Here is a 57,671-nt window from a genome sequence, read left to right on the forward strand (position 1 = left end):
CTTGTAACACCCGGGGCGTCCATATATGGTCAACAAAAACTGGCCACGGCTTTAGAGTTTTTCCAAAACAATCTTTCCGCTTCTGCCACTCAGTTGCCCTAACAGTAAAGAGGGCAACTGTGAGCGAGAAGGCGACATTCGCTTTAAAGGTCACTTCATCCGTATGACAGAAAACCTCTAAAAAGCGGATTGAACGATTATGCGGGATTCTTACAGGAGCAAAAGAACCATGCAGTTTATTTTCCTGATAATCTCGTTCGCATCTGGGCAACGTACCTAGGTTCATCCGTTCCCGCCATCCCCTCCATTTGCCCCAGGAGAACCATCAACCAGAACGAACCCATTAACGTTGTGTTGCGTTGATGGCCATTTGGACGATGCGTCCGCATGGGCGAACGATGTTGACGCCAAGTAAACGAGAGCTGTAAATATATAGATTAGTTTCAGACGCATAAGCAGCACCTTTTTGGAAAAACACTATTTGCCTGAGAGCGCTTACCTTAATTGCTACATGGGACGGCCGCGCCGCCTTTACCAGCCGCACCGCCTTTACCGCCTTTACCACCCTGCCCATTGTTACCATCCTTACCTGGCTGCCCATCTTTACCAGAATGCCCGCATTTTACCGTCACTACCTTAAGGGAACTGGCCTGGTCTGCTGACACAGGGATTGTAGCTATACTGTTCGGCGTTATCGCATTTTCAGCATGTACTACACCCGACAAGCAAAACTCAGTACAAAACAAAAATGCTACTAATTTAAGATTCATATTCACAAAGAAGTCTCCTCAACTGCGTGTTATAAAAACTGCCAGATCGTGTGATCTGGCAGTATGGGATTTATATGATCTTAGTCGCCACCCGCTCCGCCATCGCCTGCAAGAATAATCAGATGGTCAACAGAAGATGTATTGAAGTGGTGGAGTGGTTCCGCTGCTCTGGATAAACCCGTAAAGGAGATAAATAACAACGCTGCAATTCTACTTACTTTCATAATTAAAACCTCATTGTCAAAAGTTGGGGTTATTATTTCTGGTAAAAGAATGCCTAATGATCTTGCAAAATAAACATAGCAACCGATTTGTAATATCTTTATTTAATAATGTAATACTATATTTCCTTTCAACTTTTTTATTGTTGTTGAGCAGGTGATTTCTTTTCGATTTTTATTTTTTGTTTATGTATTGTTTATGTGGGCAGTTAAATAATATTTTTCCAACCCGTTCTTCCAGTTATTGTAAAAGCTAAATTCAATATGGGGATTGATTGCTTTGTCAAAAAAACTTAATAAACATAAAGGGAAATGATTACGTGTGAATTTAAAATCAGCAGTTATGAGATTCAACGCAAATGATCTAACTCTGCTCTTGTAGGGCCTGCATGGAAAACGGACAACACCCTACGTTAAGCCTGTTTTTTAAGCAGGCATGACAGGCAACGTTGAGCGAGCAGCAGGCATGATACCCTCGGGATAGTTTGGAAACAGTGTTGTCCCATCCCCCGTTTTGGCTGATGCTTTCCTTAACAGAATGCTTTATGTTGGTCACACTCATCCTGCAGGGTATAACCATGATAACAGTAGAGAAATCAGATCCATTTTCTTCAGAATCTCATCGCTTAATCGAAATGCTGTCAGCAGAACTTGCCGCTATTACTGGTGATAATGGCAAAAGCAATTTCACCGTTGAAGCAATGAGTGATGACAAAGCTTTATGGGCATTAGCAAAGAATTCTCATGGCAAAGCTATAGGATGCGGTGCTATACGGCCATTAACGCAAAATATCGCCGAGCTTAAAAGAATGTTTTCAGACCGAAGTGTGTCAGGGATTGGCGGTGCCTTACTCACTTTTCTTGAAAAATCTGCAAAAGAGATGGGATATACAGAACTTAGGCTGGAAACCCGACACATGAACTATCGGGCTGTAAATTTCTACGAGAAAAATGGTTATATCCGTATTGAGAATTACGGCCCATACATAGGCAGGACTGAAGCTGTCTGTTTCTCAAAGCCATTGCGCTGATTGTATCTAGAGGATCTGACGTCCGCTTTTGGCACAAAGCTCCGCGCAATTATGCGCGGGAAGCGAACGTAAAGGTTTTCAGATGACAACGAGGGCGCTCCCCCGGCATAACGCCAAAAAAGCCAGCAAATGCGCTGGCCTGGTTTTTAGTGTATGTGCTTCCGGCGGGCTTACACCTTAAACATATCAGCACCAATATACTCGCCTTCCTTCGGTGCCGGTGGCACGAAGAAAATACCCGATCCGATATGTGAAATATATTCATTCATCGCGTCGGATGCGCCTAAACGGTTCTGAAGCGCTTCAAACTGCGCCGGATCTTTCTGATAGCTGATGAATAACAAACCGGCATCGAGCTGGGCCATATTATTCAGTCCGTCCGTGTAGTTATATGAACGGCGCAGGATTTTAATCCCCCCATTATTTTCATGTGCGGCCAGGCTGATATGCGCAGTGGCCGGAATAATTAAGTTGCCGTCCGCAGCCGTTTTCTTAAAGTCCGGCGTATCAAACTCTCTGGTGCCGGTCAGCGGCGCGCCGGAGACTTTATGGCGGCCGAACACATTGTTCTGGTCGCTGACGCGGTCAGTATCCCAGCTTTCAATGTGCATCTTGATTTTGCGTACCACCTGATAGGTGCCCTGCTGCTGCCACGCAGGACCGCCATCGTTGATCCAGACATATTTGTCAAAATCTGCTTTTTCGGTGATGTTGCGGGTGCCGTCTTTAAAGCCGAATAAATTGCGCGGTGTGGACTGGCCTTTACCGGCTGACGCACGGCCAAAGCCCATGACCGTCCAGCGGGTCTGCGCAGCGCCGGTACTTTTGGCGATACGCGCCAAATCACGAATGGCGTGATAGGCCACCTGCGGATCATCCGCACAGGCCTGAAGCGAGAGGTCACCGCCGGTCACTTCAGGTTGTAAGTCATCGCTCGGGAGCTGCATCAGTTCACGCATCAGCAACGGTTTTTGTTTCACCAGTCCAAAGGTTTCGCTGAACACGCGCGGGCCGAGGCCAACGGTGACGGTCAGTGACGCCGGCCCCAGATCTAACGCCTCGCCGGTATCCATACCGACCCCACTGTTACGCAGAGGCTCAATCTGACCGATGGTGCCACCTTTCATCAGTTGGGCAATCGCCGATGACCAGCGCGCCAGCAACACCTGCAAATCCTGACGGCTGGTGGTGGTGAGATCAAACGTCATGTACATAATGTGACGCTGAGGCTGCGTGCTGATCCCCGCCTGCCCGCCGGTGCTGTAAAAAGGGTGTTCACGTGAAAGATCGACCTTATCTTCCGGGTCACGGGCGGCGGTCTGTCCGTGCGCATGGCTGACCGCAGGGATGGCCAGCGCACTTGCGCCCGCCACTGCACCTTTGAGCAAATCACGCCGGGAGAACTTACCGGCCTCCCTGGCCGGTTGGTGTTTATCGCTCATTCCTCAGGCTCCTTTATTCGCCGCGACTTTCTCACCGATCTTAGACAGGGGTTCTTGCAACGCCTGAATAGTACGGCTCAATTTAGCAGCATCAGAGGCTTTCAGTTCCGCGGTGTAATATTTGTAACCGCCGGGGACTGAAGGATCACGATAGGTTTCCAGCATAACGTGCACGGCAGCGAACTGCGCGGCAACCTGTCTGGTCAGCGCCGGATCGATTTTTTCCAGCCCCGGTTGCAGGTAAGCGAACGCCTGTTGCGCACCTTCTACGTTACCCGCGAAATCAACCAGATCGAAGTGGCTGAAGGCTTCTTCCTCACCGTTGATTTTGGTGTTCTGCACTTCTTCCAGCAGATCTGCGGCACCGTTCGCCAGATCTTCAGGTTTGTAAGTCAGCGCTTTGGTCAGTGTGTCGAGCTGTGCGACGTTTTTCTGTAATTCGGCAGCCAGCTGTTTGGTTTCATTCGTGATTTTACCCTGACCGAACAGGTCACGCTCAATGGCGTGGAATCCATGCCAGCCTGCTTTCGGGTCAAGGTTAGACGCACGCATGTCGATCAGATAATCGAGGTTACCGGCGTTGTCCGTCGCTTTGAAGCCCGGCAATACAAACCCGCTCACATCAGATTCAATACGTTCGTAGAAAGGACGCGCTTTTGCGTAATCGGCTTTCGCTGTAGCAAGATCTCCCGCATCAATATCCGCTTTCAGGCGGTTCACACCGACCACCATCGCATCCACCACGCCATTCACATAAGTGGCGTAATCTTTGGTGCCCTGCGCCAGAATGGTCCCGGCGCTGCCCGCAGGTTGTGTGGCGCTTTTGCCGGTGACGGTAAAGTCGGTCATTTCATGTTGCGCGCCCGGACAATAGATTTGATATTTGCCGCCGTCGAGAGTCAGGGTGAATTTCACCATCGGCAGGCCGGGTGCCAGATTCTCTTTTTCGCCCAGAATACGATCATTGCTCAGCAGCTCTAACTCCGTGATGGCGGTTGCCGTTTTGTTCACCACATTGAACGTCACCGGCCCCGCTTTCGCTGAATTATGGTCAACCACACACGTACCGCCGTTGTCTCCGGTCATGGTGATATTCACTTGTGAAACGCCATTTTTTACCGCTGCCTGCGCCGCATCAGCCGGTGCTTCCACTGAAAACATCAGCAACGCCGCCAGGCCCGCCGTGGTCATCAGAGATTCTTTTTTCTTAAAATTCGGTTTACGCATGAATTTCATTTCCTTTATTTATTTTTTGGCAAATTGGTGTGTAGTTGAGAACCGAATGACAGGCTGTATTCACCCGCAGCGGCCAGCCTTTCATTACGGTGTTTCAGGAGAACCCGTCGTGCTGAGAAAACAAAAATCAGGGCCAGCGCGGCCAGAATGACCGGCAACATATATGCCCAGAAACGGTAGGTATCTTGTGCGATTTGCAGTTGTTGCAGGGCATCAGAAACGGTCTGCTGATACGCCCCGCTCACCTGCCAGTTGCAGGCAGAAGCGGCCGCCGTCGGATGACGAACGGTGATGGTTCGCGGGGATTGCAGGCCGCTGCCGGAAAGCGTGATCAGCTCATCTGCCCGGGCACTGGCCCCCAGCAACACGCCCTGCGCCACAGAGGCCTGAACAGTGCAACTGACCGACCACTGCGCCTGATAAGGCCCCGGATGCATCGCCGGATTCAGACCAATGGGAATACGGTTGCCATAGAATGCCACCAGTTGATCAAGCGTCAGAACGGCAGGCGCATCCGCAGGCGTAAAGCGAGATTTGGTTTGCCATTCGCGGGTTTGCAGGCCGCCATGATGACCGGCAATGGCGGCGCTGGCGGGCAGAACGGTCACCCTCACGTTGCCGTCCGCAGGCGTCACATTCAGCTGATAGCCGTTCGTATCAGACAACAGTTTTACCTCACCCGCCGGTGCAGTGTTCCGGGTGTCATTACTTACCAGCGGTGCGCTGGCAGGCAGTTGCAGTGTGTAGTTTGGGTAAAAAAGGCGCAATCCCACTGCTGACACGACCATCACACCGGCAAATGCCAGCCGCAGCCGCGCACCGTTAATCGCGGAGGGACGGCGGTGTGCAGGCCAGTAAATCAGCAGCGACACAATGACAATGTAGAGCAGCCAGGCGACAGTCTGGATCAGGTTCGGATCCGGCGGAATGCCCAGCACGCCGGTAATCAGCGCTGAGCGGACAGTGCCCGGCGGCACCAGCCAGGCGAGATCCGCCACGCGCTGCTGCCCGATATTCAGCCAGCCCGCTTCGTGTGCTGTCAGCAACGCGTTAATGATTAATCCGCCTGCGACCAGGATCAGGAACAACCCCGTGAAGCGGAAAAAGCGCGAGAGATTGATGCGGATGCCGCCGAAATAAATGCCACAGCCGATGCCCACCGCCACCAGCAGGCCGGTTACCGCGCCGGCCGCCGCCCACATGGCTGACTGCGCTACCGAGAATGTGGCGAGCAGAAACACGCTGGTTTCAAAGCCTTCTTTCAGCACGGCGAGAAAAGCCATACTCGCCAGCGCCCGGGCGCCTGACTGGCTTATCGCCTGCGCGGCTTCGCTTTCCAGCTCATTTTTCATGGTGTGAGCGTGGGTGTTCATCCACATGATCATGCCAGTGACAAAGAAAACAGCGATCAGGCCGATCACCGACTCCATTCCTTCCTGACTTGCCTGCGGCAACGCGCGTTCGGTCATCTCCAGCGCCACGCCGACCATCACCGAAAGCATCAGCGCCAGCCCGACGCCCATCCACATCGCGAAAAGGCTTTTACCGTTTTTGCGTAAGAATGCCGCAATGATCCCGACGATAAGCGCCGCTTCCAGACCTTCACGAAGACCGATAATAAATGTGGCTAACAAAGGGCAAACTCCAGGCAACAAGACGCATTATCAAATCATTAATGATAATTGATATCAGTTGACTGAACGCCAGGGAAGAAATGGAGTATGAGGATTTGCAACAGAGTGCTGGAGAAATATGAATATGATGTAAAGCGTGGTTTATTTGTAACCAAATAAAAAATTCACTAAAAAATAGCCGCTGGCTGACAACAGTACAGAAAATGCTGACTGATATTCTGTCCTGTTCAGACCCGACTTTTGCGCTTAAGACAGATAATTTGCCGCACGGATTCACGCAAACTGATGGTACGGAATATATCGCGTATCATCGACACATCGGCCTTTAATCCGCGCAACCAGCCCATTTTAGCGGCTTTATACGGGCTGATAACGCCCTGCCAGCTGACAACCTGCACGCGCAATCCGGCGGCAATCCACTGCTGATTAATCCAGACTTCCAGCCCGAAATGCGGTAACCGGCGGATGGCTGCGAGATGCTGTGCGACTAACTCGCGCGCAAACACCCGTTCACCGGAAATATAATCCAGCCCGATAAACCGCCAGATCCACGGGCTGTTGCGCCTCAGGCTTATCGAGACCTCCGCCTGATGCGCCATCACCGGCCTGATGAGCGCGGTTATATCGTCATAACTCAGCCCGACAAGATCCGCATCCAGCATCAGCAGATGGCTGCCCGTTGCTGCGGCAATGCCTTCGGCAACGGCATAACTTTTACCGCGATTTTCAGGCAGGCTGATCACCCTGACGTTCTTACCCTGCGCGATTTGTGCGGTGTTATCGGCGGAGCCGTCATCCACCACGATAATCTCCCGCAGTAAAGGATGGTTCTGCACCACGTCCAGCACCCTGCCGATGCGGCAGCCCTCATTGTGTGCCGGAATAATGCAACTCACCGTGATCATTGTTTAGACTTAAGCCAGATAACACCGGTGACGGCCAGCAGGATGAACAAACCCAGGGATACCCAGGCTATCCAGTTGTTCACCTGTGCGATGATATCGCCGAACATCCAGCCGATACCCAGAAGAAACAGGCTCTTGGGAACAGCCGCGATGATGTTATAGAACAGAAAAGGCACCAGCGGCATGCGCGCCATGCCCGCGCCGGTCAGCACCAGTGCGCCAGCGGAATGAGTCAGTTTGGCCAGCACCAGCAACCGCCCGCCTTTGCGGTCAAAACTTTTCACCATTTTTTCCAGTCGCGGCTGGGTCAGCCCGAGACGGGCCAGCCAGGCGGGCGGTTGGCCGTCAGCTTTGATCACCCAGCGCCCGAGCGAGTAAAAAATAATATCCCCGAGCACTTCCCCGATCATCACCACGGTCAACATGGCGGACAAACTGAAATAGCCGAGACGAACGAAGTAGCCTGCAATCACCGTCACTACCGGCCCTTCAAGGATAGCCAGCGGCGTCATGATCAGCAGGCCGTGGGCTCTGATAAGCGTTTCGAGTGTTTCAAGAGAAAACATACTGTCCTTATTTCCCCGACGGCTGGCTGGCAGATGCGGGGTGTTTTTTATCTACGTGCCTTTCACCTAAAACAGTGCCCCGCCACGTAAAGCCGCGCCCGGTCCAGCACCATAACCACAAGGCGGGCAGCAGGATATCGCGGATGCACATTGCCAGAATATCTCTCAGCTGATGCGGCCAGCCGAGCGCTTTGGCCAGCCCCCATTCACCGCCATACCACAGCACAAAAAGCACCGGCAGAGCAAACAGTGGCAAATCACCGCGGGCAGTCAGCCACAGCACCGCCGCCAGCACGGGCAAGAAACCAATGATAATTTCAGGCACAAACAGCCAGAAAAAACCGGCACGGCGGATACGCGCCCAGCGCAGTTGTCTGCTCCAGACCGCTTCCAGACTGCGATGCCCGATGGGCTGCGCAAAAGGCTGTGCGGGTAAACGGACTTTCAGCCCGGCGCGGCGCACCAGTTTGGTTGAGGCGACATCTTCCGCCAGCTCACTACCCAGTGCCGCCATTCCGCCGCCATTATCAAGCACCTCGCGCCGCCAGCACAACGTTTTCCCCTGCGCAAAGCCGTTACCGAGAAAATCCGACAAATACTGCCAGCGCGCCTGATGCGTGTTCAGCATGGCGGCTTCCACGGCACCCCAGAAATTCTCCGGGATCATCCCGACTGCCGGAGAACTCACCAGTCCGGTTTGACTGTCAAAGGTATTCATCAGTGAACGCAGATAATCCGGCGGTAACAACAGGTTGCTGTCTGCCATGGCCACCACGCCTGCGGTGGTATGACTCCAGGCTTTATTAAGATTGTTCACCTTCGGATTGGCGGATATTTTGTCATCGCCAGTCAGCAGGCGTGCAGGCTTATCAGGGAATTCAGCCATCAGCTTTTCCACCAGCGGGATCACCGGATCAAAGCGTGACGCCACGCAGAACACAATTTCGTAAGCGGGATAGTCCTGATAAAAACTGGAGCGCAGTGTTTCCTCTTCAAAGGCGTTATATCCGCACAAAGGCCTGACCAGCACGATAAATTCCGAGGTTTCATGCGCTTCATCGCGCAGGATACCGCGGCGCATTCGCCACCAGGCGATCAACAGAGAGGAAAACTGGAGGGTGATCAGTACACTGCCCAGTGCGGCGATCACTGCGGTGTTCAATACCATGACGATGCCCCTTCATTCAAAATATCTGCGATGAGAATTCCAGACTTCCGGCAGTCAAAACGCCATCCTACAGGCGTTACGTTAAGGAATTCTTAAAGGGGAAACGGGGCACGGCGGAAGAAATAAAGGAGTGAGTACGGGGCATCCGTACTCACGTGGGTTTTTATCGCTATTATTTCGAACGGCTAAAACCTATTTCGCCCCTGCCACAGCTTCGCGGGCAAGTGCAGTAATACGATCGTAATCACCGCTTTCCAGCGCATCGGCTGGCACCAGCCAGGATCCGCCGATGCACAGCACACTTTTCAGCGCCAGATAATCGCGGTAATTCGCCAGTGAAATCCCGCCTGTCGGGCAAAAACGCACCTGCGGGAACGGACCACCGATCGCCTGCAATGCTTTCACCCCGCCGTTAGCTTCCGCCGGGAAGAATTTGAATTCGCGCAGACCGTGATCCAGACCCAGCATCAGTTCAGAAACGGTACTGATACCCGGGATCAGCGGAATGGAACCGGCGGTCGCGGCGGCAAGCAATTCGTCTGTCAGCCCCGGACTGATGGCAAACTGTGCGCCAGCGTCGGTGACATCTTGCAGTTGCTGCGCATTCAGCACAGTACCCGCGCCCAAAATCGCCTCCGGCACATCGCTGGCAATGGCACGAATGGCGTCCATCGCACAGGCGGTGCGCAACGTCACTTCCAGCACACGAACACCACCGGCCACCAGCGCTTTCGCCAGCGGAACCGCCTGTTCCAGTTTATTGATAACGATGACCGGCACAACCGGCCCCGCCGTCAGAATGTGTTCTGCGCTTGTTTTCCAGTTTTTCATTCTTGTCTTCTCATCCGTTTCGATAAATTAAAAAGTAATGCAGCAGGCGCCCTGTTCCGCGCCGGAAAGCTGGCTGCGCAAGGCACTGAACAGCTCACGGCCACAACCGATATGTTCTGCGCTCAGATCAGGCTGACAGGCTTTTCGTTCAGCCAGTTCGGCAGCATCAACACGCAATTCGAGTTCGCCGGTTCGCCCGTTGACGCGAATAATGTCGCCGTCACGCACTTTTGCTAACATACCGCCGCTGAAAGCCTCCGGCGTCACGTGGATAGCAGAAGGCACCTTGCCGGAAGCGCCGGACAAACGACCGTCGGTGACCAGTGCGACACGGAATCCGCGATCCATTAATACGCCAAGCGGCGGCATCAGTTTATGCAGCTCAGGCATGCCATTGGCCTGCGGCCCCTGAAAACGCACCACCACCACACAATCGCGGTTCAGCTTACCGGCCTCGAATGCCGGAACAATGTCATGCTGGCTTTCAAATACCACCGCAGGGGCTTCGATAATCTGATTATCCGCAGGCACCGCCGAGGTTTTCATCACCGCACGCCCGAGATTACCCGACAACACTTTTGTGCCGCCGTGATGCTCAAACGGCTGTTGCACGCTGGCAATGACGTTTGTGTCGAGCGAATGCTCTGCGCCTTCGCGCCACGCCAGTTCGCCGTTTTCCAGCCACGGTTCCTGCGTGTAACGGTCTAATCCGAAACCAGCCACGGTGTTGACATCCTGATGTAACAGGCCATTTTTCAGCAATTCGCGCACCACCAGTTGCACGCCGCCCGCCGCCTGAAACTGGTTGATATCCGCCGGGCCGTTCGGGTAAATACGGCATAACGAAGGCACCGCATCGGACAATTCAGAGAAATCATCCCAGTTGATAACAATGCCTGCCGCACGCGCCATAGCGACCATGTGCATGGTCAGATTGGTGGAACCGCCGGTGGCTAACAGCGCAACAATGCCGTTCACCACAGTTTTCTCATTCACCATCTGACCGAGTGGCTGATAGTTGCCGGTGGTTTCGGCCAGACGGGTGACCTGACGTGCTGCCGAGTCGGTCAGTGCATCACGCAGCGCGCAATCCGGCGGCACAAACGATGCACCCGGCAGATGCAGCCCCATCACTTCCATCACCATCTGATTGGTGTTGGCAGTGCCGTAAAATGTACAGGTGCCGATGCCGTGATACGACGCGGCTTCCGCTTCCAGTAATGCCTGACGGTCCACTTTGCCTTCGGTATAAAGCTGACGGATACGCACTTTCTCTTTGTTCGGCAAACCGGTACTCATCGGCCCGGCGGGCACAAACACCGCAGGCAGATGGCCGAATGACAGCGCCGCCATCACTAAGCCCGGCACGATTTTGTCGCAGATACCCAGATACAACGCCCCGTCGAACATGTTGTGTGAAAGGCCGATGGCCGCCGACATGGCAATCACGTCACGGCTCATCAGCGACAACTCCATGCCGTCCTGCCCTTGCGTGACACCGTCACACATTGCCGGTACGCCGCCCGCCACCTGCCCGACCGCACCCACCGATTTCAGTGCGTCTTTCAGGCGTTGCGGGTAATGCTCGTAGGGCTGATGCGCCGACAGCATGTCGTTGTAGGCGGTAATAATGGCGATATCGCTGCGCACCATATTTTTCAGGGAATTCTTCTCATCCGGCTGACAGGCGGCAAAGCCATGCGCCAGATTGCCACAGGCCAGTTGCGCGCGGTGAACGGTTTGCGAACGGGCAGCATCCATACGCGCCAGATAGGCTTCACGGGTGGATGCGGAACGGTTGATGATCCGCTGCGTGACACGGGCCACGGTGTTGTTAATCATAATGTTGTCCCCTTTCTTAAAGCATCGTGAAAGCAATCATGCCGATGATCCCGCCAGTCGTGCCGAGCAGGGTTTCCATCACCGTCCAGGTTTTCAGCGTTTGCAGTTCGCTGGCACCGGTGAACTTGCCGAATAACCAGAAACCGGCATCGTTTACGTGGCTGAGCACAATGGAACCGCCGGTAATGCAGATGGCGAGTGCGGCCAGCTGACCGCCGTTGAGCCCCATCTGATGGGTTACCGGCAATACCAGCCCTACAGTGGTAAGGCAGGCCACGGTGGCTGAACCCTGAATAACCCGCACGACCGCTGACAGTGCAAAACAGGCCACGGCAATCGGTAAGCCGGTGCCGATCATCGCGTCACCAATGGCCGGGCCGACGCCGGAATCCACCAGAATTTGTTTGAATACGCCACCCGCACCGGTCATCAGCAGGATGATCCCGGCGGGCTGAACGGCGGCTGAGCAGATGGCCAGCGTCTGTTCGTTGGTCATGCCGCGTGGTTTTGCCAGCCCGTAAATGACAATCAGGCAGGCAATCAGAATGGCGGTAAACGGATGGCCGATAAACTCCAGCCAGTCGTGCAATGGCGTACCCGCCGTGACAAAGCGTGCGCCGATGGTTTTCATTCCCACCAACACCAGCGGACACAAAATCAGCGCCAGACTGAAACCGAATGACGGCAGGTTATCTTTGTTGAGCGTCGGGGCATTTTCTTCAACAGGCATCGGCCAGCTGACATGACGGCTGATAAAATTGCCGTACAGCGGACCGGCGATCAGCATGCCGGCAATCGCGGCCACCAGACCGATGGCGATCATCCAGCCAAAATCGGCATTCATCTGCGACGCCAGCAGCATCGGGACCGGCCCCGGAAGCAGGAAACACGCCGCTGCCGCGACACCGGCAAATAACGGGATCGCCAGCCTGACGATGTTGCCGTCAGTACGGCGCGCCACCGCGAACACGATGCCAATCAGCAGCACAATCGCCACATCGAAAAACAGCGGCAAGGCGCAAACCAGCCCGGCAATCCCGAGAGCATAATGGGCTTTGTTTTTGCCAAAACGATTCAGTAAATGGGCCGCAATTTGGTCAAGTGCGCCGACTTCATGCAGGATCTTGCCGAACATCGCCCCCAGCGCCACCACAATCGCCAGAAAACCCAGCGTGCTGCCCATGCCTTTCTGCATGGTGTCGGCAATGGTATTGACCGGCATGCCGGAGAAAATCCCGGCGGCAATCGACACCAGCATCAGCGCGACGAACGCGTGCATACGCACTTTCATCACCAGAAAAAGCAGCAGCAACACGGAGCCTGCTGCAGTACCGACTAAAGTCACTGTATTCACGCGCAATGCTCCTGTTGCTGAAAACTACGGATGTGTTGCAGGGTCTCTGCAATCACCGCATCAAGCGGCTGGTGAATGCCGATGGTGATCACGTCACTTTCTTCAGCGCCAGGTTGTTCGAGTGCTGCAAACTGTGAGATCAGCATCTGCGATTTAAAAAAGTGCCCTTTGCGTGCGGCCATGCGTTCTTCGATGACCGGGAATTCGCCCTGTAAATAGATGAAAGACAGGTTGGCGTTGCCTGCGCGCAGACGATCGCGGTAACGTTTTTTCAATGCCGAGCAGATGATGACCGACACATTATTGGTACGCTGCATGGCAAACGCGGCATCATTGAGGGCGGCCAGCCACGGCGCGCGGTCGTCATCATTGAGGGCATCACCGGCGGCCATTTTCAGGATATTACTGCGGGGATGTAAGAAATCGCCGTCAAGAAAACCGGCGGAAAGCTGGTGTGCCACGGCGTTGGCGACGGCTGATTTTCCGCTGCCTGATACGCCCATAAACACATAAATTCGGTTCTGATCATTGTTCACGGTTGCGCTCCTCGACTGGTTAAAAAACGCGAAAGACGGGTCAGTGGTTTTATTCGTTATGTCCACCCTGTTCATGTTTATCCGCAATGTTACCGGTAACATGTTATCGGTAACATTATCAGAGGCTTTTTCACCCGTGACAATCTGCCCGTGCAGGGGAAAAGCATAAATGTGATCTGCTTCAAAGTTAATTATTAGCAATGAAACATATTTCGGACGGGGGTTAACAGATGGATAACATGCGCAGGCGAAACGAAAAGTATGTGATTGCTATTACTGTGTACAAAACCTCCGGCACAAAAGACTAAAAACCGCACCGGTTGCTTAATTTTTTCTTCCCTCCTTGTAATTATTGACTTCCTTGTCTATTACTAAATGGCAGTGATAACTCACTCTTTTAAACAGTGAGTTATTGATTAACAGGGTTTCACTAAATAAACAGCTTTCTATTACTTTCCTTCAATTTACTGGGCAATTTAAAATCTGAGGATTACATGAAAATATCTAAAGCTCTGCTGGCAGTGGCTGTGATGGGCTGTGTCTCTTTCAGCACTTATTCTGCTGAATTAATGAAGAAAATAGATTTTGAAAAAGTGGCTTCTGAGTATACCAAAGTCGGCTCTGTGACCACCTCAAATAAAACCTCGCAGTCCGGCGCCATTGAAGATCTTTCTAAGAAAGCCGATAAAAAAGGCGGCGATGTATTTGTATTAACCTCCGGTAATACCAACAATAAAATTCACGGTACTGCTGACGTTTATAAGAAAAAATAAGTATTTTGTTTTCTGCACAATAAGCAATAAAAAGAAGCCTGCAAATTTGCGGGCTTTTTAATGGACGATTATGCTGCTGTCGGCTCCGCTGATGCTGGTTATTATCGGGCTGGGATCGTTTGCCGTGCGCGAAAACCATTCGCTGACAATTTTAAAGGAAGGCAATATTCCGCCGGTGCCCTGCACCCTGATTGCGCTGGTGAACGGCGAGTCATAAAAAAATCCACGCTTTCACGTGGATTGAGTTTTGCGGGAAACCGGATGTCAGAAAGGCCTGATTATCGCCAAAATACCAATGAGGATCACACCGACAATAATCACCGCGCTGGCGTTGCGCACCAGCGCGAAATCTTTCACCGGCTGACCGGTGGCGCGACGACGTAAATCGCCGGAAAGCAGCCCGTGCAGCGCGGAGAGAACCAGCACCACCACCATTTTTATCAGCAGCCAGGCATGGGGGAATTTGCCATAACTGACGATCATCACGATGCCCGCCACCCACAACAGGATCATCGCCGGGCTGGTGACACTGCGCGTCCATTTGCGCACGGTTTCCAATAACAACGTCTGCCCTGCACTTTCCGCAGTACCGGATGTCCGCGAACAGGCCATCGATACCAGCGCCATCGCCAGCATGCCGCCAATCCACAATACGCCCGCAATCACGTGCAAGGCGTTGAGCCATTCATGAAGCATTTTTATCCCTCCGGAAGTTAACAATAATTCTGCCTGCCGCAGATGACCTCAACCTGCTGTCTCTCCACAACTTTTAGCGGATTATGGCGGTTTCCCACACGAAAGGCACGGTTAAGTCGTCACTTTTTCTTATTCTCAGCCGGTGTTTACATTGAGTAGGTAGACTGGTATACCTATCAGCAAGATGAACAACACGAGTAAAAAAATGTCCACCACAGACTCCTCTCCTGAAAGCGCCCGCGACCGGCTTCTCGGTGCCGCCCGGGTTCTGTTTTATAACAACGGCATTGCTGCGACCGGGATTGACGCAATCATCAAACGTGCCGGTGTCGCCAAAAAAAGCCTCTACAACAATTTCGAATCCAAGGCCGAACTGGTCGCAACGTACATTGAAATACGTCATGACGAATGGCTGGAGCTGTACGCCCTGCGTGTTGAAAAAGCCAAAACACCGAAAGAAAAAGTGCTCGCCGTGTTTCAGGCGTATGACGATCACGCTGAATTTGCCTATGAGCACGGCTTTCGTGGCTGCGGATTACTGAATGCCGCCGCCGAACTGCCCGCCGGAGCGCCCGGCAGGCAGGCCGTGCGCGGGCATAAAGAACATGTTGAAGCTATCGTGACTGCGCATCTTCTCGAACTGTTCCCCACTGACGAGGCCAAAGCCCGCCTGATGGCGCGGCATTTTTCATTTTTACTGGAAGGCGCGATTTCGCGTGCAGGTCTGGAAGGCAACGGTCAATGTGTCCGTCAGGCGATGGACATGGCGACCTCAATGATGGAGGTGCCATGACGATAACGCCTCGTGAACGCATGACGGGCGTACTCGCCGTGGTATTTGCTTCCGTTCTGTGGGGGTCGACCGGCACGGCGGCGACATTTGCGCCCGACGTCAGCCCGCTGGCGATCGGCGCAGTGGCGATGGGGCTGGGCGGATTGTTGCAGGCGCTGATTTCCGCCAGAAGGATAGTCACCAGCCGGGTAACTCTGGTGAACAACGCACGCATGTTATTTACCGGCGCACTGGCGGTCGCAGTTTATCCGCTGGCGTTTTACGCCTCGATGCACCTGGCGGGCGTCACGGTCGGTACCGTGATTTCCCTCGGTTCTGCGCCGCTGTTATCCGCACTGATTGAATATTATCTCGACGGACAACGTCTCACCCGCCGCTGGATGACCGGCGCCGCCATTGGCGTGGCGGGCATGGTGTTACTTTGCGTCGGTGAAAGTGGCAGTCACTCCACCGCCGGTCAGGGCGACCACGCGATAGCCGGTGTGGTACTCGGGCTGATTGCCGGGCTGACCTACGCGCTTTATGCCTGGGCGGCGCGTCATTTAATGCAGAGCGGCGTCCCTTCCCGCGCTGCAATGGGCGCCACGTTCGGGCTGGGCGGTTTACTGCTGATGCCGGTGCTGTGGATGACCGGCGCGCCCCTTCTGGCGTCATGGAATAACGCCGCGGTCGGCGCGTACATGGCGCTTATCCCGATGTTTGTCGGTTATGTCTGTTTCGGTTATGCCCTGGCACGCATTCCGGCCAGCATGGCCACCACCATCACCCTGCTGGAACCGGCGGTCGCCGCCGTGCTGGCGGTGGTGATTGTGGGCGAACGCCTGCCGCCGCTGGGCTGGACAGGCATCGGGCTGGTGGTCGCCTGCCTGATTTTTATCACCGTGCCGCTGAAAAGACGCGCAACCTTACCGGTTTCTGCCTGAAAAAATGGCTCCCGCAGGAGCCATTTTTGTCTTCATTGCTGCGGCAGATTACACCGCCGCAGGCGCGGTCAGGGAAGCCATATCAATCACAAAACGATAGCGCACATCGGCTTTTTCCATACGCTCAAACGCTTCGTTAATTTCATCCATGCGGATCATTTCACAATCCGGCAGAATGTTTTTCTCAGCACAGAAGTCGAGCATTTCCTGCGTTTCACGGATGCCGCCGATTGGCGAACCGGCCACGCGACGACGGCCTAACAACAGCGGTACGGTGTTGAATTCTTCCATCGGCCCGACCTGCCCGACCAGCACCAGCGTACCGTCCACATCCAGCAACGGCAGGTACGGCGTGACGTCATGTTTGACCGGCACGGTATCGATGATCAAATCAAAATGATCGTGTGCCTGCGCCATCGCGTCACTGTCGGCGCTGACCAGCAGACGGCTTGCACCTAATTCCAGCGCATCGGCTTCTTTGGCATTTGAACGGCTCACCACCGTAACATCTGCACCCAGACCGACCGCCAGTTTGACCGCCATATGGCCCAGACCGCCCAGACCAATCACGCCCACGCGGCTGCCCGGCCCGACGTTCCAGGTTTTCAGCGGCGACCAGGTGGTGATACCGGCGCACAGCAGCGGCGCGGCTTTGGAGAGATCTAACCCGTCCGGCATACGCAGACAAAACTCCTCGCGCACCACTAAATGCTTGGAGTATCCGCCCTGCGTCGGCTCTTTGGTGAAACGATCATAACCGGCGTAAGTCCCGGTGTTACCTTCGCGGCACAACTGTTCTTCACCTTTTTTACACTGATCGCATTCCTGACAACTGTCTACCATGCAACCGACGGCAACATGATCGCCCGGTTTGTAGCGGGTGACGCCTTTACCGATACTGGTGACACGTCCGACGATTTCATGGCCGGGAACAATCGGATAATAGCTCCAGCCCCAGTCATTTCTTGCGGTATGTAAATCGGAATGGCAAACGCCGCAATACAGAATTTCCATTGCGACATCGTTATCACGCAGGCCGCGGCGTTCAAACGTAAACGGCGCCAGCGGTTTTTTAGGATCGTAAGCAGCAAATCCAACAGTTTTCATCAGTAAACTCCTGAGTCGTTAATGACCCGTTAACTATAGAATTTACCGCCGAAGTCACAAGCCACAGTCCTCCTGAATCCTTGCCTGATCCTGTTCAGTTTATTTCTTAAAGCTGCCGAACATTTTGTAGCGTCCGCCCGGATACAACAGCCGGGCGCAGGTCACCACTTTTTCATGATGCCAGGTGCGGCGCAGGGTTTGCAGGCACGGCTCGGTCTGATGAATATTCAGCAGGCGCTGTTCGTCGTGACTGGCCATCACCGCTTCAATGGTATGTTCGCCCGCCGTCAGCGGTGCCAGTTGGGTCAGATAGGCGAAAGGCGTGGTTTTAGTGAAATCCTGGTGTAAATACAAGGGGGCGATGTCCGGATTCACCAGCCGGTCTTCCAGTTGCACCGGAATGTCATTTTCGTAATGCACAATCACCGAATGAAACAACACCACGCCGGGCAGCAGCATAAATTTCATTGCCATGCTGTCACCGGCACTTTGCTTACCCAGTTGCAACACGCGGGAGGTATGAAAGTGCCCGCGGCTCTTAATTTCGTCAGAAATGTTATTCACTTCCAGCATCGGCGTGAACGCTTTCATTTCATTGACAAAGGTGCCGACGCCCTGCAAACGCAGCAGATAGCCCTCCGTGGTTAACTCGCGCAGTGCCCGGTTTATGGTCATCCGGCTGAACCCCAGCTCGGCGACCAGTTCACTTTCTGACGGCACGCGCTGATGCGGTTGCCAGTGTCCGTGCAGGATCTGATTAATGATCCCCTGTTTCACCTGCTTATACAGCGGAGAAGGCTCGTCTCCGGCATCCGCAATGACTTCTGATAGCGTTCTGTTTGATGACATCATTCCTGCCTTGTATGTCGCACGGAGCACGGCGGCTGGCGTATTTTACCGGACGTTATTTGCCGGTAAACCCCGCCTGTTCTTTCGCCGCCAGTGCACGCATGCCTTCGCTGCGGTCGTCACTGGCCGCAATCAGGGCCGACAACGAACGTTCATAACTGATGCCCGCCGTTAAGCCCATATCGAAACTCGCCAGCACGGCTTTTTTGGCCATCTTAACGGCGAGCGGTGCGGCACGGGAAATATTCTGCGCAATCTTTAACGCCTGTTCCGTTAACGTTTCCGGCGTGGTGACACGACTGATCAGTCCGGCGGCCAGCGCTTCTGTGGCGGTGATTTTTCGCCCGGCGAGGATGATTTCCATCGCCAGTGATTTCCCCACCGATTTAACCAGCCGCTGCGTGCCACCCGCGCCGGGGATAATCCCGATGTGCGTTTCCGGCAGCCCGATAATGGCCGTGTCATCAGCAATCACGATATCGCACAGCAACGCCAGTTCCAGCCCGCCGCCCAGTGCATAACCGGATAACGCCGCGACAACCGGCGTTTCAATGGCGGCAATCTGATCCCACTTTTCACTGAAACCGCTGGTGTAAAGGGCTATCGCTGAGGCGGTGGCCAGCGTGCCGGTATCGGCACCCGCAGCAAACGCACGCGCGGAGCCGGAAATCACGATGGCGCGGATCTGTTTATCACCGTCCAGTTCGCGCATTTTCTCCAGCAATTGCGTCAGCATTTCTGAACTCAGCGCGTTAAGTTTTTCCGGCCGGTTAAGAATGATATGCGCCACGCCCTGATGACGTTCACAGCGGATAAGTTCGCTCATGGTTTTTGCATCCCGCTGATGGCAAGGATTGTGGCGTTTCGGTGCGCGAGACCTTCTTCAATAGCCTGCGCCGTCCACGGATAAAACCCGGCGCCGGTTTTGGTGCCCAGATTGCCCTGCTCAATTTGCGCCAGCAACCACGGCGGCAGCTCCTCGTCGCGCGATAAGGCTGGCAGTAATATCGCGGCGACATTTTTCACCGTGTCCAGTCCGGCAAAATCCATCAGCTTCAGCGGCCCCATCGCCGACCAGCGCGGGGCGAGCGTACTTTGTACAGCGAAGTCCACGTCTTCGATGCTGGCAATTCCGGCTGTGACCAGATGCAACGCCTCACGCAGCATGGCGTATTGCAACCGGTTGACGATAAAACCCGGCGCTTCTTTATGAATGGTCACCGTCTGTTTACCCAGTTGCTGACAAAGCGCATCGGCCTGCTGACGCGTATTTTCATGGGTTTGCGGTCCGCAGACAATTTCCACCATCGGCATCACATCCGCCGGATTAAACCAGTGCAGGCCGATAAAGCGCGACGGCACCGCCAGTACGCTGGCAATCTGCCCGACCGGGACGCTGGAGGTGTTGGTGGTCAGCAGACAGTCGTCGCTGACATGTTTTTCGATCTCCTGGAAAATCTGCTGCTTAAGCGCCAGCACCTCAGCGATATTCTCCGAAACAATCTTCGCGCCTTTCAGACATTCCGCCATGGACGTCGTAAACGTGACCGACGCCGTCAGCCCGGCGTCGATACTGTCGATCACTTTGGCCGCATTGTGCAGCGAGTTTTCAGTGCGTGAATAAAGCGCCACCTTAAAGCCGCTGGCGGCAAATACCGCAGCGATCCGCGCGCCCATCGTGCCCGCGCCAATGACTGCAACCTGCGTTGGTTCCATATTATCTGCCTCCGGTTAAATGACGCCCTGTTGCGCAAGTGTGTCCATCTCCTGCGAAGACAGCCCCAGTTGTGCACTGAGAATGGCGCGGGTGTGCTCGCCAAGCTGTGGCGGCATTAAATCGGGTAGCTGGTTCATGCCGCTCAGCTTCACGGGCTGCGGTAAGATACTGATTTCACCGGCGACCGGATGCATCACCTGATGCAGTAATCCGCGTTCGGCGGCGTGCGGGCTTTGCAGCAGTTCATCCAGCCCCCAGACCGGTGCGGCGGGAATACCACCGGCATCGAGCAGGGCGAGCGCCACGACCACCGTTTTGTCGTGCAACCACTCTTCAATCAGCCCCCGTAACTCATACTGATGTTTCAGGCGCTGCGGATCCGTCGCAAAGCGCGCATCCTGTACGATTTCCGGTTTGCCAATGGCCTGTGCCAGACGGAGGAACAGGCTGTCATTGGCGACGGCAATCACCAGATAACCGTCTGCCGCACGGTAGCTGTCCATGGGGGCGCTGATCGGATGTGCATTGCCCAGTCGCCCGGCCAGCGGCATACCGCCCAGCAGTTGTGTCAGCGAGACCATTTGCATCGACACCATCGCATCAAGCATCGCGACATCCACATGTTGCCCGAGGCCGGTAATGCCCCGTTGCAGCAATGCCGCCAGAATGCCCCACGAACAGTACAGACCCGACACCACATCACCAATCGCATCCCCCACCCGCGTCGGTTCGCCGTTCGCCCAGCCGGTGACCTGCATAATGCCGCCCATCGCCTGGATCACATGATCGTAAGCGGCTTTATGCGCCAGCGGTCCCTGCTGCCCAAAACCGGAAATACTCGCATACACCAGCTTCGGATTGATCTTCTTTACGGCGTCATAATCAATGCCCAGGCGGGTGGTCACACCGGGCCGGAAATTTTCCACCAGCACATCCGCGCTTTCGATCAGTTGCTCCAGCACGGCCCGGCCTTGCGGTGATTTCAGGTTCAGCGTCAGGCTTTTTTTGCCGTGATTAAGCAGCATGAAATAGGTGCTTTCGCCATTAACATGCGGGGTGAAATCACGGGAATCGTCACCTTTACCCGGCATTTCAATTTTGATCACTTCCGCACCCAAATCATTGAGCAGCGAAGCGCAGTAAGGCCCGGCCAGCACGCGGGAAAGGTCGAGCACTTTGATCCCTTCCAGCGGCCGGGATGTCGCTGATACACTCATGCGGTTTCTCCCTCAACGGTGTCTGCGAAAATCAAAGGTGTCAGCGCGCGCAAGATATCGCCCTGTTTGATGAGCTGGCGGATAGCCAGCATATCCGGATACATTTCCTCGTCACTCTGCCGGAAGGCCACCTGCTCACGCACCAGAGACAGCACGGTTTCCGTGCCCGCCGAGGCGCGCAGTGGCCGGTGGAATTCCACCGCCTGCGTGGCACACAGGATTTCTATCGCCACGATATCAATGGCATTTTCAACGGCATCAATAGCATTGCGTGCCGCCGTCACGCCCATGGAAATGTGATCTTCCTGTCCGGCACAGGTGGACACGGTATGTACACTGGCCGGTGCTGCCAGCGCACGGTTTTCCCCTGCCAGCGCGGCCGCTGCATACGGCGGGATCATCATCCCTGAATGCGCCCCGCCATTGGCCACCAGAAAAGCCGGCAATCCGCTGAGATGGCTGTTCGTCAGGCGGTCAGAACGGGCCTGCGAACCGGTGCTGAGTTGCGCAATGGCAATCGCCAGCGCATCCAGACACAGCGCCACCGGCGCACCGTGCCCGTTGCCCCCCGGCAGTACATTCAGCTCGCCGTCTTCGACCATAAACACCGGATTATCCGTGACAGAATTCACTTCCGTGGTCAGCGTTTTCAGGCAATAACTCAGCACATCCCGCGCCGCGCCGTGCATTTGCGGAATACAGCGCAGGCTCAGCGCGTCCTGCACGCGAAAATCACGGTATTTATCGAGGATCTCACTGTCACGCAGTAAACTGCGCAAAATCTGCGCGGTTTCCTGCTGACCGTCGTGCGGGCGCAGCGCATGAAGGCGGGCGTCATACCCGCGGATGTTTCCCTTAAGCACTTCCAGACTCATGCCACCCGCGGCATCCGCCACCGGCAGCAATTCGCGGAAAGTTTCCGCCGCCAGACAACCCAGCGCAGTGATTTCATACGTACCGCTGACCAGTGCATGGCCTTCGCGCGGGCCGGGAATGCGCACGGCAATCCCCGCCCGTTCCAGGGCTTCCCGTGCCGGTAACAGTTCGCCCTGATAGAACGATTTTCCATAGCCGAACACTGACAGCCCGATATGTGCGGTGGCAATCAGATAGCCGACCGACCCTTTGGCGGGTGACCACGGCGTCACCCCCTTATTGAGCATATCGGCCATCGTCTGCACCAGCGCCGGGCTGACGCCGCTGAATCCCTGCAACAGGGATTTCATCATCACCGCCATCATCGCCCGCACTTCATGCTGCGCCAGAACCGGCCCTGTACCGCAGGCATGGCTTTTCAGCATATTGAGTTGCACGTCGGAAATTTGCTCCGGCGACAGGCGCTGAGTGACCAGGTCGCCCACGCCGGTAGTCAGGCCGTAAATCACTTTATTGTTATCAATCGCCTGCCTGATTTTCTCGTGCACGATCAGCATGGCGTCTGATGCTGACGGGTCCGGCAGCACCGGCGCCCCGTAAGCGATATCGGCGATGTCACGGACGGAGGTTTCCGCCGTGCCTAAGATGACAGTGCGCGTCATCATTTATTCAGCCCGTGCCCGGTCAGCCACTCTTTTGCCACAGCATCCACGCTTTCGAAATTCGCCAGTTTGCCGTTCATCACGATCAAATCGCTGGTGGTCAGTTGCCTGGACACATTGTTCAGCGTGGTTTCAACCACCTCGCTGGCTTTGTCTTTTGCAATCAGCGGCACAATGTTTTGCGCCGGGAATAAGTGTTTGGAATCTTCCAGTGCCACCAGATTCTTCGTTTTCATCGCCGGATCGGTTGAGGTCATGTCCGCGACCTGAATCTGATTGTTGGTCAGTGCAGACAGCGTCAGCGGACCTGCGACGTCGAGCACTTTGAAGTTCTTAAAGGTCAGGCCGTAGACTTCGTTCAGCCCTTTCACACCTTCACGACGGGTTTTCCATTCAGCCGGACCACCCAGTACCAGCGTTTTCGCCACCGGCGCCAGATCACTGATATCTTTCAAATTGTATTTTTTGGCAGTTTTTTCAGTCACTGCCAGCACATCGCTGTCCTGCGCCGCAGAAATATCCAGCATTTTGATTTTCTCAGGCAGCGCTTTCGCCAGCGCCGCCGCCACATCTTCAGCAGAATGCGCCTGGGTTTTTTCGTCGAGATAACTCAGCGTGGCACCGCTGTATTCCGGGATCAGGTTGATTGAGCCGTCAAGCAGCGCAGGCATATACACCTCACGGCTGCCGATATTAAGTTTGGTTTCCACCTTGACGTTTTTCGCCGCCAGCGCCTGCTGATAAATAGTGGCAATCAGCTGGCTTTCCGGGAAGTCCGCCGAACCGATAATAATGGTGCCACCCGTCTCAGCGGAGAAAGCGGCAGGGGCGTGCACGACGGCAGCAGAAAACAGGGCAACGGCGAGCAGATTTTTCAATTTCATTTTTGTCAGGCTCCGGAATGAGTGAGTAGATAATTCAGTTATTCGATAAAGGAATTGTTTTTTTACGGCGGCGTTCACGCTGCCGTAATCCTGGTGAAACAATGAAACGAATTAAAAAAGAGAAAAACACATCAACCAGTAACGCTAATATTCCCACCATAAAAGCACCCGCAACCATTTGCGGATAATCGTTCTGCGCACGGCCATCAATAATCAGCCGCCCTAACCCCCCAAGCGAAACATACGCAGCAATCGTAGCCGTAGATACAATTTGCAGCGCAGAGCTGCGGATGCCGGATAATATCAGCGCCATTGCACAGGGTATTTCCACCGTCAGCAGTAATTTCAGCGGTGAATATCCCATGCCGGTTGCGGCGTCAATAATCGCCGGATTAATCGCCCTGATGCCGGAATATACCCCCATCATGATGGGCGGTAATGCCAGAATGATCAGCACAATCAGACAAGGCACAATAAAAGCCAGGTCTGATTCAAATACCGGCCCGAACAGAATTACCAGTAAAATGATCAACCCGAATGAAGGCAGCGCACGCATGGCATTGGCGCTGCCGATTAATAACATCGCACCTTTGCCGGTATGACCGACATAACAGCCAATCGGGAAAGCGATAATCACCGCAATAAACAACGCTTCAATGCTGTAAATCAGATGCTGAAATATCAGCACCAGCAAGCCGTCATCGTTGAGCCAGTGACCGGAGTCCAGCAACCAGTTAATCATTTCGCATTCCTTTTCGGTTGCCAGGTGGTCATTTTATTGCCGGTGCGCAGCACCAGATTATCCAGCAGCAGCGCCAGCACAATGCACAGGAAAATACCGGCAATAATCGGCGTCAGAAAATGTAGCTGGAAACCCTGGGTAAATAACGCCCCCAACTGCGGCATGCCGACCAGTGCTGAAATCGACACAATACTGACGTTCGATACCACCACTACCCGCATACCTGCGGCGATTACCGGCACAGCCAGCGGTAATTCCACGCTCAGGAAACGCTGCAAGAGCCGGTAGCCCATGGCGACAGCGGCCTGATGGGTTTCATGTGGAACAGAATCCAGCCCGTCGCACACGGTACGGATCAGCAGCGCAAACGCATAAAGTGTCAGAGCCACCACGACATTCACGGTATCCAGAATTTTCGTGCCCAGCAGACCGGGTAATAAAACAAATAACGCCAGGGAAGGAATGGTATAGAGCAGTCCTAATATATTGAGAATGCCGTCTTTAAATTTCCCACAGCGGTGCAAAACACCCCCGACCGGAATAGCCAGTGCCAGCCCGATTAATACCGGAATAACAGACAGGTAAACATGCCAGCCGAGCAGCGTTAATATATTTTCCCGCTGCTGAAATAACCAGTCAAAACGCATGGTATTACCTCACAGCACGGGAATGAGAAAGTGAAAACACCTGTTCGATATTTGCCGTACCCATAAAGCGCTGCTGTTCATCAACCACGATACCGCGCTGACAGGGAGAACTTAATACCGAATCCATTAACTGACGCAGCGTGCCATTTTTCGGCGCAAAGGTGCTGCCGAGATTAATATCTTCCGGGTCCACGGTGGTTTTATTTTGTGTCACATCATACCAGCCGAGCGGACATTCATTTTCAACCACCAGTAACCAGGCACTTTCTCCGGCAAGGGATCGGGCTTCGCTGACGGAAATACCCGGCGCGATCACAGGTTCTTTCGTCAGGCTGATATTATCAGGGATCATATCGAACGAAAGTTTGCGGTATCCGCGGTCACGGCCAATAAAGTCAGCGACAAACGCATCCCCGGGTTCATTAAGTAATTTCACCGGTGAGGCGATTTGCGCCAGACGACCACCGGGGCGGAAAACCGCAACCTGGTCGCCTAATTTCATCGCCTCATCAATATCGTGCGTCACCATAATAATGGTCTTGCCGATTTCACGTTGTAATCTTAAAAACTCATCCTGTAACTGTTCGCGCACCACCGGATCGACGGCGCTGAAAGGTTCGTCCATCAGCATAAATTCCGGGTCCGATGCCAGCGCACGCGCCACGCCGACCCTTTGTTGCTGACCACCGGACAACTGCCACGGATAGCGCTCCGCCATCGTCAGCGAAAGCCCGACCATTTCAAGTAATTCGAGGGCTTTTTTACGCGCTGCCGTGCGTGTCGCACCGTTGAGCAGCGCGGTGACCGCAATATTGTCCTGCACGGTTTTGTGCGGAAACAGCCCGGCGTTCTGGATCACATAACCTATTTTGCGGCGCAGTTTGACCAGATCCATTCCGGCGGTCGGCTGTCCGTTCAGCAAAATGTTGCCTGAAGACGGCTCGGTTAACCGGTTGATCATGCGCAGTGAAGTGGTTTTTCCGCAGCCCGAAGGCCCGACCAGCATAGTAATTTGTCCCGTCGGCGCACTGAACGACAGCCTGTCTACAGCCACCGTCCCATCTGCGTAAAATTTGCTTATGCTCTCAAATGAAATCATTACGTTTCCAGCCACATTACGGAGTGTTTTTCATGAGGCGCCTGCGTGTGATTATTTTGCAGACCTGACATGTACTAACTTGTATGTACAACCTAGCAAGCAGGATGCCAACTTCTCTGTGCGGGTGAAAAGCCACGGATTACGGCGGATGGGATGTGCCGGGGGGTAAAAAGTGAACGGAAGATGCGGTTTTTTTGCACCAGAAACAAACACCCCGCCCCATTGCGGTGCGGAATGTTTTACTTTCTGGCTACAGGCTGTTTACGACTTTCGCTCAGACAACTGACTCAGCCACTGACTGCGATATTCAGAAGGCGAACGGGCGGTGCTTTTGCGGAAAACCCGGCAGAAATAGTTGCTGTCAACGAAGCCGCTGCTGGTCGCCACTTCTTTGATTTTCAGTTCATAACCTTTAAGCAACAGTTTTGCCTTTTCCAGGCGGACGTGATTCAGATACTCGCTGAAGCCGATATCTCCGGATTTACGAAACAAATGAGACAGATAATTCGGCGTGATATGGAAACGCTTTGCCACGTTTTCTCGCGTCAGCGGCAGTGAGGCATTCTCTTCAATATACTTTTTGATTACCTCAAACAGCGCCCCGCTGCGGGTAAGGATCTGCGCCCTGTTAGCGAGCTGTTCCTGACAATGACTTAACAGCCCCGCCACCACGCAGCGCGCGGTTTGCTGGTCGTCAGGACTGGAGACAATTTCATTCATCGCCTGCAACAGAAACGAGCCTACACGCGGGCCAAGGCGGGAAACACTTTGTTTATCCGTGCCGGTAAATGTCACGCCATCCCAAAACTGTAAACTGAACCCCAGTTTTTCTTTGCTGAACAGAACACTCAGCACAATCGCGGGCTTGTCCCACACCATCAGATTCCATTTTCCCCCCGGAATATACAGCGCATCACCCTGCCTGAGCAGCCCTTTGCCTGTGGCAATGCTGCGATCGCGGACTTCGCCTTCAACGACAAATTCAATACGGGGAAAACTGACCACGGAGGCCAGTTCAGGCGGCGGCTGGGAATTATCAGGAAACCTGACAGCAAACACATCACTGCCGGACACCGATCGGAACAGTGTTTCTATCACGTCTTGCAGCATGGCAGTCTCTCAGAGGTTTTCTCTTCATAATAACATACACGTAACACATACGCGGTGATGCGGCCAGCCACACTGTGACCGCCCTCTGATGTCCGTCATAAAGGCCGGTAAAAATGCCATGAAAAAGCCTGACCGGCAGGCCAGGCCTGGGGAAAACAGAAATTCAGAGCACGTCGAGCAACCATTTCTGCGCAGGCGTCAGGCGGCTTGCCGTTTCCGGCTTCAGCCATTTACGCTGATCCTGCTGCTGTGCATCCGCGCGGTCGATATACAAACTGTGCAGCACGCGGCGACGGGTGCCGATGCGGTTATTGGTGCCGCCGTGCCAGGCGTGAGCGTTGTAAATCATCACGCTGCCCGCCGGTGCTTCGAACACCACTTCATCAGGATGCGGTAATTCAACATCCGCCAGCACATCCTCCGGCAATTCCGGGCGGTGATGGGTGCCGGGAATAATGCGCGGTGCGCCGTTGGCGGCACTCAAATCATCAATCGCCACGATGGCATTGACCAGATGGACTTTCGGAAAATCCGGACGCGGCTTTTTCCAGTCAGCATGCAGCGGCTGATGGCCGCCCCGGTGCAGCGCTTCGCGTCCGTTGAGGCTCGAAACCTTAAACGCGCCACCAAAAATATGATGACAGACGGACAGGATCAGCGGATGCGACCACACTTTTTCCCACACGGTACCTTTGTTGATCATGTTGGCGATACGGGTCGCGGTGGCTTCCTGATGGTGTTCGACGGCGAGATTATCGCCCTCTTTGTCCACCAGCATGTCAAACGCGGTGCGCATCTCTTCCAGCCAGTCTTTGTCGATAACATTATGAATAACAAGGTATCCGCGCGTCTCCAGCTCGTCAGCCTGCGCCGGAGTTAATGGTTGTGTTGCGCCCAGCGCTGCAAGATATTGCTCAGATGAATGATTCATTTTCCGCCCCTTCAGTTAACGTTTGCGTAACATAAAAGTACGGCAGTTTTTATAGGAAAAAACGATGCCAATCCTACAAAACACTGGATTTATGTGTGATCGCCCAAAAAGTGTGACGCAGGTCTGCTCACCTCTGCGGTGCTTATCTCAGGCCGATACCAGCAGTTGTGCCTTTAGCCTTTCCTGTAAAAAATCGAGAAATACCCGGGTGACTTCGCTGCGCTGACGGTGCTGCGGATAAATGGCATGCAGGCTGAGTGCGCCGGGATGAAATGCATCCAGCACGCGAACCAGTGCGCCATATTGCAGCGCCGGTCCGACGATAAATTCCGGCAGTAATACCAGCCCGAGTCCGGCGACGGCCGCATCGCGCAGCACTTCGCCGTTATTGCTGACAATTGGCCCGCGCACATCAAACAGACGACGTTTGCCCTCCAGCTCCAGCTCCCAGCCGGTCTGTCCTTCGCGCCCGTAACGCAGGCAATGATGGTTGAGCAAATCCTCCGGCATTTCCGGCGTCCCCTTACGCTGAAGATATTCCGGGCTGCAGCAGATCACCCGCTTCAGTTCGCCAAGCCGCCGCGCCACCAGCGAGGAATCCGCCAGATTACCAATGCGCAGCGCGATATCGAAACCTTCACCCACCAGATCCACATAGCGATCGACCAGTTCTACCTGAAACTGAATCGCCGGATGCTGACCTAAAAACTCGGCAATCAGCGGCGAAAGGTGGCTGATACCAAACGACATCGGAATGCTGATGCGGTACGTTCCCTGAAGCGCCTGCCGCCTGGGCGAAACCGCCCGTTCGGCCTCTTCGATATCGTCGAGGATGCGCTGTGCATGTTGCGCGAACAACTGGCCGGACTCGGTCACCGACAGTTTGCGGGTATTGCGATTGAGCAGCCGCGCATGTAAGCCAGCCTCCAGCGACGCCATGCGGCGACTGACGTATTGTTTAGAAAGCATCAGTTGTTCAGCCGCCGTGGTAAAACTCCCCGCTTTTACCACAGCAATAAAAATACGAAGATCTTCTGTCTGCATCTTATCCGCACCCTTTATTCTCACGCCATTTATTGTCAACCAAAACGTGACAGTGATAGTCAAACAACCGCATTGTTGAGCAAATTAGTTTACGTGTATTCTCTGTTCATCGGAAGGGCAAACGCGCTTCCCCCCTGACAAACTGAGGAGCACATCATGATTGAACAACGTCTCTCTGAACAACGCGGATTGGGTGACCACGGCTGGTTGCATTCACGTCACACCTTCTCCTTCGCCAGTTACTGGGATCCAAAACAGGTCGGCTTCTCAGACCTGCTGGTCATCAACGATGATCAGGTTGCACCGGGGCGCGGCTTTGGGGCGCACCCGCACAGCAATATGGAAATTATCTCTTATGTGCTGGAAGGCGCGCTGGAGCATAAAGATTCAATGGGTACCGGTTCTGTGATTGTCCCCGGTGACGTGCAGCTGATGAGCGCCGGTTCCGGTGTGACGCACAGTGAGTTCAACCACTCCGGTGACGAAAAGGTGCATTTCCTGCAAATCTGGATCGTGCCATCTGAAAATGGGACCAAACCGGGTTACCAGCAGGTCTCTGTGCCTGAAGCGGAAAAACGCGGCCAGTTCCGCCTGATTATCTCGCCAACAGGTGACAACGGCTCACTGAGCGTGCGTCAGGACATGAAGATTTACGCGGGTTTCTTCGACGGTGCGGAACAGGCCACGTTCGACCTTGCCCCTGACCGTTATGCCTATGTCCACGTGGCACGCGGCAGCATCAAAGTGAACGGCATTGAATTCAGAACCGGTGACGGTGCACGTATCCGTCAGGAAGATAAACTCACCTTCACGGACGGCGACCAGGCAGAAGTCTTGCTGTTTGATTTGCGTCCGGTGGAAGTCAATCATCCGACCCGCTGATTGTCCGGCACGCTAATTGAAAGTGTTTAAGCAGGCGTATTACAGGTTTTTCGGCAATGCGCCTGCCCTTTTATTATCTTCGTCCTCACGGATAAAAAAGCCTGCTGTAATACTCTTCAACAGATCTGTTTCTCTGGAAAGCATCTCCCATCTATGTCGTTATCCAGTTGGTTTATAACCCTTCCTTACGTTATATTCGCCTCGTCGCGTCAAAAATACGCGGCTAGGTTTCGCAGCCTGAATACCACATCGGAAATACATATGTAATAATTATGTATTTGCCTCCGTACACCTGTCAGATACAGATGCTTGTAATTTGTACATCCTATGGTGACTCAGGCAAGGCAGCCTCCGGGCTGGCCGGCTTCCGATGTGACCGGTACTGCGAACCTTGTCTGAGCCACCACCAAACGAGTTTCGCAGCTCCGGTGGTGGTTAACTATCACATCGGAGAATACCTATGAAACTGCCCCATAGTCCGACTTTCCTGCCGTTTCCTACGTCGTACATCCAGCAGCATGAGGGAGAAATCCTGATTAATCAGGACTGGCACCCCGCTGACATCATTGCTGCACTGCGCAAAAAAGGCACCACCTTGTCTGCGGTTTCACGCGCTGCGGGTTTATGTTCAACCACATTAGCCAATGCGCTTACCCGCCCCTGGCCAAAGGGGGAATTGCTGATAAGCCAGGCTATCGGCGTGCCGCCTTCGATTATCTGGCCAAGCCGGTATTTCGATAAGCGCACAATGCAATTTGTTGAACGTCCATTGCGCACGCCCGGTAAGAAACCCCCGTCAGACGAATAGCATAAACATCTCAGGGCGTTGTAAAGACGCCCTTTTTCTTCCTCTCCCTGCTAACTCCCTGAATTCGGCACATCGCAGCCGTGATTAACGTCAGGCTCGGAAGGTCGTTATGGCTTTCCATCAGCAACCCGCCCCCCTGTCGGATCAACCACCATGCCACACAAACTCAATCCTGCGGCCTGACGGTCAAAAAAACCGGTAAACAAACTGCACATCATCTGGTTTATGACTGCGCCATGCAGGCGTTTGAAAAACAGCCATCTTCTAAAACTGTTCTGCTTGCACATCCGGTGCTGGCGGCCAATATTACTGAACGGGATCTTGACCACTGGTGAGATCCGGCTCATTACACCGGCCGCGCCGCGCAAAAAGTTGATGAGGTCATCCGCTTTGCCGTGCAGTCCGGTCATCTGACTTCTTCTGAGGGATCCGGGTTATGACACAACATTTCAGGCGGCTGACGCTGGATGATAAACACGATTATCTGGCGCTGATGCTGGACGCCTATGCGCCAATCAAAGCACTCGGGATTCAGTTTGATGCTGCCACCGCCGATCTGGCAAGCGTGACACAACATCTCAACGATCATGCAGTGTTTGCGCTCTTTGATGACCAGCGGATGGTGGCTTCGGTCACCCTGCGCTTCCCGTGGGGTGCAATGCCGGGACTCATAGGCCTGCCGCATATTGGCTGGTTAGGCACGCATCCGGATTACACCGGTCAGCGTCTCGGCAAGAAGCTGCTGGACTGGCTGGAAGACAACATTCTGATCCGCGAACTGAAAGCCCCGGCTTACTCGCTTGGCACCGCCACCAGCCATCCGTGGCTGCGTGACATGTACCTGAAACTGGGTTTTCAGCCGGTCTTCGAAAGAGACATCGGCAAAGGACACACAACGCTGTACATGAAAAAAATTCTCGATGAAAAAAGCCACGCCCGCTGGCTGGAACGTCAGGAAAATTTGTTATGAGCCTCACCGCCATGCTGACGAAACGGATTGTCAGCGCGGTTTATAACCTCGTCCGGCGGTATTAGTGAAAGAGCCCGGGGGATCTTGGGGGGCGGCGGCAGGCCGCCCCCCAAGTCGGTGTGGGCCGACGCCCACGGTTTTGACTTTGAAGTTAACGCCCGTATGGGCGGCCACCCCGCCCCTATTCCATCTCCCGCAACTGCATAGCAACTATTGTTGTTTTACATCGTTTGTTCCTGACTTTAATAATCGTTGTTAACGATGTGTTGCGAACAACAGGAACTGGATATGAGCCACGTGATCCGCCTTGCTCAGGAGTCTGAAGCAGCGGCGCTGCACAGCCTTTTGCAAAAGGCTTACGCGCCGCTGCTGGAACATAACATTCATTTCACCATCACCCGCGCCAGCGTTGAAGACGTGCGGGATGTTATCCGCAATGAAACCACCTATGTGCTGGAAAACGACGGCGTACTGACGGCGACGCTGACCACCCGTTTTTTGTGGACACCGGCAAAAAATCATCTTGCACCGTGGCCGTTTGTGCACTGGTTTGCGGTGGCAGAACATGCCAAAGGCCAGGGATTTGGCAATGAAATTATCCGCTACGTGGAAGAGACGTTTTTGCGTGACACGCTGAAATCACCGGCGGTGTATCTGGCAACGGCGGTGAAACATCCGTGGCTGACCGGGTTGTATCAGCGACGGGGTTATGAGCCATTTCATACCGCGACCAACCCGCTGGGTGTCGAACTGGTCTATCTGCGCAAAATTCTCAACCAGCAGGCATTCGAAGCACAGGAGCAGGCGCCGCTGGTGCGCTCCATCGCTGAATTACGCACGCTGGTTTAACGGCGGCTGAATAATATATTCTTAAGGATGAAACAATGAGTCAGAAAAAACAAATACGCCTGGGTGCCATTATTCAGGGCGCATCCGGAAATATGTCTGCATGGCGTCATCCGGATGCGGTTGCTGATGCCAGTATTAATATTCAGTTCTGCCAGCAATTAGCGCAACGAGCTGAACAGGCTAAATTTGATTTCTTATTTGTCGCCGACGGACTTTATATTACTGAGAAATCTATTCCGCATTTCCTCAACCGTTTTGAACCGATTACCCTGCTTTCTGCCCTGTCGCTGGTCACCCACAACATCGGACTGGTCGCCACCTTATCCACCTCCTACAGCGAGCCGTTTACCGTCGCGCGTCAGTTCGCCAGCCTCGATCATCTGAGCGGTGGCCGGGCGGGCTGGAACGTGGTGACCTCGCCGCTGGAAGGCTCGGCGAAAAACTTCTCCCGCGATAAGCACCCGGAACATGACGAGCGTTACCGCATCGCCAGTGAATACGTCAGCGTGGTGAAAGGGCTGTGGGATTCCTGGGAAGAAGATGCATTTGTGCGCAACAAAGCCACCGGCCAGTTCTTTGTGCCGGAGAAACTGCACACACTCAATCATCACGGCAAATACTACTCGGTGCAGGGGCCGCTGAACGTCGGACGCTCGCCGCAGGGCCGTCCGATCGTCTTTCAGGCCGGGGCGTCGGAACAGGGCAAAGCCTTTGCTGCCGAAGCCGCTGACGCCATTTACACCCGTCAGGAAACCCCCGAACTGGCCCGCGCATTTCGTCTCGATGTACAGCGTCAGCTGGTGGAAAACGGCCGTGCCGCCGAAGATATCCGCGTCTTCCAGGGTATCAGCGTCATTATCGGTGAGTCGCCTGCCGATGCTGAACGTCGATATCAGGAAACCGCCCAACTGGTGACGCTGGAAAGCGCGCTGGATTATCTTGGCCGCTACTTTGAGCATCACGATTTTGCACAATACGACCCGGATGCACCATTCCCGGACATCGGCGGGTTGGGGCAAAACAGCTTCCGCAGCACCACAGATGAGATCAAACGCAACGCCCGCGAACGCGGATTAACCCTGCGTCAGGCCGCACTGGAAGCCGCGACACCACGACCGACCTTCTCCGGTACCGCCGAAGATGTCGCCGACGGTCTGGAACACTGGTTTACCTCAGGTGCGGCCGACGGTTTTATCGTCCGGGGCGGCACCCCGACGGCGTTTGATGATTTCACCGACCGTGTGATCCCAATTTTGCAGGCGCGGGGATTGTACCGGACGGACTATGAGGCACAGACCCTGCGGGGGAATCTGGGGTTAAGTGAGCCGGAGAATCAGTTTGTTTCTGTGCGGGAGTACGCATGATAACGGTCAGCGGATTGAATAAATCATTTAACCAGTTCCCTGCTCTGTCGGATATTAATTTCACTGTAAAAAAAGGGGAAGTGGTATCGATTATTGGCCCTTCGGGTTCCGGGAAATCCACCCTGTTACGTTCGCTGAATTTGCTGGTCAGGCCGGATTCCGGCCTGATGCAGATTGGTGATAAACACATTAATGCTGCAACCCTTACCCGCAAACAAACGGGCGATTTTCGCCGCCAGACATCCATGGTTTTTCAGCACTACAATTTGTTTAAAAATAAAACCGCACTGGAAAATATCACTGAGATCTTACGTTTTACCCAAAAACTGAATAAAGCGCAGGCGCGGGAACGGGGTCAGGAATTGCTGGCGCAGGTGGGGCTGGCGCACAAATCGGCAGCCTATCCCGGCACTCTTTCCGGTGGACAGCAGCAGCGCGTCGGTATCGCCCGCGCAATGGCCGTTGATCCGCAGGTGATTTTATTTGATGAGCCCACGTCTTCTCTGGATCCCGAAATGCGCCGTGAAGTGCTGAACCTGATTGAAGGGCTGGCCGGTCGCGACTTAACCATGATGATCGTCACGCATGAAATGGGGTTCGCCCGCAATGTTTCTGACCGGATATTTTTCATGGAGCACGGTCATATTATCGAACAAGGCGAACCGGCAAAAATATTCCAGACCGTTTCCGGAAACCGCACCCGTTCTTTTTTACATGATTTTACCTGATGGCCGTAAACGGAACTTTTCACAATGAATTTTGATTTCCCTTATATGCTCGGCGTTATTCCGCAGATCCTCGTCTATCTTCCCGTGACTTTGCTGATTTCATTTCTTTCCATTCTGCTGGCAACCGTTCTGGGCATTATTTTCGCCTTATTACTCAGGGCCGGTAAAATACCCGCGGCTTTCGCGCATCTTTATATTTCATTCTTTCGTGGTACGCCGGTACTGGTACAGTTATTGATTATTTATTTTGGTCTGCCGCAAATTATCCCTTCGATGAATTCACTGAGTGCCATGAATGCGGTGATCCTCGGTTTAAGCTTAAACACGTCTGCCTATCTGGCGGAAATCTTCCGTGCCGCTATCGACTCCGTCGATAAAGGGCAACTGGAAGCCTCTCTGGCCTCCGGGCTGAGCATGTTTAAAACCTCCAGCCGTATCCTGTTTCCGCAAGCCTGCCGCAATGCGATTCCGGCTACCGGCAACGTCTATATCGGCCTGATCAAGAACTCCTCACTGGCGTTCACCTTAGGCGTGAGCGAACTGCTGGCTGCAGGAAAAATGGTGGCCACAGAGTCGCTGAAATTCTTCGAAGCGTATTTCGCTGTGGCGCTGGTCTACTGGGCGCTGACCATCATTTTCAGTGAGTTACAACGTCGCCTCGAAAAACATCTCGGCAAACCCTATGCCGGTTAAACAGGAAATTTTCATATGCGATTGTTAACACTGTCTATTTTATCCCTTCCCCTTTTACTGACTGCCTGCGATAAACCCGCCGTCAAAGCGGATGATCAACCCGTTCTGCGGGTGGGCGCGACACCGGACGGTTATCCGCACTATTTTAAAGAGGGCGACACCATCAAAGGATTCAGCACGGATATTCTCAACGCCGTCGCCGGCAAGATCCACTACAAAGTTGAATGGGTAACCTCCGACTGGGTGGGCGTTCTTGGCTCTCTGGAAACCGGCAAAGTGGATACCGTGGGCAATTTTGCTGACACGCCGGAGCGGCGCAAGAAATATGATTATTCAGCGCCCTACTATTACTCTGCGGCGCAACTGGCAGTCAGTAAAAACAACACCACTATTCACGGTTTACAGGACATGAAAGGGAAAACGGTCGCCGCCGATCTCGGTTCGAACTATGGCAAAGTCCTGAAAGAATTTGACCCGAAAAACGAAATCAGGTTGGTGACCTTTGAGGGTATGGATGTGGTGGTTAACAGCGTGGCGCAGGGAAAAGTCGATGCGTATGTTTCCGGCCAGGTGATCCTGCTCGGGCAAATCAAGCGTAAAAATCTGCCGCTGAAAGTCGTCGGAGAACCCTTTGGCCTGAAACAGGTCGCCCTGCCATTCAGAAAAGATGCGCGCGGAGAAGCGCTGAAACAAAAAGTGGATGTCGCACTCGGTGAATTACGGGCAGACGGCACATTGAAGAAGATTTCCGAAAAATGGTTTGACCGGGATCTGAGTGTGGATACGGAATTAACCTCGGTCAGCAAAAGACAATAAACGCATTTTTACCGTGGCTTTCCGCTCCAAAACCCCGCCCGAAACAGGCGGGGTTTTGGATTCCAGTCCGGAATGTGCGTATTATCGATTAATAATCACCACTTATGCATTTGATGTAAACAATATCTGTGATACATGAAAACAAGTAAATAATTGAAATTATAGGGAATTGTGATGAGCTCGATTATACCCACATTGCCAGCAGACAGTTTCGAGATTATAACCTTTGGGGTTGGCCATGGTGATTGTCATCTGGTAGAGCTTCACCATCATGGTAAAGTCGCCTTTCGCCTGTTATATGACGGTGGTGTCTCTTTGCCTCAAGCTTTAACCGATCACCTGAATGACCATAAAAAAGAAGACGGAAGTGAGGATCTTGATGTGGTTGTTCTAAGCCACATTGATCACGACCATCAGGGGGGATTTCACTCACTGCTAAAAAAAACAGACATTACTATCGGCGAACTCTGGCTGCCCTGTTTACCGGCTTTTGAAAGGCTTAGCTGGTTATTTGCACCAAGAGTGCAAGACGCTGTTTCCAAAGCAAAAGGCCTTGAGAATGAAGCTAATACAAGAAAGATCCCTGTTATCTATCCTCTTGAAGGCTATAAACATCGTTTTCAAACCAATGGCAATGTGACGGTTTCCGTTATTTCACCTGCACGGAAAATGATAAAACGTCTTTATAGCGCCCCCTATTCAGAACTTGAAACATTACTGGCTCATGAATCACTGCCCCATGAATGGCTTATACGGGGTGAATCATGGCAAGAGGAGGAGCAATTTTCCGAGGCGGCAAATGTATTCGACACCATGAATGCGCTCTCACGAGATAATTTTTCTCCGGTGAGTAATCAGGATAACAATCTGCGTAATCAAAACAACATAGGTCAAAGAATAAAGAAATATCGTGATAATACTTCTGAACCTAATTTTTTTGGTAATTCCGTTTTAAACGATACCTCGCTGGTTATTGTTATTGATGCATTACTGGACGGTAGTCAACGCAGACGCATCGTTTTAACCGGGGATCAGGAAAACTGGTCCTGGATTTGCTCAGAATATCCTGCTGGTCTTGGAGTTGATGTGCTTAAAGCACCGCACCACGGAGGAAGAGTTTATCTTTCGGATAATAAACCTAAAGACAGGGATGATTTAGATCAGTTTTATATCTGGATGCGTCCAAGAATTGCCGTAGTAAGTGCAAAAGGCACGCATAATTTACCGCGTCAAGACTTTCGTGAAGCATTAAGAGCAGTGGGAACAACACTGGCTTGTCCTAATACAAGAACCAAAGAGTTTATTTTCAATGATATAAGCAATCCGCTAAAAAAATCATGCTTTGAACATTTTGCGTGTAACAGTCAAGATCAAACAAAGGCGCTGCGTGTGCGCATGACAGCATTGCAGGAAGATGTTAATACCGCGGCCTGCTTACAAGGAAACTGCCATAGAGGAGCCGCACCGATCGTTGTATTGCAGCAAAAGATCATTGAACCAGATGAATCTTTTGTTCGCTGGACTCAAACTGAAGTGCGAAAAAATGCGGAATGGTTAGAAAAACTCTTAATGAATGACCGCAAAAATCATCTCAAAGATTGGCCGGAAAGCGAACGACTGGACCACGATGTTGAAGCCGTAAAGTGGTCAGCAATACACAATCAGGCCGAAGCAGAACAACGTACAGCGTTTGCATTCGACCCTTCATACGTACTGAAGTATGCTGCTGTGCACGGTATAATATGGGGCTCCGAAGATTTGAAATATGGAAGCACCTGTGATTTAGTTGCAGCAATATCTGATACAGAATATAAAAACTTGCTCAATAAGGTTAAAGAATATTCTGGTTTTTTATTAAAAATTTCAATGCCAGATTCACGCAGCCTGCATGTCATAGACAATATTGAAATTCTGGAAAGTGCAGAATTTTCTGTTTTAATGGAATTCTGGTCAGCGTGGGCCTACATTCCCTATGAAATATTCATCCGGCATGTCAAACCCAGGTTATTACGTGATATTGCAAAGCATTATTCAGCCAGTATCGTGAACAACATGGATCCCCATTTTCCGATCTCAACTAACGCTAAAAATTCTTATGCCACGTTATATCTTTACAATAATAAAGCAGTTAGCCCTGACTTCTATGAAAAAAATAGCTGGTACAGATTAGATGAAAAACTTACGGGCTATATAAGCGCTCATGCATTTATGGCGCAAATGGAACAAAGCAAAGGAAGTGTGCTTCCAATACTAAACTACTCACATAGAGGTTACACACCAGATTTAAGCTCATTAGAACGATTTGTTAAAAATTTCCGCGACTTATTTGCAGACGAGGAGGAAGAAAAAAGTAATTACCCCAAAGACTTTGAAACTGCGCCTTGGTTGAAGTTATGGGGTAAGGATATAAAAAAACAGAGCTGATTTTTATTGTACTCATTTTGGATAACCGGAGGTTATTTACGGCTCCCGGTTATCCATATCCTTATCCTTCACTTACAACTGTTTAATCGTTCACGCTGTTTTGTTTTTTCTTACTACCCTCCCCGCCAGATACGCCAGCGTCACACACAGCAGGTAATACATCAGCCCGACCAGCAGGAAGATTTCTGCCGGGTAAATTTGCACCCGGTTGTTCACCTGTCCGGCCACCGTGGTGAGTTCCGGCACGTTGACGATAAACGCCAGCGACGTATCTTTCACCAGTGAGATCAGCAGTCCGAGATAGGACGGCAGCAGATTCGGCCACGCCTGCGGTAACAGCACGAACAACAGCACTTTGCCGTAGCTCATGCCTGACGCGATCCCCGCTTCGGTTTGCCCGCGCGGCAAGGCTTCCAGACCCGCCAGCGTCGAATGCATCACCGCCGCCGAGGTAAACCAGGCCAGTGCCAGAATCACCGTCAGCGGACCGGGGATCGATCCGCCAAACACCACCGGCAGCAGGAAATACAGCCAGAAAATCACGAAAATCAGCGGAATGCCGCGGATAAACGACGCCCAGATAAACAGAATTTTTCGCGTCCAGCCGCCGAAACGCCACGCCAGTGCCGCCATCAGAACCCCGGCCAGTAACGCCAGAACGCCCGCCGATGCCGCCATGATTAATGTGAGCAACACCCCGCCCGGCTCACCGTCAGCCAGTCTTCCCCACAGCAGATAAGTGAAATTATCCTGCAAAACAGACCCGTCAAATTCCATCGCGGGTTTCCTCCGTCATTGCCGCATGCGGCCTGCGCTGCGGACGTTTCGGACCAAACGCCGTCATCAGCCCGCCGAGGATCAGCCCGAGCGCCAGATACAGCAATGTCCCGACCGCAAACCCTTCGAAGGCGTGTGCGTTATAGCTTTCAATCTGACTGACCTGATACGTCAGTTCCGAAAAACCGATGCCGGTCGCCAGCGAGGAAAGCTTCATCAGATTCAGATACTGGCCGGTGACTGGCTGCCACGCATTGGTCAGCGCCTGCGGCAAAAGAATGGAAAGCAGCAATGTCTTGCGGCTAAACCCCTGCGAAATCGCCGCTTCAGTCTGGCCTTTGGGCACGGAATTCAGACCCGCCTGCACTTCTTCCACCAGAAACGCCGCCGTGAACAGCGCCAGCCCCCAGGCCGCACACAAAAATTCCGGCGTCAGCCAGGCAATGTTGCCCGGAAACGTTGCCCACGGATGATTGTCGCCAATGTAAAAACGCCAGCTTTGCGGCAGCGCGCCATACGCCGCGAAATACCAGAACAGCAGTTGCACCAGCAGCGGCGTGTTACGGAAAACAGAGACGAACGCCGCCACCGCGCCGCGTGCAATACGCGAGGTACTCAGGCGCAGCGCAATCAGCAGCACAGTCAGTAACGTAGCGATCAGACTGCCCGCCAGGCTGACATACAGCGTGGTGAGAAAGCCGGAGATAATCCATTGCAAAGGCTGGCCGCTCAGCACGCCCGCCCAGTCAGGATGCCAGATCATCGCTCTGCTCCTGCCTGCGGATGCAGCGGAAACAATACTTTCTGCAAAAACCGCTGCGCGCGCGGATGTTGCGGACGCAGGAAGAAATCTTCCGGCTGCGCCTGTTCGAGAATTTCGCCGCCATCCATGAAAATCACCCGGTCGGCGATTTCACGGGCAAAACTCATTTCGTGCGTCACCACAATCATGGTGATGCCACTTTTCGCCAGCTCCTGCATCACCAGCAGCACTTCGCCGATCATTTCCGGATCGAGCGCTGAAGTCGGTTCATCAAATAAAATAATGTTCGGATCGGTGACCAGCGCCCGGGCAATTGCCACGCGCTGTTGCTGACCACCGGATAGCTGCTCGGGATAATGCCGCGCTTTATCCCCCAGCCCGACACGCGTCAGCAGCGCCCGCGCCTTTTCCCGCGCTTCACTTTTCTTCCAGCCATGCACTTTGATCAGCGCCAGACTGACGTTGTCTTCGGCGGTGAGATGGGCATACAGATTGAACTGCTGAAACACGAAACCGATATGCGTGCGCAACTGGCGTAATGCCGCACCTTTGAGGTTTCGCGTCGGCAGATTGTCGATCAGGATCTCGCCGCCTGAGGCGGATTCAAGCTGATTAATCAGGCGGATCAGGGTGGATTTTCCGGAGCCGGAAGGCCCGCAAACGGCCACCACTTCACCGCTGTCCACACGCAAATCAACGTTGCGGATCACTTCATGCGGACCAAAAGATTTACTGACCTGACGAAATTCGACGGCAGCGGTTTTACCGGCGGATGAATGTGAAAAAACCGCAGACGTTGCTGCGGTTGAGTAAGTGTCTTGCGGCATGTGCCTTACCTTGCATAAAACAGATTATTTGGCTTCGATTTTGAACAGACGCGGCTGAGGAGATTTGGTCTGCGGGCCGAACCAGACGTTATAAATGCTGACCGCCTGGCCGTTTTTCTCCAGATTCAGCAGCTCGTCGTTGACCACTTTCAGCAGGCTGGTTTCGCCTTTTTTCACGCCAACGCCAATCTCTTCCTTGCTCAGCAATTCAGGCAACACTTTGTATTTCGCCTTGTCCGGCGCGCCATCCAGCAGACCGGCCAGAATGGTGCTGTCCTGGGTAATCGCCTGCACGTTGCCGTTACGTAAAGCGGAAAGCGCCAGCGGAATATCGTCATAAGACAGCACGCGCGATTGCGGGAAGCGATTATGCAACTCCTGCTCACCGGTGGTGCCTTTCACCGCGCCAATGCGCGCCGTGGCATACGCATCGAGCTTATCCGGCGATCCGGCGGGCACCAGGAACTGCTGGCCGGTGACGAAATAAGGCACGGAGAAGTCGATCACTTTCGCGCGTTCCGGCGTGATGGTGATATCAGCCACAATCAGATCCGCCTTGCCGGACTGCAACAACGGAATACGGTTGGCCGGATTGGTCGGCACCAGTTGCAATTTCACACCCAGGGTTTTCGCCAGCGCTTTGGCGAAATCGACGTCATAGCCGACAATATCGTGCGTTTTCGCATCCACAGACCCAAACGGCGGATTGGAATCGAAAGTCGCAACTTTCACAACACCGGCTTTTTTGATATCCGCCAGTTGGTCCGCATGGGCGGTAAAGGTGGAAAGCGTGCTGATTGCCAGAACCAGCCCGGCAGCAATTTTGCTTGTTGTCATTTGACGTTGATTAAACTGAATAGCGGCCATCGTTTTTCCTTATGAATAGTCTACAGAGGGCTTGCGCCCCAAATTTACAAAGCAGGAGATTTAATTTTTTTTCTTTTGTGAGTCAGAGAATTGCATAAGAAATGAGGTCGATGCCACTAACAAAAAAGGATATAGATGGATCAATTAAGCATAAGCTTTTCCGATGATCGTGCGGGGGAGTTGTGCGTGCTGCCGATTCAGAAATCTTGCTGAACGGAGCGGCCTGGAGACCCAAGGCTCCAGGACCGGGAGAAGGCACCGCGCAGCGGCAAGATTTCCAGCCTGTCACTGCGGTAACTGAAGCATAGCCAGCCAGCGTTAGCGCGCAGTTAAAAAAACGCAGGATTGCAAAGAGGTTCGGTTAAAACCCTTTGGGCCGGTGTGAGTGGCAACCCACGGTCTTGACGTTGTCCCTCTCCCCGGTACATCCCCACCACCTCACCGACAATCAGCAGCGCAGGCGTTTGCACCTGTCCGGTAAGGATCATGTCTGCCAGTGTCTCCAGCCTGCCGGTCAGCACCCGCTGTTCCGGCCGGGTGCCGCGCTCAATGACTGCCACCGGGGTCGTCCCCGGTAAGCCATGCGCCATCAGCTGGTGGCTGATGGTTTCGCTGTTGGCAATGCCCATATAAAACACCAGCGTCTGACGCGCTTCGGCCAGCGCCCGCCAGTCAACATCCGGCTCCCCCTGTGCCCCGTGACCTGTCACAAACCGCACTGACTGCGCCAGACTGCGGTGGGTCAGCGGAATACCCGTGGATGCCGCACACCCCATCGCCGCTGTGATGCCGGGCACGATGTGGCACATTACGCCGTGCTGCTGGCAATGTGCCATCTCCTCGCCGCCGCGACCGAACACAAACGGATCCCCCCCTTTGAGGCGCACCACGCGATGCCCGGCCAGCGCCAGACTGACCAGCAACTGATTAATTTCTTCCTGTCCCAGCGTGTGATTGCGCGTCGATTTACCGGCATCAATGCGCAGCGCCTCGTCCGGGATCAGCGCCATCACCGGCTCAGACACCAGCCGGTCAAACACCACCACATCCGCCTGCTGGATCACGCGCAGCGCTTTCAGGGTCAGCAGCTCGACATCCCCCGGCCCCGCGCCGACCAGCCAGACTTCACCGCGACACACCGGATTACGCCGGTTGGCACCCGCCAGAATTTGCGCGATCTGCTGCATCTGTAATGTTCTTTCGGGAATGTTGTTCATTGGCTGTCTCCCGCCGTCAGCGTGGCGAGCTGACCGGCAATGATTTTTTTGAGTTCAGGAATGCATGAGCCGCAATTTGTGCCGCATTTTAGTTTTTCGCCAAGCTGTTGCACGCTGTGACATCCCTGGTGGACGGCTTCAGTGATCGGGATTTCCCCCACGGAATAACAGCTACAAATGATGGCACCGGCGGGCGCTTTATCACGGCCTGCACGGCCTGCCAGCAACGCCAGACGCTGTTGCGCCGTGTGCGGCGGTGTGGTGAATGCCGCCAGCACCGCCTGCCGGTCGGGTGACGGCGGCCTGCGGCGGGCATAGAACGCCAGTTGTAACGCGCCGTCAGACCAGGCCAGCAGGCTGAAACCGTCATCGCCCAGTTGCGCGGTCTGGCAGAGCAGGTTGTCCGTGGCGTAAGACTCCTTCAGCCACGCCATCCAGTCTGCCGGTAGCGAAGAGTCGGCAAGCGTAAAGTGGGTCACCCCCGGCTGGGTGATCAGGCTCCAGTAAGTGGTCACCGGTGGTGTAATATTTTCACCACGCACAAACAGTTCGGCCTGCCACGCGGCAGACCAGCGGCTCAGGCTGACCGGCATATGTTTGCTTTCCGGCTGTCCCGACAGCGGATCAACATGCGCTTCAATCAGTGCATCGACCCGCGCCTGCTGGCTGAACTGGCTGTTCCAGTGCATCGGCACAAACACGCTGCCGCGCGGTTGCAGATTGTCGGGTTGGGCGCGCAGCAACAACCAGCCGTGCGAGGATGCAACGCGTACCAGATCACCGGGCTGGATATGCGGCGCGTCATCAGGATGAAACTGACAAAACGGCTCGCTGATGTGCTGCATCAGACGCGCTGACTTACCGGTGCGCGTCATCGTGTGCCACTGGTCGCGTACCCTGCCGGTATTCATGATCAGCGGATACGCCGCATTCGGCGAATTTACCGGCAGCCTTGGCGTGATGGCGATCAGTTTCGCTTTGCCGTCAGGGTGAAAGAACCGGTTATCCGTAAACAGCCGCGCCGTGCCCTGCGGATTGGCGGCATTCACCGGCCACTGCACAGGCTGCAGGGTGTCCCACTCCTCATCCGAAAGCTGCGCCAGCCCGCTGATATCAAACGCCCGCGAACCGTGATTTTCAAAACCGGAAAGCGCAGCATGTTCGCGGAAAATTTCTGCCGGATGCTGATACGAAAATGCCTCTGCAAACCCTAAACGCTGCGCGACCTGACTGAGGATCCACCAGTCCGGTTTCGCCTCACCCGGTGCAGGCAGAAACGCCCGCTGGCGTGAAATACAACGTTCAGAATTGGTCACGGTACCGTTTTTCTCGCCCCAGCCCAGCGCGGGCAGGCAGATATGCGCGGCACGGGTGGTATCGGTGTCGCGCATAATGTCGGAGACGATCACCAGCGGGCAGCGCGCCAGTCCGGCCCGTACCCGGTCGGCATCCGGCAGCGACACCAGCGGATTGGTGCCCATGATCCACACCGCTTTTATCCGGCCTTCTTCCACCGCGCGGAACAACTCCACGGCGTTCAGCCCGGCTGATTGTGTGACGTTGTCACTCTGCCAGAACCGCCCCACGCGGCTGATATCTTCCGGCGTAAAGCCCATGTGCGACGCCAGCTGATTCGCCAGTCCGCCGACTTCCCGTCCGCCCATCGCGTTCGGCTGGCCGGTGATTGAAAACGGTCCGCACCCCTCGCGCCCGATATGGCCGGTCGCCAGATGCAGGTTAATAATGGCGTTGCATTTATCCACGCCGGAAGCGGACTGATTGATCCCCATCGAATACAGCGTCACCAGCCGCTGGCTGTCGCCCAACATCTGATAAAACGCCAGCAACTGATCCACAGGCAATCCGCAATACGCGGCGGTACGCGCCACTGTCCAGTCCCGTGCCGCCCGCAATGCGTCTTCAGCACCCTGTGTATGGCGTTGCAGGAAAGCGGTGTCGAGTTTTCCGCTCTCCGCCATCGCGTTCAGCGCACCACAGAACAGCGCCGCATCACTGCCGGGGCGTAACGCCAGGTGCAAATCGGCGATATCACAGGTGGCGGTCTGGCGCGGATCGATAACAATAATGCGCATCTCCGGCCGGTCCTTTTTGGCCTGCGCCAGCCGCTGATACACCACCGGATGTGCCCATGCCGTATTCGAACCGGTCAGCAAGACGCAGTCGGCCCGTTCCAGATCCTGATAACTGCACGGCACCGCGTCGGCCCCGAACGAGCGTTTGTAACCCACCACGGCAGAGGCCATGCACAGCCGCGAATTGGTATCCATATTTCCCGCGCCGATAAAGCCTTTCATCAGTTTATTGGCGACATAATAATCCTCAGTCAGCAACTGGCCGGAACCGTAAAACGCCACAGCCTGCGGACCCTGTTCGTCGATCACCGCCTGTAACCGCTGCGCGACCGTATCAAGCGCCAGCGTCCAGCTTACCGGCTGGCGGTCGATTTCCGGCTGTAACAACCGCCCCTGCAACCCCAGCGTTTCTCCCAGCGCGCTGCCTTTTACGCACAGTCGTCCGTGATTAGCCGGATGCGTTTTATCACCACGGGCGCTGAAACCCCCGGTCTGCGGTTCCATGCTGACGCCACATCCCACGCCGCAGTAAGCACAAGTGGTCAGCGCCGGTGCTGTTGCCGGAGGTCTTTTCATACGCTGACCGTCGCAATGGTTTCAGCGGTTTTCACCCCCGGCTGTTCCTGCACCCAGACACGGCCATTTTCGACTTTCACCGGCCAGACACTCAGCGCCAGTTGCGCGTCGTCCAGGCTGCGCCCGTCGTGTAAACGGAAACGTTGTTTGTACAGCGGCGAAATCACCACCGGCTCGCCTTTCACATCGCCCACCAGCCCGCGTGCCAGCACATTGGCATCGCTGTCCGGCTCATGGTTACTCAGCGCGAAAACCTGCTGCGGATGCTCCGGCAAATGGAACAGCGCAATCTGCCGGTTAGCCAGCCGCGCCGCCATACCGGCATTGGCCGGAATGGCGCTGAGATCGCACAGCTCCACCCAGCCCTGCACCGCCATCACCGGCTGAGAAACGGCGCTGACGGAAATACCGGCGCGTTCCTGCGACGTCGCGGGGCGAACCTGCTGTCGCTCCGTCACCATCACCACCGCTTCATCCGGCTCGCTGCTGTTGACGAACGGACGGAACAGCGCCAGCCGGTCCGGATCTGCCAGCGTGGTTTGCCATTCGCACTGGTACGTGCCGACCACCGCGTTCATCTCACTTTCCAGTTCTGCGCCGATGTGCAGACTGTCTTCCAGCACCACCTGACGCAGGTAATCCATGCCGCCCTCGAGATTATCCATCCAGGTGCTGGTACGTTGCAGGCGGTCAGCGGTACGGATGTAAAACATCAGAAAGCGGTCTACGGTGCGGATCAGATCTTCCGTGCTCATGTCCTGCGCCAGTAAATCAGCGTGGCGCGGTTTCATGCCGCCGTTGCCGCACACGTACAGGTTCCAGCCCTTTTCGGTGGCAATCACGCCCACGTCTTTGCTTTGTGCTTCGGCGCATTCACGGGTACAACCCGAGACCGCCATTTTGATTTTGTGCGGGGAGCGCAGCCCCTTGTAGCGGGTCTCCAGTTGCAGCGCCAGGCCGGTGGAATCCTGTACACCGTAGCGGCACCAGCTTGAGCCGACACAGGATTTCACCGTGCGCAGCGATTTGCCGTAGGCGTGACCGGTTTCAAAACCGGCGTCCACCAGTTGCTGCCAGATTTCCGGCAGTTGTTCGAGGCGGGCGCCGAATAAATCCACCCGTTGCCCGCCGGTAATTTTGGTGTAGAGGTTGTAGCGTTTGGCGACCAGACCGATGGCGATCAGCCCGTCAGGCGTGATTTCACCAGCCGGAATGCGCGGCACCACGGAATAGGTACCGTCTTTTTGAATATTGGCGAAATAACGATCGTTGGTGTCCTGCAACGGCAAATGCTGCGGTTTGAGCAGGTAATCGTTCCAGCAGGACGCCAGAATGGATCCCGCCAGCGGCTTGCAGATTTCACAGCCGCTGCCGTGACCGTGTTTCTGAATCAGTTCGGCAAAGCTGCGGATATTGCCCATGCGCACCAGGTGATAAATTTCCTGACGGGAATAAGCAAAGTGCTCGCAGACGTCTTTTTTCACTTCAACGCCCATTTCGGTGAGTGCGAATTCCATCACCTGTTTGGTCAGCGCTGCACAGCCGCCGCAACCTGTCGCCGCCTTAGTGCAGGCTTTGACCGCCGCCATATCGCCGCAACCGCCCTTCACCGCGTCACAGATATCTGATTTGCTGACGTTATGGCAGGAACAGATTTGCGCACCGTCCGGCAATGCCGCGACGCCCAGCGTTTGTGGCGCTGCACCGGCGCTGGCGGGCAGGATCAGGTTTTCCGGACTGGCGGGCAGCGGCATATCGTTAAGCATCATCTGCAAAAGCGTGCTGTATTCGTTGCTGTCGCCGACCAGCACCGCGCCGAGCAGGCGTTTGCCGTCCTGCGAGACCACGATTTTTTTGTACACTTCCGCCGGACCGTCGACCCAGCTATAACTCTGACTGCCCGGCGTGCGGCCATGCGCATCGCCGACTGAGGCCACTTCTACACCCAGCAGTTTCAGTTTGGTGCTCATGTCCGCGCCTTTAAACGCCACCTCGCTGCCGGAAAGCGTATCGGCCAGCGTGCGCGCCATCTGATAGCCGGGGGCGACCAGACCGAAAATCTGCCCGTTCCACAAGGCACATTCACCGATAGCAAAAATGGCCGGATCAGAGGTACGACACTGATCGTTAATCACGATACCGCCACGCGGCCCGACCTCCAGCCCGCACTCTTTTGCCAGCTGATCCCGCGGACGGATACCGGCGGAGAACAGCACCAGATCGGTCTCGAGATGACCGCCGTCGGCAAACTCCATGCGATAACGACTGGCTTCTCCGGCCACGATAGCGCGGGTTTCTTTGCCGGTATGGACCTGCACATCCAGCGCTTCAATTTTACGGCGCAGCATCGCCGCACCGCCTTCATCAAGCTGAACGCCCATCAGACGTGGCGCGAATTCCACCACATGCGTTTGCAGCCCGAGATGTTTCAGCGCGTTTGCGGCTTCCAGCCCCAGCAAACCGCCCCCCACCACCACACCGGTTTTGCCGGTGGCAGCGCAGGCCTGAATCGCCGCCAGATCGTCCAGCGTGCGGTAAACCAGGCAGCCCGGCGCATCGTTGCCCGGAATTGGCGGGACAAACGGATAAGAACCGGTCGCCAGCACCAGCAAATCGTAAGCCGTCTGCCGCCCCTGATGATCGACCACAAAACGGTGACGGGTATCGATATGACCGATGCTGTGCCCGAGGCGCAGTTCAATGCCGGTCGACGCAAAGAAACCCTCTTCTACGACCGACAGCGACTCCGCGCTGCGACCGGAGAAAAACTCGGACAAATGCACCCGGTCGTAGGCCGGTGATTTTTCTTCCGCAAACACAATTACCTGATATTGCAGATGCAGTTCACGCTCGACCAGTTGTTGCAGAAAATGGTGGCCAACCATGCCGTGTCCGGCCATGACTAATACGGGTTTCGACATTGCAGTGCTCCTCGTTACCTCGGCGGGTAACTGTTCTGATTTAATAGCCGGTTCATCGCCGGGGCTGAATATGCTCAATGGCGTCTGGCAGTTGGCGGGATGGCTGATGCGGGCGAAATATTCCGGTCCGTCGCTGATATCACCCCACAGCAACACGCCGGTGAGCCGGTTATCACGCAGCAACAGGCGGCGGTAATGACCGTCAACCGGGTCAGATACCGTGTGAATTTGTGCGCGGTCGCCGCCGTGCAGTTCACCGGCACAGAACACGTCAATGCCGGTCACTTTCAGGCGCAGCGGCACCCTGTGCATCACCGGAGAAACCACCGGTGCACCGGCCAGACGGGCCGCCAGCGCCTCAGCCTGTTGCCAGCACGGCGCGACCAGACCGGCGGTCAGTTCCCCCTGCTGACAACATTCGCCGATGGCCGAAATAGCCGGGTCGGAGGTTTGCAGCATGTCGCTGACCAGAATGCCGCGATCACAGTCCAGTCCGGCGGCCTGCGCCAGGGCAATATCGGGCCGGACACCGGCAGCTACCACCACGCGTTGCGCGGGAATTTCACGCCCGTCGCTGAGCCTCACCGCCCGTACATTCCCGGCAGGGTCACCGGCATAGGCCACGGTCTGCGCCTGTAAAAGGGTCGTAATGCCGCGCGTGGCGAGGCTGGCGCGAAGCAGCTCTGCACTATGTTCATCGAGCTGGCTGTCCATCAGATGGTTGCCGCGATGCAACAGGCTGACCTGCATGCCCCGCAGCGCCAATGCGGCAGCGGCTTCCACGCCTAATACGCCGCCGCCCACCACCACGGCCGGTTGTCCGGCGTAATCTCCGCTGAGGATGTTTTCCACATCCTGCTGCTGACGGAAACCGTGAATACCGCGCAGTTGTGCGCCCGGCACCGGCAGCATAAAAGGCCGCGAACCGGTGGCGAGCACCAGATGGTGATAGTCAAACATCTGCCCGCCAGCCCGCACCTTGCGGGCAGTGCGGTCAATTTCTGTCGCCGCCGCACCGGCGATAAACGTGACGTTGTGACGTTTGTACCACTGCGCATCATGGGTCACGATGTCATCAAACTGTTTTTCACCGGCGAGCACCGGCGTGAGCAGAATGCGGTTATACGCAGGCTGTTTTTCTTCGCCGATGATCACAATGCGGTAACGCTCCGGCGCACGCTCGCACAGCCGTTCCACCAGCCGCACGCCCGCCATTCCGTTGCCAATCACTATCAGGGTGGGTTTATCCATTGCGCTTATCCCGCCTGCTGAATCAGGCAACTGACCGGTGTTTTTCATACAGGAACTGCAGCACCTGCTGACGGTACTGGTGGAACAGGTGATCGTTCGCCAGCGCCAGCCGTGAGCGCGGGCGCGCCAGTTCTACCTGCAACACGTCGCCGACTTTCGCTGCCGGGCCGTTGGTCATCATCATTACGCGATCTGAAAGCAGTACCGCTTCGTCCACGTCGTGTGTGATCAGCAAAATCGTGGTTTTCAGGCGCGACTGAATCTCCATCACCGCATCCTGCAAATGTGCACGGGTTAACGCATCGAGCGCGCCGAAAGGTTCATCCATCAGCAACACTTTCGGTTTCATCGCCAGCGCACGGGCGATGCCCACCCGCTGTTTCATTCCGCCGGAAATCTCACCCGGACGTTTGTCAGCCGCATGCCCCATGTGCACCAGGTCGAGGTTGTGCGAAATCCAGTCACGCATTTCACTTTTACTCATCACCCCTTTAAATACCTGATTCACCGCCAGCGCCACGTTCTCAAAAGTGGTCAGCCACGGCAGCAGTGAATGGTTCTGAAACACCACGCCGCGTTCCGGGCCGGGGCCGGTGATTTCCTGGTTATCACACAGCAACACGCCTTCCGTCGGGCGACTCAGCCCGGCAATCAGATTCAGTAAGGTGGATTTTCCGCAACCTGAATGACCAATCAGGCTGACCGTTTCGCCCTGCGCAATATCAAAGCTGACGTTGTCGAGCGCCAGAAACTGCCCTTTCGCGGTCGGGAAACTCTGGCTGACGTTCTGCACGCGGATAATGGCTTTGTCGTTTTTCATCTCAGGCTCCTAACGGTTGTCGTAACTGAATCGGCGGGCAATGGCCATCAGCCCCTGCTCCAGCACCATGCCCACCACACCAATCAGCAGGATGGCGATAATGATGTTTTCCACGTTGAGGTTGTTCCATTCGTTCCAGATCCAGAAACCAATCCCGACACCGCCGGTGAGCATTTCGGCGGCAACAATTACCAGCCAGGCGATACCAATCGACAGACGCACACCGGTGAGGATGTAAGGCAGTACCGCCGGAAACAGGATCTTACGCATTACAGTGAATTCGCTGAGTTTCAGCACCCGCGCGACGTTGAGATAGTCCTGCGGAATACGCATTACGCCCTCAGCCGTATTGAGGATCATCGGCCAGATCGAGCAGATAAAAATGGTCCACGCCGAGGCGGGTTCCGCGCGCTGGAACAGCAGTAAACCGATGGGTAACCACGCCAGCGGACTGACCGGCCGCAGCAATGAAATGATCGGATTGAGCATGCTGGCGATAAAACTGAAACGCCCGATCAGGAATCCGGCAGGAATGCCGATCAGTGCCGCCAGCCCGAAGCCCATCGCCACACGTTTGAGCGATGCCAGTACGTTCCAGCCAATGCCCATGTCGTTCGGTCCGGCGATGTAAAACGGATCGGCGAAAATCACTTTGGCCGCTTCCCAGGTTTTCAGCGGCGTCGGAAACCCTTTACTGCTGAGCGCGGCAATCTGCCACAGTGCGATCACGACGATGGCGCCCAGCAATGCCGGAATAGCTTTTTGCAACACGCGGTGCATCACCACGCGCAACCGGGCGAGATAAGCCGTTTTGGCGGCGCGGACCGGCAGCGCGGCGTTCTGCGTTACCGGGGCGATCGGTACAATTTCTGCACTCACCGGTTCGGTCAGCGCGATAACATTAGGTTTTGAATTCATGGACATCGGCGACCTCACTTAGCGTTTCATGGCAAAACTGTTGGCGTATTCAGCAGGGTTACTGCCGTCCCAGACTTTCCCGTCCATCAGCGTGCTGCTGCGCATATCCTCGGACGGCAGGTTGATGCCGCCGACCGCCGTCGCCGCCTGTTTGTAGACGTCAATGCGATTGATTTTTTTGGCCACCGCCAGATAGTCCGGATCTTTGTCCAGCAATCCCCAGCGTTTGTGCTGGGTCAGGAACCACATGCCGTCGGAGAGATACGGGTAGTTGACTGCGCCGTCGTTGAAGAAGCGCATGCTGTGGGTGTCTTTCCACTTTTTGCCCAGTCCGTTTTCGTAATCACCGAGCATCCGCCCCTGAATCGTTGCCACCGGCGTATTGATGTAGGCGCGTGCGGCGACGACCTGCGCGGTTTCGGTACGGTTGGCATCGGAGGTGTCAATCCAGCGTGAGGCATCAAGCACGGCGGCGGTCAGCGCACGGGCGGCATTCGGATTGGCCGCGACCCAGGCTGACGTCGTTCCGAGAATTTTTTCCGGATGATCCGGCCAGATCTCCTGTGACGTGGCGGCGGTGAAACCGATATCGTCCTGTATGGCGCGCTGGTTCCAGGGTTCACCGACGCAGTAACCGCTCATGTTGCCGATCTTCATGTTCACCACCATTTGCGGCGGCGGTACGACCACGTTGCGCACATCGTTAAACGGGTGAATACCGGCGTTCGCCAGCCAGTAATACAGCCACATGGCATGCGTGCCGGTGGGGAATGTCTGCGCAAAGGTGTAGGTGCCTTTGGCGCTGGCATCGACCATTTTTTTCAGCGAAGCCGCATCGGTGACACCGGCCTGTTTCAGCTGATTTGAAAGCGTGATCGCCTGCCCGTTATTGTTGAGCGACATCAACATCGCCATGTCATGCTGCGGGCCGGACACACCCAGTTGCAGGCCATACACCAGCCCGTAAAGCACATGCGCGGCATCGAGTTCACCGGACACCAGTTTGTCGCGTACCGACGCCCAGCTTGATTCCTTGCTGGGGATAATTTTGATGCCGTACTTCTCATCAAACTTTTTCACTGCCGCCATCACCACGGACGAACAATCGGTCAGCGGAATAAACCCGACGCGGATTTCTTTTTTCTCGGGCGCATCTGAACCGGCCGCCCAGACGCTGTTCATAAAGCCCGGCATCATCATGCTGCCGCCCAGCACCGCACTGCCGGCAATAAAGCGGCGGCGGGAGAATTGCCCCGGAGTTTTTTTATCGTCTTGCGTCATTGCGGCTTCCTGTAATGTTGAAAAATGAGCAAAAAAAAAGCGTCCTGTCAGCGCTCAGTTTCCTGAACGCTGACGGACGCCTTTATCCGTAATCCTGACTAAACCGCCATTGGTTTAGTCCTTATGTTGTAAAACAATGCAGCTTGTATGCCAACTTCGCGCATCGCAATAAAATCAGCCGGTTAGCGCATTTCCCGCACTCGCCTGACCGCCTGGTGCACCGCCACAGCACGCAGTGCACATCACAATGGCACACGGACAGTGCAGATACTCCTTAGGGATTAGTCGCCTTTCTTCCCTAATACAGCCGATACCGCAAGCATCGCTTCGGCAATCTCCGACAGCTTCTTGTTCTGGTTCATCGCCATATCACGCAGAGTTTTATGCGCCTGCGGTTCGGTCAGGCCGTGGTGTTGCATGAGCAACCCTTTGGCGCGTTCCACCAGTTTTCGCTCAGCCAGCGTGGCGCGAAGCCCGGCCAGTTCGGCATCGAGCGCCTGTAACTGACGGGATTGCTGCTCGACCAGCTCCAGTACGCAACGGCTGAGCTGCGGCGGCATCAGCGCCGAATAATGCGACTCCTGCTGCGGCATTTCTCCGATATCTTGCTGCTGAAGGGCAAGCGACGCCTGCGCTTCGCGGATCCGCTCACGGCAGCACTCCATCAGAATGTCTTCCAGTAAATCTTCCACCACTTTCATGCCGTCAATACGCACGGTGGTCACCTCAAACCAGCGCAGCGCAGCATCCGGGCCGTCATCTGCCGGGGTGGTTCGGGTGCAGGCAATCCGGCGCAGGCGCTCGAACTCGCTGCTGTCGGCGCTCAGTTGTTGTTGCCACAGCGCCAGACAGCGGACATCGGCAAATTCCCTGAAGGTTTGAAAACACCGCTCCTGACCTTCGATCAGATCTAAAAGCAACTGATGCGTCACGTCATCGAAGTGCCGCGCGGCAAATCCTGCAGCGCCTGATGCACGCTCCTGTCCGGCCAGTTCCTTACCCTGCATAAAGCTAAACATCGCCAGTAACGCCCGTGAAATGGACGGGTCACCCGAAATATCGGCAGCTTCAAACACCAGCGCCAGATGCGTGCGGATAACCTCGCTGTACTGACGCATGGCTTCCGGCTGGCTGATATCCAGCGCCCGCACCTGACGGCGCAGCACCGGCAATGTGCTGAGGCTGTGTAAGACGGCAGCGATACGGCTGAACAGACGCGGCGCATTGCCCATGCTCTGTCCGTTAAGATCCCGCGCAAGCAACTGCTGGTCCACCGCCTGTTCCGCCATCTGGACCTGTAACGCCCGCTCACTCAGTTGTTCCGCCCACAGTTCGCCGTGCGAACATAAATAGATGTTCGCCGTGCCCCGCTCACGTTGCAGCACATGGATCAGCTGGCTGACCGCGCCGACCAGCTTGCCCATCTCCAGCAGTTGTTGCAGGCAGATGATTTCACTTTTTTTCGATGCCAGTACGAAACTAAGGGCAGAAAGGGACATAGAGGAACCTGATATCAGACAGAGGTTGATCAGGTTAAGCAAGAAGTGTGCCGGAGATGAAATACCGGTGCAGGTAGCCTGTCCCCGCGCGTATTGATGATTACAACGTCTCAAGTACGCGGCAGGCTATCTGGTTGAGTTCGATAAATTCAGGCCAGCTATATTGCTGCTGATAATTCAGTAAAAACTGTTTTTCGACCTGACATATCAGCGGGCGCTGGTCATAAACCTTACATTGGCGGCGGGTATCATCGTAGTGACGGCAGGCACCGTCACCGCGATCGAGATAGCGCGTTTCCTCTGCCCGATGAACATGGCGGCAACAGGCACCGCACTGATTACAGGGAAAAGATGGCGTCAGACTCATAAAGAACTCAGCCAGCTTCGGGTGGATTGTGCATTTCCGGCCTCAAAAGGCAGGCTGATATTGCGTTTCTCCGCCTCTGCTTTCAGCAGCAATCCGCGGCAAATTTCATCATTGATCAACCCTAAATGTCCGGTAAATGCGGCAAGTTCATCCGCATCCATAGCAAACTCAATCCGGGTTAATTCCAGAATATAACGATCAAGCTCCGCATTCACATTCTGGAAATAGTCTACCGCTTTCTGATACTTATCCTTGAATCTGTCGAGGAATGCCCATAGTTTTTGCATCAGAGCACTGCTTTCCAGAAAATAATTCATGGTCAGCGTGAGGATCCCCGTCGCCAGTGCGCTGCAAAATGCAGCAAGTTCAGGGCCGAACGGGAACAGAAATACGCTCGCCAGATATTCATTAATCAGCACACCCGTTACGACGGCAATTCCCGCGGCTATCACGCGACTCGCTGCTTTGGCCTGCTGGCCTGGCGGCAGATTATCCGGATTGAACACCATGATTTTGAATGCCTGAACCAGATTATTCCACATCTCGCGGATCAATCTGACCAGCATCTTTTTCGTAGTGAAAACAATGTTAAACAACGCCGTGGTGATAGCCGACAGCACGCCACCCAATACGCCGTCTTTAAAGGCCGTGAGAAAATCACGAAATTTTGCTTTTACCCGTTCCCATGCGGCGACCAATGTTTCACCGATATCACCCAGGAATTCTCTGGCATCAAAGCGTTTACGCTGGCGGGCATAGAGGGAAGGGATGCGTTCGTGAACTTCAAACCAGACCTCTGCGAGGATAAGCCCCAGCATCTGACGGCTTCCCATCCGCAATCCGGTTGATAACGACGCACTGGCGACATTCAGGGCAAATTTGCTGCTGGTGTAATAGCTGAGGTTGACTTCTGATTCATAACGCCCCCGTGCTTTTTCATCTGCTTTCTGCATCCGTTCAAAATCTGCTTTAGACTTGTTTTCCAGACTTTGCAGGCGCTTCTGCTGTTTCTCCGTCAGCACCGGCTGACTTTTTAAGGTCGCGATTTCCTGCTGATTAACCTGATATTCCTTTTGCAATTTTTTCACGAAATCCGACATCGGCTGTGCTTTTTTAGAGGTGTTTAGCGTTGCTCCGGTCGGCGTCAGATTGCTGTCATCATTGGCCAGATCGGCTCCGTTCAGTTCTGACAAGATCCGACCCGCATCATGATGAATTTCGTTGGCGGCAATAATATGGTCAAGATGCACCTTGTCATTGGGCTTTAGCGTTTCGCCCGTGTAGCTGTCCGTTAATGTCCCGGCTTTGCGCTGCGCACTGACGCTGGCGTTGTTTTTTTTATAGTTTGCATGTTGATGGTAGACATCAGGATCATAGGCTGCACGGTTTTCATACCGCGTGCGTTCTTCTTCAGTAGCGTAAATCCCCTTTCGGACATTTTGAATCGTATTAACATCACCGCCGTCCTGATCTTTAAGCAGCAGAAAATCAAGGCCAAATGATGTTGCGAGACTTTTCACCACAGTCTCATGTAATTCCTTTCCCCAATCTATTTCCTGCGTCGCCATAGGATAATGCCACCTGTTGTATAAATAGCCACTCTGAAAAATACCGGGCACGCAGGCCCGGTCAGTTTTAAGCTTTTAAGGTATATTTCGCGCTATCCACTTCGGATTTAGCCAACGCCTTATCCAGTGCGTGTTTATTCAGCACGTTGATCCCATCCGTATCGGTCTGCAATTGCACGACACCGTTCTCAATAACAGCTTCATTTTTTTCATTGGTCACTGGTTTAAATAACGGCGTGGTAATGACATCGGTCATAATAGCCGCCAGCATGTAACCATTCTCAATCATACGCAGACATTCTTCAGAGTCTTCAATAGCATCCTGAATATTGTTATTACGACGCTCGAGAATTTTCTGATGCATTTCTTTCAGCGGGGTGAAATAGGTCGCAAAAAGGGTGTGAAGCTGAGACAAGGAAGTATAAATAGAATCAACATATTTATTCACCACTTTAAGATGCGACTCGGCCAGATTCATTTTATCTACGGCAGATCTCACCTGACGGGCGACATCCTGTGCATTTTCCAGTGCTTTCTCCGCATGTGCCGCATAAGCCCAGCCGGCGATCATCAGGATGGGTGCAACCACCGCGCCGCCCAATACCATCGCCCCACCGGCCATACCCCAACCGCCTGCCGCCAGCGAGCCTCCGCCAATGGCAGCCATCGTGGCATTATAGGCTGCTGCACCTGAGAGTGCTGCGATAGGTGTGCCGGTGGAGGCCGCCGCAAACGCCACGACACCACTGTAAACAGCGAATCCGGCCGCTGCACCTGATGTTCCGG

56 protein-coding genes (1 of these 56 running past the window's edge) are annotated in these 57,671 nt (G+C 54.5%); 14 read left to right on the forward strand and 42 right to left on the reverse strand.

Features of this window, described 5'->3' with window-relative positions; translation table 11 throughout:
- From DXU84_RS25110 to DXU84_RS10675, 3 genes are all read right to left on the reverse strand, one after another.
- Positions 1 to 286 (reverse strand): hypothetical protein (locus tag DXU84_RS25110; RefSeq protein ID WP_228388998.1); only part of this gene is annotated, 286 nt, incomplete at its 3' end.
- Positions 287 to 500: 214 nt separating this feature from the next.
- Positions 501 to 776 carry a hypothetical protein gene (locus tag DXU84_RS10670; RefSeq protein ID WP_131637740.1) on the reverse strand — a complete coding sequence of 92 codons (276 nt, stop codon included), beginning with the start codon at positions 774 to 776 and terminating at the stop codon, positions 501 to 503.
- Positions 777 to 850: 74 nt separating this feature from the next.
- Entirely contained in the window at positions 851 to 994 is a 144-nt protein-coding gene (locus tag DXU84_RS10675; protein ID WP_013575651.1) for a hypothetical protein, read from the reverse strand.
- 575 nt (positions 995 to 1,569) lie between these two features.
- On the opposite strand from DXU84_RS10675, the gene DXU84_RS10680 reads away from it, so the two are divergent.
- Entirely contained in the window at positions 1,570 to 2,022 is a 453-nt protein-coding gene (locus tag DXU84_RS10680) for a GNAT family N-acetyltransferase (protein ID WP_013575652.1), read from the forward strand.
- 170 nt (positions 2,023 to 2,192) lie between these two features.
- Here DXU84_RS10680 and efeB read toward each other — a convergent pair whose 3' ends face one another.
- The 10 genes from efeB to gntK form a co-directional block, all read right to left on the reverse strand.
- A complete protein-coding gene (efeB, locus tag DXU84_RS10685; RefSeq protein ID WP_013575653.1) occupies positions 2,193 to 3,464 on the reverse strand; it encodes an iron uptake transporter deferrochelatase/peroxidase subunit in 1,272 nt (423 codons plus the stop codon).
- 3 nt (positions 3,465 to 3,467) lie between these two features.
- Complete coding sequence (efeO, locus tag DXU84_RS10690; protein WP_013575654.1) at positions 3,468 to 4,691, reverse strand: iron uptake system protein EfeO; 1,224 nt, start codon at positions 4,689 to 4,691, stop codon at positions 3,468 to 3,470.
- A gap of 14 nt (positions 4,692 to 4,705) precedes the next feature.
- Positions 4,706 to 6,334, reverse strand: a complete 1,629-nt coding sequence (gene efeU / locus DXU84_RS10695; protein ID WP_121019288.1) for an iron uptake transporter permease EfeU — start codon at positions 6,332 to 6,334, stop codon at positions 4,706 to 4,708.
- Between the two features lie 227 nt (positions 6,335 to 6,561).
- Positions 6,562 to 7,239, reverse strand: a complete 678-nt coding sequence (locus DXU84_RS10700; protein WP_153375673.1) for a glycosyltransferase family 2 protein — start codon at positions 7,237 to 7,239, stop codon at positions 6,562 to 6,564.
- Complete coding sequence (locus DXU84_RS10705; RefSeq protein WP_013575657.1) at positions 7,236 to 7,805, reverse strand: DedA family protein; 570 nt, start codon at positions 7,803 to 7,805, stop codon at positions 7,236 to 7,238. Before DXU84_RS10705 ends, DXU84_RS10700 begins: the two co-directional genes overlap by 4 nt.
- Positions 7,806 to 7,812: 7 nt before the next feature.
- Positions 7,813 to 8,973: a ceramide glucosyltransferase gene (locus tag DXU84_RS10710; protein WP_112198390.1), complete on the reverse strand. Its 1,161-nt coding sequence runs from the start codon at positions 8,971 to 8,973 to the stop codon at positions 7,813 to 7,815.
- A gap of 192 nt (positions 8,974 to 9,165) precedes the next feature.
- Positions 9,166 to 9,804 carry a bifunctional 4-hydroxy-2-oxoglutarate aldolase/2-dehydro-3-deoxy-phosphogluconate aldolase gene (locus tag DXU84_RS10715; RefSeq protein WP_112198389.1) on the reverse strand — a complete coding sequence of 213 codons (639 nt, stop codon included), beginning with the start codon at positions 9,802 to 9,804 and terminating at the stop codon, positions 9,166 to 9,168.
- 27 nt (positions 9,805 to 9,831) lie between these two features.
- Positions 9,832 to 11,646, reverse strand: a complete 1,815-nt coding sequence (gene edd, locus DXU84_RS10720; protein ID WP_037035691.1) for a phosphogluconate dehydratase — start codon at positions 11,644 to 11,646, stop codon at positions 9,832 to 9,834.
- Positions 11,647 to 11,662: 16 nt separating this feature from the next.
- A complete protein-coding gene (gene gntU / locus DXU84_RS10725; protein ID WP_015689979.1) occupies positions 11,663 to 13,000 on the reverse strand; it encodes a gluconate transporter in 1,338 nt (445 codons plus the stop codon).
- Entirely contained in the window at positions 12,997 to 13,536 is a 540-nt protein-coding gene (gntK, locus tag DXU84_RS10730; protein ID WP_015689980.1) for a gluconokinase, read from the reverse strand. The genes gntU and gntK overlap by 4 nt, the downstream gene beginning before the upstream one ends.
- A 494-nt stretch (positions 13,537 to 14,030) precedes the next feature.
- On the opposite strand from gntK, the gene yahO reads away from it, so the two are divergent.
- Positions 14,031 to 14,309: a DUF1471 family periplasmic protein YahO gene (yahO, locus tag DXU84_RS10735; protein ID WP_013575662.1), complete on the forward strand. Its 279-nt coding sequence runs from the start codon at positions 14,031 to 14,033 to the stop codon at positions 14,307 to 14,309.
- A 70-nt stretch (positions 14,310 to 14,379) separates the two neighbouring features.
- Entirely contained in the window at positions 14,380 to 14,526 is a 147-nt protein-coding gene (locus tag DXU84_RS25000) for a hypothetical protein (RefSeq protein ID WP_013575663.1), read from the forward strand.
- A gap of 47 nt (positions 14,527 to 14,573) precedes the next feature.
- Here the strand turns inward: DXU84_RS25000 and DXU84_RS10740 are convergent, their stop codons facing one another.
- Positions 14,574 to 15,005, reverse strand: coding sequence for a CopD family protein (locus tag DXU84_RS10740; RefSeq protein ID WP_013575664.1), 432 nt, complete (start codon positions 15,003 to 15,005; stop codon positions 14,574 to 14,576).
- A gap of 205 nt (positions 15,006 to 15,210) precedes the next feature.
- On the opposite strand from DXU84_RS10740, the gene DXU84_RS10745 reads away from it, so the two are divergent.
- Positions 15,211 to 15,798, forward strand: a complete 588-nt coding sequence (locus DXU84_RS10745) for a TetR/AcrR family transcriptional regulator (RefSeq protein ID WP_153375680.1) — start codon at positions 15,211 to 15,213, stop codon at positions 15,796 to 15,798.
- Positions 15,795 to 16,721 carry a DMT family transporter gene (locus DXU84_RS10750; RefSeq protein ID WP_153375682.1) on the forward strand — a complete coding sequence of 309 codons (927 nt, stop codon included), beginning with the start codon at positions 15,795 to 15,797 and terminating at the stop codon, positions 16,719 to 16,721. The genes DXU84_RS10745 and DXU84_RS10750 overlap by 4 nt, the downstream gene beginning before the upstream one ends.
- Positions 16,722 to 16,769: 48 nt before the next feature.
- Here the strand turns inward: DXU84_RS10750 and DXU84_RS10755 are convergent, their stop codons facing one another.
- The 13 genes from DXU84_RS10755 to DXU84_RS10815 all read right to left on the reverse strand — a co-directional run bounded on the left by DXU84_RS10755 (position 16,770) and on the right by DXU84_RS10815 (position 29,606).
- Positions 16,770 to 17,828: an NAD(P)-dependent alcohol dehydrogenase gene (locus tag DXU84_RS10755; protein ID WP_153375684.1), complete on the reverse strand. Its 1,059-nt coding sequence runs from the start codon at positions 17,826 to 17,828 to the stop codon at positions 16,770 to 16,772.
- A 99-nt stretch (positions 17,829 to 17,927) separates the two neighbouring features.
- A complete protein-coding gene (gene hutC, locus DXU84_RS10760; protein ID WP_037035698.1) occupies positions 17,928 to 18,677 on the reverse strand; it encodes a histidine utilization repressor in 750 nt (249 codons plus the stop codon).
- 55 nt (positions 18,678 to 18,732) lie between these two features.
- Positions 18,733 to 19,503 (reverse strand): enoyl-CoA hydratase-related protein, encoded by a 771-nt coding sequence (locus DXU84_RS10765; RefSeq protein WP_126124917.1) that lies wholly within the window; start codon positions 19,501 to 19,503, stop codon positions 18,733 to 18,735.
- On the reverse strand, positions 19,500 to 20,393 hold the full coding sequence (locus DXU84_RS10770; RefSeq protein ID WP_112198448.1) for a 3-hydroxyacyl-CoA dehydrogenase family protein: 894 nt from the start codon (positions 20,391 to 20,393) through the stop codon (positions 19,500 to 19,502). Before DXU84_RS10770 ends, DXU84_RS10765 begins: the two co-directional genes overlap by 4 nt.
- A 15-nt stretch (positions 20,394 to 20,408) precedes the next feature.
- Entirely contained in the window at positions 20,409 to 21,611 is a 1,203-nt protein-coding gene (locus DXU84_RS10775) for a CaiB/BaiF CoA-transferase family protein (protein WP_153375686.1), read from the reverse strand.
- On the reverse strand, positions 21,608 to 23,152 hold the full coding sequence (gene hutH / locus DXU84_RS10780) for a histidine ammonia-lyase (RefSeq protein WP_153375688.1): 1,545 nt from the start codon (positions 23,150 to 23,152) through the stop codon (positions 21,608 to 21,610). The genes DXU84_RS10775 and hutH overlap by 4 nt, the downstream gene beginning before the upstream one ends.
- Positions 23,149 to 24,033, reverse strand: a complete 885-nt coding sequence (locus DXU84_RS10785; RefSeq protein WP_013575673.1) for an ABC transporter substrate-binding protein — start codon at positions 24,031 to 24,033, stop codon at positions 23,149 to 23,151. The genes hutH and DXU84_RS10785 overlap by 4 nt, the downstream gene beginning before the upstream one ends.
- Positions 24,034 to 24,067: 34 nt before the next feature.
- Positions 24,068 to 24,775 (reverse strand): ABC transporter permease, encoded by a 708-nt coding sequence (locus DXU84_RS10790; RefSeq protein WP_015689988.1) that lies wholly within the window; start codon positions 24,773 to 24,775, stop codon positions 24,068 to 24,070.
- Entirely contained in the window at positions 24,772 to 25,422 is a 651-nt protein-coding gene (locus DXU84_RS10795) for an ABC transporter permease (RefSeq protein WP_153375690.1), read from the reverse strand. The genes DXU84_RS10790 and DXU84_RS10795 overlap by 4 nt, the downstream gene beginning before the upstream one ends.
- Positions 25,423 to 25,426: 4 nt before the next feature.
- Entirely contained in the window at positions 25,427 to 26,521 is a 1,095-nt protein-coding gene (locus DXU84_RS10800) for an ABC transporter ATP-binding protein (RefSeq protein ID WP_013575676.1), read from the reverse strand.
- 261 nt (positions 26,522 to 26,782) lie between these two features.
- Complete coding sequence (locus DXU84_RS10805) at positions 26,783 to 27,631, reverse strand: helix-turn-helix domain-containing protein (RefSeq protein ID WP_013575677.1); 849 nt, start codon at positions 27,629 to 27,631, stop codon at positions 26,783 to 26,785.
- Positions 27,632 to 27,794: 163 nt separating this feature from the next.
- The gene (locus DXU84_RS10810) at positions 27,795 to 28,562 is read right to left on the reverse strand and encodes a phytanoyl-CoA dioxygenase family protein (protein WP_013575678.1); all 768 of its coding nucleotides are present in this window, start codon (positions 28,560 to 28,562) and stop codon (positions 27,795 to 27,797) included.
- A gap of 147 nt (positions 28,563 to 28,709) precedes the next feature.
- Positions 28,710 to 29,606, reverse strand: coding sequence for a LysR family transcriptional regulator (locus DXU84_RS10815; protein WP_013575679.1), 897 nt, complete (start codon positions 29,604 to 29,606; stop codon positions 28,710 to 28,712).
- A 156-nt stretch (positions 29,607 to 29,762) separates the two neighbouring features.
- Between DXU84_RS10815 and DXU84_RS10820 the strand changes: the two genes are divergently transcribed.
- Both DXU84_RS10820 and DXU84_RS10825 read left to right on the forward strand, forming a co-directional pair.
- Positions 29,763 to 30,488 carry a pirin family protein gene (locus DXU84_RS10820; RefSeq protein WP_153375692.1) on the forward strand — a complete coding sequence of 242 codons (726 nt, stop codon included), beginning with the start codon at positions 29,763 to 29,765 and terminating at the stop codon, positions 30,486 to 30,488.
- 532 nt (positions 30,489 to 31,020) lie between these two features.
- A complete protein-coding gene (locus tag DXU84_RS10825; RefSeq protein WP_223509806.1) occupies positions 31,021 to 31,296 on the forward strand; it encodes a helix-turn-helix transcriptional regulator in 276 nt (91 codons plus the stop codon).
- A 107-nt stretch (positions 31,297 to 31,403) separates the two neighbouring features.
- Here the strand turns inward: DXU84_RS10825 and DXU84_RS25115 are convergent, their stop codons facing one another.
- Positions 31,404 to 31,706: a hypothetical protein gene (locus DXU84_RS25115; protein ID WP_228388999.1), complete on the reverse strand. Its 303-nt coding sequence runs from the start codon at positions 31,704 to 31,706 to the stop codon at positions 31,404 to 31,406.
- A gap of 26 nt (positions 31,707 to 31,732) precedes the next feature.
- Between DXU84_RS25115 and DXU84_RS10835 the strand changes: the two genes are divergently transcribed.
- The 7 genes from DXU84_RS10835 to DXU84_RS10865 all read left to right on the forward strand — a co-directional run bounded on the left by DXU84_RS10835 (position 31,733) and on the right by DXU84_RS10865 (position 39,140).
- Positions 31,733 to 32,266: a GNAT family N-acetyltransferase gene (locus DXU84_RS10835; RefSeq protein WP_112152407.1), complete on the forward strand. Its 534-nt coding sequence runs from the start codon at positions 31,733 to 31,735 to the stop codon at positions 32,264 to 32,266.
- A 288-nt stretch (positions 32,267 to 32,554) separates the two neighbouring features.
- The gene (locus DXU84_RS10840) at positions 32,555 to 33,115 is read left to right on the forward strand and encodes a GNAT family N-acetyltransferase (RefSeq protein ID WP_112198456.1); all 561 of its coding nucleotides are present in this window, start codon (positions 32,555 to 32,557) and stop codon (positions 33,113 to 33,115) included.
- Positions 33,116 to 33,150: 35 nt separating this feature from the next.
- Complete coding sequence (locus tag DXU84_RS10845) at positions 33,151 to 34,479, forward strand: LLM class flavin-dependent oxidoreductase (protein ID WP_153375694.1); 1,329 nt, start codon at positions 33,151 to 33,153, stop codon at positions 34,477 to 34,479.
- Positions 34,476 to 35,207: an amino acid ABC transporter ATP-binding protein gene (locus tag DXU84_RS10850; RefSeq protein ID WP_013575685.1), complete on the forward strand. Its 732-nt coding sequence runs from the start codon at positions 34,476 to 34,478 to the stop codon at positions 35,205 to 35,207. The genes DXU84_RS10845 and DXU84_RS10850 overlap by 4 nt, the downstream gene beginning before the upstream one ends.
- A 24-nt stretch (positions 35,208 to 35,231) precedes the next feature.
- Positions 35,232 to 35,900 (forward strand): amino acid ABC transporter permease, encoded by a 669-nt coding sequence (locus DXU84_RS10855; protein ID WP_153375696.1) that lies wholly within the window; start codon positions 35,232 to 35,234, stop codon positions 35,898 to 35,900.
- A 15-nt stretch (positions 35,901 to 35,915) separates the two neighbouring features.
- Positions 35,916 to 36,716, forward strand: coding sequence for an amino acid ABC transporter substrate-binding protein (locus DXU84_RS10860; RefSeq protein WP_013575687.1), 801 nt, complete (start codon positions 35,916 to 35,918; stop codon positions 36,714 to 36,716).
- A gap of 174 nt (positions 36,717 to 36,890) precedes the next feature.
- On the forward strand, positions 36,891 to 39,140 hold the full coding sequence (locus DXU84_RS10865) for an MBL fold metallo-hydrolase (protein ID WP_013575688.1): 2,250 nt from the start codon (positions 36,891 to 36,893) through the stop codon (positions 39,138 to 39,140).
- A 90-nt stretch (positions 39,141 to 39,230) separates the two neighbouring features.
- Here the strand turns inward: DXU84_RS10865 and DXU84_RS10870 are convergent, their stop codons facing one another.
- The 14 genes from DXU84_RS10870 to DXU84_RS10935 all read right to left on the reverse strand — a co-directional run.
- Entirely contained in the window at positions 39,231 to 39,917 is a 687-nt protein-coding gene (locus tag DXU84_RS10870; protein ID WP_112152405.1) for an amino acid ABC transporter permease, read from the reverse strand.
- Positions 39,907 to 40,680 (reverse strand): amino acid ABC transporter permease, encoded by a 774-nt coding sequence (locus DXU84_RS10875; protein WP_153375698.1) that lies wholly within the window; start codon positions 40,678 to 40,680, stop codon positions 39,907 to 39,909. The genes DXU84_RS10870 and DXU84_RS10875 overlap by 11 nt, the downstream gene beginning before the upstream one ends.
- Complete coding sequence (locus tag DXU84_RS10880) at positions 40,677 to 41,507, reverse strand: amino acid ABC transporter ATP-binding protein (RefSeq protein ID WP_013575691.1); 831 nt, start codon at positions 41,505 to 41,507, stop codon at positions 40,677 to 40,679. Before DXU84_RS10880 ends, DXU84_RS10875 begins: the two co-directional genes overlap by 4 nt.
- Positions 41,508 to 41,531: 24 nt before the next feature.
- Positions 41,532 to 42,374 carry an ABC transporter substrate-binding protein gene (locus tag DXU84_RS10885; RefSeq protein WP_153375700.1) on the reverse strand — a complete coding sequence of 281 codons (843 nt, stop codon included), beginning with the start codon at positions 42,372 to 42,374 and terminating at the stop codon, positions 41,532 to 41,534.
- Between the two features lie 329 nt (positions 42,375 to 42,703).
- A complete protein-coding gene (cobA, locus tag DXU84_RS10890; RefSeq protein ID WP_370461765.1) occupies positions 42,704 to 43,561 on the reverse strand; it encodes a uroporphyrinogen-III C-methyltransferase in 858 nt (285 codons plus the stop codon).
- 26 nt (positions 43,562 to 43,587) lie between these two features.
- Entirely contained in the window at positions 43,588 to 46,260 is a 2,673-nt protein-coding gene (locus DXU84_RS10895; RefSeq protein WP_153375702.1) for a nitrate reductase, read from the reverse strand.
- Complete coding sequence (nirB, locus tag DXU84_RS10900) at positions 46,257 to 50,432, reverse strand: nitrite reductase large subunit NirB (RefSeq protein WP_153375816.1); 4,176 nt, start codon at positions 50,430 to 50,432, stop codon at positions 46,257 to 46,259. Before nirB ends, DXU84_RS10895 begins: the two co-directional genes overlap by 4 nt.
- A 22-nt stretch (positions 50,433 to 50,454) precedes the next feature.
- Positions 50,455 to 51,252, reverse strand: a complete 798-nt coding sequence (locus DXU84_RS10905) for an ABC transporter ATP-binding protein (protein WP_013575696.1) — start codon at positions 51,250 to 51,252, stop codon at positions 50,455 to 50,457.
- Positions 51,253 to 51,261: 9 nt separating this feature from the next.
- A complete protein-coding gene (ntrB, locus tag DXU84_RS10910) occupies positions 51,262 to 52,176 on the reverse strand; it encodes a nitrate ABC transporter permease (protein WP_112152400.1) in 915 nt (304 codons plus the stop codon).
- 12 nt (positions 52,177 to 52,188) lie between these two features.
- Positions 52,189 to 53,451 (reverse strand): CmpA/NrtA family ABC transporter substrate-binding protein, encoded by a 1,263-nt coding sequence (locus DXU84_RS10915; RefSeq protein ID WP_153375704.1) that lies wholly within the window; start codon positions 53,449 to 53,451, stop codon positions 52,189 to 52,191.
- A 281-nt stretch (positions 53,452 to 53,732) separates the two neighbouring features.
- Positions 53,733 to 54,950, reverse strand: a complete 1,218-nt coding sequence (locus DXU84_RS10920; protein ID WP_013575699.1) for a nitrate regulatory protein — start codon at positions 54,948 to 54,950, stop codon at positions 53,733 to 53,735.
- Positions 54,951 to 55,050: 100 nt separating this feature from the next.
- Positions 55,051 to 55,317, reverse strand: a complete 267-nt coding sequence (locus DXU84_RS10925; protein ID WP_013575700.1) for a YkgJ family cysteine cluster protein — start codon at positions 55,315 to 55,317, stop codon at positions 55,051 to 55,053.
- Complete coding sequence (locus tag DXU84_RS10930; protein ID WP_153375706.1) at positions 55,314 to 56,885, reverse strand: cobalamin adenosyltransferase; 1,572 nt, start codon at positions 56,883 to 56,885, stop codon at positions 55,314 to 55,316. The genes DXU84_RS10925 and DXU84_RS10930 overlap by 4 nt, the downstream gene beginning before the upstream one ends.
- A 67-nt stretch (positions 56,886 to 56,952) precedes the next feature.
- Positions 56,953 to 57,671: the 3' portion of a hypothetical protein gene (locus DXU84_RS10935; protein ID WP_013575702.1), read on the reverse strand. 376 nt of this gene lie beyond the right edge of the window; only the last 719 of its 1,095 coding nucleotides appear in the window; its start codon lies off the right edge, out of view — the gene reads right to left on this strand; its stop codon occupies positions 56,953 to 56,955.

The sequence above is a fragment of the Rahnella sp. RcJ3 genome (genome assembly GCF_009498575.1).
GTDB classification, from domain to species: domain Bacteria; phylum Pseudomonadota; class Gammaproteobacteria; order Enterobacterales; family Enterobacteriaceae; genus Rahnella; species Rahnella aceris.

Excerpts from the sequence above, each read along its gene's own strand:
- DXU84_RS10705 (WP_013575657.1), bottom strand. The coding sequence starts at position 7,805 with ATGTTTTCTCTTGAAACACTCGAAACGCTTATCAGAGCCCACGGCCTG.
- DXU84_RS25115 (WP_228388999.1), bottom strand. The coding sequence starts at position 31,706 with ATGACCGGACTGCACGGCAAAGCGGATGACCTCATCAACTTTTTGCGC.
- edd (WP_037035691.1), bottom strand. The coding sequence starts at position 11,646 with ATGATTAACAACACCGTGGCCCGTGTCACGCAGCGGATCATCAACCGT.
- DXU84_RS10810 (WP_013575678.1), bottom strand. The coding sequence starts at position 28,562 with ATGAATCATTCATCTGAGCAATATCTTGCAGCGCTGGGCGCAACACAA.
- DXU84_RS10885 (WP_153375700.1), bottom strand. The coding sequence starts at position 42,374 with ATGGCCGCTATTCAGTTTAATCAACGTCAAATGACAACAAGCAAAATT.
- DXU84_RS10800 (WP_013575676.1), bottom strand. The coding sequence starts at position 26,521 with ATGATTTCATTTGAGAGCATAAGCAAATTTTACGCAGATGGGACGGTG.
- DXU84_RS10770 (WP_112198448.1), bottom strand. The coding sequence starts at position 20,393 with ATGGAACCAACGCAGGTTGCAGTCATTGGCGCGGGCACGATGGGCGCG.
- DXU84_RS10850 (WP_013575685.1), top strand. The coding sequence starts at position 34,476 with ATGATAACGGTCAGCGGATTGAATAAATCATTTAACCAGTTCCCTGCT.
- yahO (WP_013575662.1), top strand. The coding sequence starts at position 14,031 with ATGAAAATATCTAAAGCTCTGCTGGCAGTGGCTGTGATGGGCTGTGTC.
- DXU84_RS10865 (WP_013575688.1), top strand. The coding sequence starts at position 36,891 with ATGAGCTCGATTATACCCACATTGCCAGCAGACAGTTTCGAGATTATA.
- DXU84_RS10740 (WP_013575664.1), bottom strand. The coding sequence starts at position 15,005 with ATGCTTCATGAATGGCTCAACGCCTTGCACGTGATTGCGGGCGTATTG.
- DXU84_RS10930 (WP_153375706.1), bottom strand. The coding sequence starts at position 56,885 with ATGGCGACGCAGGAAATAGATTGGGGAAAGGAATTACATGAGACTGTG.
- DXU84_RS10875 (WP_153375698.1), bottom strand. The coding sequence starts at position 40,680 with ATGATCTGGCATCCTGACTGGGCGGGCGTGCTGAGCGGCCAGCCTTTG.
- DXU84_RS10680 (WP_013575652.1), top strand. The coding sequence starts at position 1,570 with ATGATAACAGTAGAGAAATCAGATCCATTTTCTTCAGAATCTCATCGC.
- DXU84_RS10785 (WP_013575673.1), bottom strand. The coding sequence starts at position 24,033 with ATGAAATTGAAAAATCTGCTCGCCGTTGCCCTGTTTTCTGCTGCCGTC.
- DXU84_RS10835 (WP_112152407.1), top strand. The coding sequence starts at position 31,733 with ATGACACAACATTTCAGGCGGCTGACGCTGGATGATAAACACGATTAT.
- efeB (WP_013575653.1), bottom strand. The coding sequence starts at position 3,464 with ATGAGCGATAAACACCAACCGGCCAGGGAGGCCGGTAAGTTCTCCCGG.
- DXU84_RS25000 (WP_013575663.1), top strand. The coding sequence starts at position 14,380 with ATGCTGCTGTCGGCTCCGCTGATGCTGGTTATTATCGGGCTGGGATCG.
- ntrB (WP_112152400.1), bottom strand. The coding sequence starts at position 52,176 with ATGTCCATGAATTCAAAACCTAATGTTATCGCGCTGACCGAACCGGTG.
- DXU84_RS10805 (WP_013575677.1), bottom strand. The coding sequence starts at position 27,631 with ATGCTGCAAGACGTGATAGAAACACTGTTCCGATCGGTGTCCGGCAGT.
- DXU84_RS10755 (WP_153375684.1), bottom strand. The coding sequence starts at position 17,828 with ATGAAAACTGTTGGATTTGCTGCTTACGATCCTAAAAAACCGCTGGCG.
- DXU84_RS10925 (WP_013575700.1), bottom strand. The coding sequence starts at position 55,317 with ATGAGTCTGACGCCATCTTTTCCCTGTAATCAGTGCGGTGCCTGTTGC.
- DXU84_RS10905 (WP_013575696.1), bottom strand. The coding sequence starts at position 51,252 with ATGAAAAACGACAAAGCCATTATCCGCGTGCAGAACGTCAGCCAGAGT.
- DXU84_RS10750 (WP_153375682.1), top strand. The coding sequence starts at position 15,795 with ATGACGATAACGCCTCGTGAACGCATGACGGGCGTACTCGCCGTGGTA.
- DXU84_RS10675 (WP_013575651.1), bottom strand. The coding sequence starts at position 994 with ATGAAAGTAAGTAGAATTGCAGCGTTGTTATTTATCTCCTTTACGGGT.
- DXU84_RS10855 (WP_153375696.1), top strand. The coding sequence starts at position 35,232 with ATGAATTTTGATTTCCCTTATATGCTCGGCGTTATTCCGCAGATCCTC.
- DXU84_RS10745 (WP_153375680.1), top strand. The coding sequence starts at position 15,211 with ATGTCCACCACAGACTCCTCTCCTGAAAGCGCCCGCGACCGGCTTCTC.
- DXU84_RS10895 (WP_153375702.1), bottom strand. The coding sequence starts at position 46,260 with ATGAAAAGACCTCCGGCAACAGCACCGGCGCTGACCACTTGTGCTTAC.
- DXU84_RS10920 (WP_013575699.1), bottom strand. The coding sequence starts at position 54,950 with ATGTCCCTTTCTGCCCTTAGTTTCGTACTGGCATCGAAAAAAAGTGAA.
- DXU84_RS10765 (WP_126124917.1), bottom strand. The coding sequence starts at position 19,503 with ATGAGCGAACTTATCCGCTGTGAACGTCATCAGGGCGTGGCGCATATC.
- DXU84_RS10915 (WP_153375704.1), bottom strand. The coding sequence starts at position 53,451 with ATGACGCAAGACGATAAAAAAACTCCGGGGCAATTCTCCCGCCGCCGC.
- DXU84_RS10710 (WP_112198390.1), bottom strand. The coding sequence starts at position 8,973 with ATGGTATTGAACACCGCAGTGATCGCCGCACTGGGCAGTGTACTGATC.
- DXU84_RS10870 (WP_112152405.1), bottom strand. The coding sequence starts at position 39,917 with ATGGAATTTGACGGGTCTGTTTTGCAGGATAATTTCACTTATCTGCTG.
- DXU84_RS10715 (WP_112198389.1), bottom strand. The coding sequence starts at position 9,804 with ATGAAAAACTGGAAAACAAGCGCAGAACACATTCTGACGGCGGGGCCG.
- DXU84_RS10845 (WP_153375694.1), top strand. The coding sequence starts at position 33,151 with ATGAGTCAGAAAAAACAAATACGCCTGGGTGCCATTATTCAGGGCGCA.
- DXU84_RS10840 (WP_112198456.1), top strand. The coding sequence starts at position 32,555 with ATGAGCCACGTGATCCGCCTTGCTCAGGAGTCTGAAGCAGCGGCGCTG.
- DXU84_RS10790 (WP_015689988.1), bottom strand. The coding sequence starts at position 24,775 with ATGATTAACTGGTTGCTGGACTCCGGTCACTGGCTCAACGATGACGGC.
- DXU84_RS10860 (WP_013575687.1), top strand. The coding sequence starts at position 35,916 with ATGCGATTGTTAACACTGTCTATTTTATCCCTTCCCCTTTTACTGACT.
- DXU84_RS10700 (WP_153375673.1), bottom strand. The coding sequence starts at position 7,239 with ATGATCACGGTGAGTTGCATTATTCCGGCACACAATGAGGGCTGCCGC.
- hutH (WP_153375688.1), bottom strand. The coding sequence starts at position 23,152 with ATGATGACGCGCACTGTCATCTTAGGCACGGCGGAAACCTCCGTCCGT.
- DXU84_RS10880 (WP_013575691.1), bottom strand. The coding sequence starts at position 41,507 with ATGCCGCAAGACACTTACTCAACCGCAGCAACGTCTGCGGTTTTTTCA.
- hutC (WP_037035698.1), bottom strand. The coding sequence starts at position 18,677 with ATGTCATCAAACAGAACGCTATCAGAAGTCATTGCGGATGCCGGAGAC.
- cobA (WP_370461765.1), bottom strand. The coding sequence starts at position 43,561 with ATGCAGCAGATCGCGCAAATTCTGGCGGGTGCCAACCGGCGTAATCCG.
- nirB (WP_153375816.1), bottom strand. The coding sequence starts at position 50,432 with ATGGATAAACCCACCCTGATAGTGATTGGCAACGGAATGGCGGGCGTG.
- DXU84_RS10820 (WP_153375692.1), top strand. The coding sequence starts at position 29,763 with ATGATTGAACAACGTCTCTCTGAACAACGCGGATTGGGTGACCACGGC.
- DXU84_RS10815 (WP_013575679.1), bottom strand. The coding sequence starts at position 29,606 with ATGCAGACAGAAGATCTTCGTATTTTTATTGCTGTGGTAAAAGCGGGG.
- DXU84_RS10795 (WP_153375690.1), bottom strand. The coding sequence starts at position 25,422 with ATGCGTTTTGACTGGTTATTTCAGCAGCGGGAAAATATATTAACGCTG.
- DXU84_RS10775 (WP_153375686.1), bottom strand. The coding sequence starts at position 21,611 with ATGAGTGTATCAGCGACATCCCGGCCGCTGGAAGGGATCAAAGTGCTC.
- efeO (WP_013575654.1), bottom strand. The coding sequence starts at position 4,691 with ATGCGTAAACCGAATTTTAAGAAAAAAGAATCTCTGATGACCACGGCG.